This window comes from Streptomyces sp. NPDC091287, assembly GCF_044768525.1.
In the GTDB taxonomy this organism is placed as follows: domain Bacteria; phylum Actinomycetota; class Actinomycetes; order Streptomycetales; family Streptomycetaceae; genus Streptomyces.
The window spans coordinates 183,903-241,573 of sequence record NZ_JBIVUV010000002.1 but is presented as its reverse complement, the minus strand read 5'-3'; the positions used below and the strand labels follow the sequence as shown (position 1 = coordinate 241,573).

Annotated in this window: 45 protein-coding genes (2 of these 45 cut by a window edge); 32 read left to right on the top strand and 13 right to left on the bottom strand. The window is 70.7% G+C overall.

Annotated features, from left to right (window positions below):
- Both ACIQRW_RS03915 and ACIQRW_RS03910 read left to right on the top strand, forming a co-directional pair.
- Positions 1-2,455: the 3' portion of a multifunctional oxoglutarate decarboxylase/oxoglutarate dehydrogenase thiamine pyrophosphate-binding subunit/dihydrolipoyllysine-residue succinyltransferase subunit gene (locus ACIQRW_RS03915; RefSeq protein WP_403753988.1), read on the top strand. The gene continues 1,340 nt to the left of window position 1, outside the view; 2,455 of the gene's 3,795 nt are visible here — the last part of the coding sequence; the start codon falls outside the window, past its left edge; its stop codon occupies positions 2,453-2,455.
- Positions 2,456-2,597: 142 nt separating this feature from the next.
- Entirely contained in the window at positions 2,598-2,783 is a 186-nt protein-coding gene (locus ACIQRW_RS03910; RefSeq protein WP_003966321.1) for a DUF6104 family protein, read from the top strand.
- A 10-nt stretch (positions 2,784-2,793) separates the two neighbouring features.
- On the opposite strand, the gene ACIQRW_RS03905 is transcribed toward ACIQRW_RS03910, so the two are convergent.
- The gene (locus ACIQRW_RS03905) at positions 2,794-3,621 is read right to left on the bottom strand and encodes a hypothetical protein (RefSeq protein ID WP_403753985.1); all 828 of its coding nucleotides are present in this window, start codon (positions 3,619-3,621) and stop codon (positions 2,794-2,796) included.
- 163 nt (positions 3,622-3,784) lie between these two features.
- On the opposite strand from ACIQRW_RS03905, the gene ACIQRW_RS03900 reads away from it, so the two are divergent.
- Both ACIQRW_RS03900 and ACIQRW_RS03895 read left to right on the top strand, forming a co-directional pair.
- A complete protein-coding gene (locus tag ACIQRW_RS03900; protein ID WP_403753983.1) occupies positions 3,785-4,642 on the top strand; it encodes a DUF4097 family beta strand repeat-containing protein in 858 nt (285 codons plus the stop codon).
- Position 4,643: 1 nt separating this feature from the next.
- Entirely contained in the window at positions 4,644-5,693 is a 1,050-nt protein-coding gene (locus ACIQRW_RS03895) for a helix-turn-helix transcriptional regulator (RefSeq protein WP_403753980.1), read from the top strand.
- Positions 5,694-5,730: 37 nt separating this feature from the next.
- On the opposite strand, the gene ACIQRW_RS03890 is transcribed toward ACIQRW_RS03895, so the two are convergent.
- The 5 genes from ACIQRW_RS03890 to ACIQRW_RS03870 form a co-directional block, all read right to left on the bottom strand.
- A complete protein-coding gene (locus ACIQRW_RS03890; protein WP_403753977.1) occupies positions 5,731-6,312 on the bottom strand; it encodes a Clp protease N-terminal domain-containing protein in 582 nt (193 codons plus the stop codon).
- On the bottom strand, positions 6,312-6,521 hold the full coding sequence (locus tag ACIQRW_RS03885) for a sigma factor-like helix-turn-helix DNA-binding protein (protein ID WP_007447814.1): 210 nt from the start codon (positions 6,519-6,521) through the stop codon (positions 6,312-6,314). The genes ACIQRW_RS03890 and ACIQRW_RS03885 overlap by 1 nt, the downstream gene beginning before the upstream one ends.
- 31 nt (positions 6,522-6,552) lie before the next feature.
- Positions 6,553-7,092, bottom strand: a complete 540-nt coding sequence (locus ACIQRW_RS03880) for a GNAT family N-acetyltransferase (RefSeq protein ID WP_403753973.1) — start codon at positions 7,090-7,092, stop codon at positions 6,553-6,555.
- A complete protein-coding gene (locus ACIQRW_RS03875) occupies positions 7,070-8,503 on the bottom strand; it encodes a cellulase family glycosylhydrolase (RefSeq protein WP_403753970.1) in 1,434 nt (477 codons plus the stop codon). Before ACIQRW_RS03875 ends, ACIQRW_RS03880 begins: the two co-directional genes overlap by 23 nt.
- A gap of 88 nt (positions 8,504-8,591) precedes the next feature.
- Positions 8,592-9,560 carry a zinc-binding dehydrogenase gene (locus tag ACIQRW_RS03870; protein ID WP_403753967.1) on the bottom strand — a complete coding sequence of 323 codons (969 nt, stop codon included), beginning with the start codon at positions 9,558-9,560 and terminating at the stop codon, positions 8,592-8,594.
- Between the two features lie 417 nt (positions 9,561-9,977).
- Between ACIQRW_RS03870 and ACIQRW_RS03865 the strand changes: the two genes are divergently transcribed.
- Complete coding sequence (locus ACIQRW_RS03865) at positions 9,978-10,808, top strand: DUF4328 domain-containing protein (RefSeq protein WP_403753964.1); 831 nt, start codon at positions 9,978-9,980, stop codon at positions 10,806-10,808.
- A 52-nt stretch (positions 10,809-10,860) separates the two neighbouring features.
- Positions 10,861-11,439, top strand: a complete 579-nt coding sequence (locus ACIQRW_RS03860; protein ID WP_403753961.1) for a hypothetical protein — start codon at positions 10,861-10,863, stop codon at positions 11,437-11,439.
- Positions 11,440-11,508: 69 nt separating this feature from the next.
- Here ACIQRW_RS03860 and ACIQRW_RS03855 read toward each other — a convergent pair whose 3' ends face one another.
- On the bottom strand, positions 11,509-12,006 hold the full coding sequence (locus tag ACIQRW_RS03855) for a universal stress protein (RefSeq protein WP_403753958.1): 498 nt from the start codon (positions 12,004-12,006) through the stop codon (positions 11,509-11,511).
- A 201-nt stretch (positions 12,007-12,207) separates the two neighbouring features.
- On the opposite strand from ACIQRW_RS03855, the gene ACIQRW_RS03850 reads away from it, so the two are divergent.
- From ACIQRW_RS03850 to ACIQRW_RS03810, 9 genes are all read left to right on the top strand, one after another.
- Complete coding sequence (locus ACIQRW_RS03850) at positions 12,208-12,543, top strand: SAV_915 family protein (RefSeq protein WP_403753955.1); 336 nt, start codon at positions 12,208-12,210, stop codon at positions 12,541-12,543.
- Positions 12,544-12,581: 38 nt separating this feature from the next.
- A complete protein-coding gene (lysA, locus tag ACIQRW_RS03845; protein WP_403753952.1) occupies positions 12,582-13,916 on the top strand; it encodes a diaminopimelate decarboxylase in 1,335 nt (444 codons plus the stop codon).
- 145 nt (positions 13,917-14,061) lie between these two features.
- Positions 14,062-14,214 (top strand): hypothetical protein, encoded by a 153-nt coding sequence (locus ACIQRW_RS03840; RefSeq protein ID WP_403753949.1) that lies wholly within the window; start codon positions 14,062-14,064, stop codon positions 14,212-14,214.
- Positions 14,211-14,300, top strand: a complete 90-nt coding sequence (gene kdpF, locus ACIQRW_RS03835; RefSeq protein ID WP_018955984.1) for a K(+)-transporting ATPase subunit F — start codon at positions 14,211-14,213, stop codon at positions 14,298-14,300. The genes ACIQRW_RS03840 and kdpF overlap by 4 nt, the downstream gene beginning before the upstream one ends.
- Before the next feature lie 8 nt (positions 14,301-14,308).
- A complete protein-coding gene (kdpA, locus tag ACIQRW_RS03830; RefSeq protein ID WP_403753946.1) occupies positions 14,309-15,973 on the top strand; it encodes a potassium-transporting ATPase subunit KdpA in 1,665 nt (554 codons plus the stop codon).
- Entirely contained in the window at positions 15,970-18,084 is a 2,115-nt protein-coding gene (kdpB, locus tag ACIQRW_RS03825; protein WP_403753943.1) for a potassium-transporting ATPase subunit KdpB, read from the top strand. The genes kdpA and kdpB overlap by 4 nt, the downstream gene beginning before the upstream one ends.
- A gap of 6 nt (positions 18,085-18,090) precedes the next feature.
- The gene (locus ACIQRW_RS03820; RefSeq protein ID WP_403753940.1) at positions 18,091-18,762 is read left to right on the top strand and encodes a potassium-transporting ATPase subunit C; all 672 of its coding nucleotides are present in this window, start codon (positions 18,091-18,093) and stop codon (positions 18,760-18,762) included.
- A 295-nt stretch (positions 18,763-19,057) separates the two neighbouring features.
- On the top strand, positions 19,058-19,819 hold the full coding sequence (locus tag ACIQRW_RS03815) for an RNA polymerase sigma factor (RefSeq protein WP_403753937.1): 762 nt from the start codon (positions 19,058-19,060) through the stop codon (positions 19,817-19,819).
- A complete protein-coding gene (locus ACIQRW_RS03810; RefSeq protein ID WP_403753935.1) occupies positions 19,819-20,967 on the top strand; it encodes a hypothetical protein in 1,149 nt (382 codons plus the stop codon). The genes ACIQRW_RS03815 and ACIQRW_RS03810 overlap by 1 nt, the downstream gene beginning before the upstream one ends.
- A 314-nt stretch (positions 20,968-21,281) precedes the next feature.
- Here the strand turns inward: ACIQRW_RS03810 and ACIQRW_RS03805 are convergent, their stop codons facing one another.
- Positions 21,282-22,223 (bottom strand): L,D-transpeptidase family protein, encoded by a 942-nt coding sequence (locus ACIQRW_RS03805; protein WP_403753932.1) that lies wholly within the window; start codon positions 22,221-22,223, stop codon positions 21,282-21,284.
- A 347-nt stretch (positions 22,224-22,570) separates the two neighbouring features.
- Between ACIQRW_RS03805 and leuE the strand changes: the two genes are divergently transcribed.
- Positions 22,571-23,263, top strand: a complete 693-nt coding sequence (leuE, locus tag ACIQRW_RS03800; RefSeq protein ID WP_403753929.1) for a leucine efflux protein LeuE — start codon at positions 22,571-22,573, stop codon at positions 23,261-23,263.
- Between the two features lie 9 nt (positions 23,264-23,272).
- Here leuE and ACIQRW_RS03795 read toward each other — a convergent pair whose 3' ends face one another.
- Entirely contained in the window at positions 23,273-23,734 is a 462-nt protein-coding gene (locus ACIQRW_RS03795) for a MarR family winged helix-turn-helix transcriptional regulator (protein WP_403753926.1), read from the bottom strand.
- Positions 23,735-23,937: 203 nt separating this feature from the next.
- Between ACIQRW_RS03795 and ACIQRW_RS03790 the strand changes: the two genes are divergently transcribed.
- From ACIQRW_RS03790 to ACIQRW_RS03770, 5 genes are read left to right on the top strand one after another with little or no spacing between them, the layout of a single operon-like run.
- Entirely contained in the window at positions 23,938-24,903 is a 966-nt protein-coding gene (locus tag ACIQRW_RS03790; protein ID WP_403753923.1) for a glycosyltransferase family 2 protein, read from the top strand.
- Positions 24,904-24,906: 3 nt separating this feature from the next.
- A complete protein-coding gene (locus ACIQRW_RS03785) occupies positions 24,907-26,289 on the top strand; it encodes a polysialyltransferase family glycosyltransferase (protein ID WP_403753920.1) in 1,383 nt (460 codons plus the stop codon).
- A gap of 58 nt (positions 26,290-26,347) precedes the next feature.
- Positions 26,348-27,691, top strand: coding sequence for a hypothetical protein (locus ACIQRW_RS03780; protein ID WP_403753918.1), 1,344 nt, complete (start codon positions 26,348-26,350; stop codon positions 27,689-27,691).
- Complete coding sequence (locus ACIQRW_RS03775) at positions 27,688-30,132, top strand: polysaccharide pyruvyl transferase family protein (protein WP_403753915.1); 2,445 nt, start codon at positions 27,688-27,690, stop codon at positions 30,130-30,132. The genes ACIQRW_RS03780 and ACIQRW_RS03775 overlap by 4 nt, the downstream gene beginning before the upstream one ends.
- A 34-nt stretch (positions 30,133-30,166) precedes the next feature.
- Positions 30,167-31,246 (top strand): acyltransferase, encoded by a 1,080-nt coding sequence (locus ACIQRW_RS03770; RefSeq protein ID WP_403753912.1) that lies wholly within the window; start codon positions 30,167-30,169, stop codon positions 31,244-31,246.
- Between the two features lie 134 nt (positions 31,247-31,380).
- Here the strand turns inward: ACIQRW_RS03770 and ACIQRW_RS03765 are convergent, their stop codons facing one another.
- Together ACIQRW_RS03765 and ACIQRW_RS03760 are read right to left on the bottom strand one after the other, a co-directional pair.
- Entirely contained in the window at positions 31,381-32,715 is a 1,335-nt protein-coding gene (locus ACIQRW_RS03765; RefSeq protein WP_403753909.1) for a polysialyltransferase family glycosyltransferase, read from the bottom strand.
- Complete coding sequence (locus ACIQRW_RS03760; protein WP_403753906.1) at positions 32,712-33,695, bottom strand: glycosyltransferase family 2 protein; 984 nt, start codon at positions 33,693-33,695, stop codon at positions 32,712-32,714. Before ACIQRW_RS03760 ends, ACIQRW_RS03765 begins: the two co-directional genes overlap by 4 nt.
- A 208-nt stretch (positions 33,696-33,903) precedes the next feature.
- On the opposite strand from ACIQRW_RS03760, the gene ACIQRW_RS03755 reads away from it, so the two are divergent.
- From ACIQRW_RS03755 to ACIQRW_RS03740, 4 genes are read left to right on the top strand one after another with little or no spacing between them, the layout of a single operon-like run.
- Complete coding sequence (locus tag ACIQRW_RS03755; protein ID WP_403753903.1) at positions 33,904-35,286, top strand: DUF6716 putative glycosyltransferase; 1,383 nt, start codon at positions 33,904-33,906, stop codon at positions 35,284-35,286.
- A 23-nt stretch (positions 35,287-35,309) separates the two neighbouring features.
- On the top strand, positions 35,310-36,569 hold the full coding sequence (locus ACIQRW_RS03750) for a cytidylyltransferase domain-containing protein (RefSeq protein WP_403753900.1): 1,260 nt from the start codon (positions 35,310-35,312) through the stop codon (positions 36,567-36,569).
- Positions 36,570-36,581: 12 nt separating this feature from the next.
- On the top strand, positions 36,582-37,514 hold the full coding sequence (locus ACIQRW_RS03745) for an N-acetylneuraminate synthase family protein (protein ID WP_006127058.1): 933 nt from the start codon (positions 36,582-36,584) through the stop codon (positions 37,512-37,514).
- 10 nt (positions 37,515-37,524) lie between these two features.
- On the top strand, positions 37,525-38,556 hold the full coding sequence (locus ACIQRW_RS03740) for a hypothetical protein (protein WP_403753897.1): 1,032 nt from the start codon (positions 37,525-37,527) through the stop codon (positions 38,554-38,556).
- A gap of 3 nt (positions 38,557-38,559) precedes the next feature.
- On the opposite strand, the gene ACIQRW_RS03735 is transcribed toward ACIQRW_RS03740, so the two are convergent.
- Both ACIQRW_RS03735 and ACIQRW_RS03730 read right to left on the bottom strand, forming a co-directional pair.
- The gene (locus ACIQRW_RS03735) at positions 38,560-40,095 is read right to left on the bottom strand and encodes a N,N-dimethylformamidase beta subunit family domain-containing protein (RefSeq protein WP_403753894.1); all 1,536 of its coding nucleotides are present in this window, start codon (positions 40,093-40,095) and stop codon (positions 38,560-38,562) included.
- 217 nt (positions 40,096-40,312) lie between these two features.
- Positions 40,313-44,632, bottom strand: a complete 4,320-nt coding sequence (locus tag ACIQRW_RS03730; protein ID WP_403753891.1) for an FG-GAP-like repeat-containing protein — start codon at positions 44,630-44,632, stop codon at positions 40,313-40,315.
- An 844-nt stretch (positions 44,633-45,476) separates the two neighbouring features.
- On the opposite strand from ACIQRW_RS03730, the gene ACIQRW_RS03725 reads away from it, so the two are divergent.
- The 7 genes from ACIQRW_RS03725 to ACIQRW_RS03695 form a co-directional block, all read left to right on the top strand.
- Positions 45,477-51,695, top strand: coding sequence for a polymorphic toxin-type HINT domain-containing protein (locus ACIQRW_RS03725; RefSeq protein ID WP_403753888.1), 6,219 nt, complete (start codon positions 45,477-45,479; stop codon positions 51,693-51,695).
- Positions 51,692-51,976 carry a hypothetical protein gene (locus ACIQRW_RS03720; protein WP_403753885.1) on the top strand — a complete coding sequence of 95 codons (285 nt, stop codon included), beginning with the start codon at positions 51,692-51,694 and terminating at the stop codon, positions 51,974-51,976. Before ACIQRW_RS03725 ends, ACIQRW_RS03720 begins: the two co-directional genes overlap by 4 nt.
- Positions 51,977-52,099: 123 nt before the next feature.
- Entirely contained in the window at positions 52,100-52,282 is a 183-nt protein-coding gene (locus ACIQRW_RS03715) for a hypothetical protein (RefSeq protein WP_403753882.1), read from the top strand.
- Complete coding sequence (locus ACIQRW_RS03710) at positions 52,275-52,493, top strand: hypothetical protein (protein ID WP_403753880.1); 219 nt, start codon at positions 52,275-52,277, stop codon at positions 52,491-52,493. Before ACIQRW_RS03715 ends, ACIQRW_RS03710 begins: the two co-directional genes overlap by 8 nt.
- A 1,651-nt stretch (positions 52,494-54,144) precedes the next feature.
- On the top strand, positions 54,145-55,380 hold the full coding sequence (locus ACIQRW_RS03705) for an amidohydrolase (RefSeq protein WP_403754417.1): 1,236 nt from the start codon (positions 54,145-54,147) through the stop codon (positions 55,378-55,380).
- A 174-nt stretch (positions 55,381-55,554) separates the two neighbouring features.
- Positions 55,555-56,604 carry a BMP family protein gene (locus ACIQRW_RS03700; protein ID WP_382160413.1) on the top strand — a complete coding sequence of 350 codons (1,050 nt, stop codon included), beginning with the start codon at positions 55,555-55,557 and terminating at the stop codon, positions 56,602-56,604.
- 352 nt (positions 56,605-56,956) lie between these two features.
- Positions 56,957-57,671 carry the beginning of an ABC transporter ATP-binding protein gene (locus ACIQRW_RS03695; RefSeq protein ID WP_403754414.1) on the top strand. It continues 869 nt past the right edge of the window, so 715 of the gene's 1,584 nt are visible here — the first part of the coding sequence; it begins with the start codon at positions 56,957-56,959; the stop codon falls past the right edge of the window.

Sequence of the window (57,671 nt, the reverse complement as noted above, 5' to 3'; positions counted from 1 at the left end):
CGACCTGGACATCACCGAGCACGGCCTCACCCTGTGGGACCTGGAGCGGGACTTCGCGGTCGGCGGGTTCGCCGGCAAGACGATGATGAAGCTCCGCGACATCCTCGGCGTGCTGCGTGAGTCCTACTGCCGCACCACCGGCATCGAGTTCATGCACATCCAGGACCCGAGTCAGCGCAAGTGGCTCCAGGACCGGGTCGAGCGCCCGCGCCCGAAGCCCGAGCGCGAGGAGCAGCTGCGCATCCTGCGCCGGCTGAACGCGGCCGAGGCGTTCGAGACGTTCCTGCAGACGAAGTACGTCGGCCAGAAGCGGTTCTCGCTGGAGGGCGGCGAGTCCGTCATCCCGCTGCTCGACGCGGTCATCGACTCCGCCGCCGAGGCCCGCCTCGACGAGGTCGTCATCGGCATGGCCCACCGCGGCCGGCTGAACGTGCTGGCGAACATCGTGGGCAAGTCGTACGCGCAGATCTTCCGCGAGTTCGAGGGCAACCTCGACCCGCGCTCGATGCACGGTTCCGGCGACGTCAAGTACCACCTGGGCGCCGAGGGCACCTTCACCGGTCTGGACGGCGAGCAGATCAAGGTCTCGCTGGCCGCCAACCCCTCGCACCTGGAGGCGGTCGACCCGGTCCTGGAGGGCATCGCCCGCGCCAAGCAGGACATCATCAACAAGGGCGGCACGGACTTCACGGTCCTGCCGGTCGCGCTCCACGGCGACGCGGCCTTCGCGGGCCAGGGCGTCGTCGCCGAGACGCTCAACATGTCGCAGCTGCGCGGCTACCGCACCGGCGGCACCGTGCACGTGGTGATCAACAACCAGGTCGGCTTCACCGCCGCCCCGGAGTCCTCGCGCTCCTCGATGTACGCCACCGACGTGGCGCGCATGATCGAGGCGCCGATCATCCACGTCAACGGCGACGACCCGGAGGCCGTGGTCCGCGTCGCGCGGCTCGCCTTCGAGTTCCGGCAGGCGTTCAACAAGGACGTCGTGATCGACCTCATCTGCTACCGCCGCCGCGGTCACAACGAGGGCGACAACCCGGAGTTCACCAACCCGCAGATGTACACCCTGATCGACAAGAAGCGCTCGGTGCGCAAGCTGTACACCGAGTCCCTCATCGGTCGAGGCGACATCACGCTGGAAGAGGCGGAGCAGGCGCTCCAGGACTTCCAGGGTCAGCTGGAGAAGGTGTTCGCCGAGGTCCGCGAGGCCACCTCGCAGCCCGCCGCCCCGCACGTCCCGGAGCCGCAGGCCGCGTTCCCGGTGACCGTGGAGACGGCCGTCTCCGCCGAGGTCGTCAAGCGGATCGCCGAGTCGCAGGTCAACATCCCCGACTCGATCACCGTCCACCCCCGCCTGATGCCGCAGATGCAGCGCCGCGCGGCCTCCGTGGACAACGCCACGATCGACTGGGGCATGGGCGAGACGCTGGCCATCGGTTCGCTGCTGATGGAGGGCACGCCGGTCCGGCTCGCCGGCCAGGACACCCGCCGCGGCACGTTCGGCCAGCGCCACGCGGTCCTGGTCGACCAGGTCACCGGCGAGGACTACACCCCGCTGCTGTACCTGGCCGACGACCAGGCCCGGTACAACGTCTACGACTCGCTGCTCTCGGAGTACGCGGCGATGGGCTTCGAGTACGGCTACTCGCTGGCCCGTCCGGAGTCGCTGGTCATCTGGGAGGCCCAGTTCGGTGACTTCGTCAACGGCGCGCAGACCGTCGTGGACGAGTTCATCTCATCGGCCGAGCAGAAGTGGGGCCAGACCTCCGGCGTCACCCTGCTGCTGCCGCACGGCCACGAGGGCCAGGGCCCGGACCACAGCTCCGCCCGCCCGGAGCGCTTCCTCCAGATGTGCGCGCAGGACAACATGACGGTCGCGATGCCGACCCTGCCGTCGAACTACTTCCACCTGCTGCGCTGGCAGGTGCACAACCCGCACCACAAGCCGCTGATCGTCTTCACCCCGAAGTCGATGCTGCGTCTGAAGGCCGCGGCCTCGTCCATCGAGGAGTTCACCACCGGCGGCTTCCGTCCGGTGATCGGCGACGCGTCGGTCAAGCCCGAGAACGTCCGCAAGGTCGTCTTCTGCGCGGGCAAGCTGTACTACGACCTGGACGCCGAGCGGGAGAAGCGCGGCGACACGGAGACGGCGATCATCCGGCTGGAGCGCCTGTACCCGCTGCCGGGTGCGGAGATCCAGGCCGAGATCGCGAAGTACCCGAACGCCGAGAAGTACCTGTGGGCCCAGGAGGAGCCGGCGAACCAGGGCGCGTGGCCGTTCATCGCGCTCAACCTGATCGACCACCTGGACCTCGCGGTCGGCGCGGACGTGCCGCACGGCGAGCGCCTGCGTCGCATCTCGCGGCCGCACGGCTCGTCCCCGGCGGTCGGCTCGGCCAAGCGTCACCAGGCGGAGCAGACGCAGCTGGTCAACGAGGTCTTCGAGGCCTAGGACCACGCAGCAGCCGTACGAGCTGCTCATACGCCACAGGGACCCGGTTCCGCGCTCGCCGCGGGACTGGGTCCTCGGCGTATCCGGCGTATCCGGCGTTCCGGCGTTCCGGAGGCCGTCCGGGCCTCGATATCCTGTGCGCATGTACTTCACGGACCGTGGCATCGAGGAACTGGAGAAGCGGCGCGGCGAGGAGGAGGTCACCTTCGAGTGGCTGGCCGAGCAGCTGCGGACGTTCGTCGATCTCAACCCCGACTTCGAGGTGCCGGTCGAGCGCCTCGCGACCTGGCTGGCCCGGCTGGACGACGAGGACGACGAGGACGCGTGACCCGCCCGTTCTAGGAGGCTTCCGCGCCCGCCCTGGCCCGCTCGTACGCGAGACCCAGCGCGCCCTGTGCCAGCAGCACCGCCCCGGCCGCCGCCCAGCCGCCACTGCGGCGACGGGCGCCCCACAGCAGGAGCGGGAGCCCGGCCGCGAGCTGGACGGCGGCGACGGCACGGGCGCGGGGGCCGCGTACCCACGGGCCGATCCGGCTGCTCTCGACCGCGTCCAGTTCGACGCGTACGGCATCGCGCCAGCCGGTCCACTCGACGCGTTCCACCCCGCGCTGCACCGCCGCGACGCTGCGCAGCCGGTCCGCGCTCTCGCACGGTGAGAGCCCGGCGGGCAGGGTCAGCCCGGTGCGGGTGAGGACGGCGAGCAGTCCCCGCAGCCGGGCACCCGCGTCTGCGTCCGGATCGGGGCGGGTCAGCTCCTCCAGCCCCTGTACGTCCAGCACCGGGTCGAGGCCGAGCCGGACCGCGAAGGTGCGCATGGCCTCGTCCTCGCCCACCGGGGTGCCATCGGTCAGCCAGATGTAGCCCACGGGCCGGCGGAATCCGGCGGCGAGCGTGAATCCGGCCCGGTCGGCGTCCCACCACAGGGCGAGCACCGGCCAGGTGGAGCCGACCGCGAGCGCGGTGGCCCAGCCGCCGAGGACCCGGTCCACCGGCTCGGGCTCCTGCTCGGTGCCCCCGTTCCAGGGTTTGCCCTCCGGGACGAGCGCGCTCCACTCCTCACCCGCGCGGACCAGCAGCATCTGCTCGCGCAGCAGGTGGGCGAGCGGCCGTACGGTCTCGGGGTCGGCCCGGCACAGCAGGAGGGCCCCGGTGGATGTCGCGTTCATGGCTCACACGCTAGGGCAATTTGCCCGGTTCTGATCTCTTTGTGAGCATTTACCTCCCCGCCGGCTCCCCCTGCCCCCCTTTGACTTCCCCCATCCGCGATATATCGTGTTCCGAACGAGACGCGATATGTTGCGTTGCCACGCTTCCCGGGAGGTCACATCCATGCCTGTGTCGACATGGACCATCGCCGAGCCGCGGAAGCTCGCCTTCGAGGATCCGGTGACGGCGCTCCACGTGCGCATCGTCGACGGCACGGTCAACGTGGTCGGGACCGACGAGCCGGAAGCCCGGCTGGAGATCTCCGCGATCGAGGGCCCGCCGCTGATCGTGACCCAGGAGGACGGCCGGCTGACCGTGGCCTACGAGGACCTGCCCTGGCAGGATCTCCTGCGCTGGTTCGACCCCAAGAACCGCCGCCGCAGCGCCGTGGTCACGCTCGTCGTGCCGGCCGCTTGCTCGGTCGAGGTCGGCGTGATCGGTGCCGGGGCCGTCGTCTCCGGCATCAGCGGCCGCACGGAGGTCCGCGGCATCACCGGTGACTCCACGCTCGTCGGGCTGACCGGAGCGGTGCGCGGGGAGTCCGTGTCGGGCAGCCTGGAGGCCCAGAGCGTCACGGGGGACCTGCGCTTCCACTCCGTGTCCGGCGATCTGACGGTGGTCGACGGGGCGGGGGCCTCGGTGCGGGCCGAGTCGGTCAGCGGTGCCATGGTGCTGGACGTCGACCCGTCCGGGCAGCCCACGGACATCCGGCTGGCCACGGTGACGGGCGAGATCGCGATCCGGCTGCCGCACCCGGCCGACGCCAGGGTCGAGGCGAACACCGCGAGCGGGGCCGTCTCCAACGCCTTCGAGGACCTGCGGGTCGGCGGGCAGTGGGGCGCGAAGAAGATCACCGGCACGCTGGGCGCCGGGACGGGGACCCTGCGGGCGACGACCGTGTCCGGTTCGATCGCCCTGTTGCGCAGGCCACCCGTCGAGGACGACGCGTACGCCGCCGAGCCGACCGGAAAGGTTCTCTGACATGCCTCCCGTATTCGCCCACGGCCGTCTGCGGCTGTACCTCCTCAAGCTCCTGGACGAGGCTCCTCGCCACGGCTACGAGGTCATCCGCCTCCTGGAGGAGCGTTTCCAGGGCCTGTACGCCCCGTCCGCCGGCACGGTCTACCCGCGGCTGGCCAAGCTGGAGGCCGAGGGCCTGGTCACCCACGCCACCGAGGGCGGCCGCAAGGTCTACTCGATCACCGACGCGGGGCGCGAGGAGCTGGCGGGCCGGGGCGGCGAACTGGCCGACCTGGAGCTGGAGATCCGCGACTCGGTCTCCGAGCTGGCCGCCGAGATACGCGACGACGTACGGGGCGCGGCGGGCCGGCTCCGCAGCGACATGCGGGCGGCGGCGTCGGAGTCCCGGCAGGGTACGAAGGCCGGGGCCGGGAGCGCCAAGGGCCGGCCGAAGGGCGAACCGACCTCCCCCTTCGATGACTACGGCGACTTCGGCCGTCTGGGCGACCTCGGCGAGAGCGAGACGTGGCGCACGGCGAAGGAGGAGCTGAACCGGGCCAAGCAGGTGTGGAAGGAGCAGGCACGCCGGGCGAAGGACGAGTCCCGGCGCGCCCGCGAGGACGCCCAGCAGGCCCGCCGCCAGGCCAAGGAGGCCCAGGAGAAGGCGCACGAGCAGATGCAGACCGCCGCCCGCCAGGTCCAGGAGCACTTCGCGCGGGGCGACTGGCCCTCCGGGGTACGGGAGGGCCTCGCGGAGATCACCGGCCAGCTCGGCGGTTTCGCGCGCTCCGGAGCCTGGCCCCCATTCGGCAAGCCCGAGGCGGACGCCGCCCCGGCGGCCCCGGTTCCCGACGACGGCTTCGACTGGGCCGAGGACGCGCCGGCCACGGGCGACCCGGTGCGCGACCTGGACCGCCTGCTGGACCGTTTCCGCGACGGCATCCGGGACACGGCCCGCGATCACGGGGTGACGGAGGCCCAGCTCGCGGAGGCCCGCCGCCACCTGGGGGCGGCGACGGCGCGGATCGAGGCGCTGCTGACGGCTCAGGACGAGGGCGGCGGGAAGGCCTGAGGAGTGGGGTGGGGCGCCTGCCGCCCCACCCCACTGCTCACCCGGCCTCGGCGTGCCCCTGACCCCCGTCGGCGTCGGGGCCGTACAGCGCGCGCCGCACGGTCGCGTAGGTCGCGCCGTGCTCGGCGAGGACGTCGGCGACGACTCCGGGCTTCGCCGTGAGGGCCAGGAGCAGGTGTTCCTCGCCGATGAAGCGGTCGCCGCGCCCCAGGGCCACCCGTAGCGAGTTCTCCAGGACGGTCTTCGCGCCCGGGGTGAAGGGGCGGTGCCCCGACCACCAACGGCGGCCGCCCCGGCCGGTCGCCAGGGCGCCTTCGCCATGGGCCCCCTCGACCCGGGAGACGACCGCGCCGATGTCGATCCCGATACCGGCGAGCGCGTCGGTGTCGGCCTTGGTCAGGCCGCCGCGGCGGCGGGCCTCGGCGAAGGCGGCGTCCAGGGAGGCGCGACGGTCGTGGAGGCCGAGTGCGGTGACGGCGAACGAGGCCCGGCCGCCCTCCTGTTCCAGCAGCGCGAGCAGCAGGTGTTCCTCGGTGACCGAGTCGGCCCCGACGCGCTCGGCCTGCGCCACCGCGCCCTTCACGGTGGCGCGGGCCCCTCGGGTGAATCGCTCGAACATCAACGCCTCCCGTACTTCTTGTGCACGGCCTGCCGACTGACGCCCAGCTCGGCGGCGATCTCCTGCCACGACCAGCCCTGGACGCGGGCACTTCTGACTTGTACGGCTTCGAGCTGCTCCAGCAGCCGCCGCAGCGCGGCCACCGACCGCAGCCCGACGCGCGGGTCGCGGTCACCGGCACGTGCGGCCAGATCCGTTGCTTCGGTCATGATGTCAACCTACATTGACAGGCGCCTTCCGTCAACCAAAGTTGACATCATCGTCGGCCAGGCGGGCGTGCCGCTCGACGTCGTACCGGACGTCGCCGTAGCGCAGCTTGGCCCGCTCGATGCCCTCGGGCGCGAATCCGGACCGCGTCGCGACCCGGCAGGAGGCCGGGTTGTCGGTGCGATGGCCCAGCTCCAGCCGGTACAGCCCGAGCTCGTCGAAGGCCCAGCGCGCCAGGGCCCGCACTCCGGCCGCCGCGACGCCCCGGCCGCGTGCGGTCTCCGTGGTCCAGTAGGAGACCCAGCCGGTGTCATGGGTCCGGTTCACGGCGCCGAGGGCGACACAGCCAAGGGCCTCGCCCCTCTCCCCCACGACGGCCCAGGAATAGCCGGTGCGCGCTCCCCGTTCGCGCGTGCGGTCCGCGATCCAGGCCAGCGCCCCGGGCCGGTCGAACACCGGCCGGTCCGTCTGGCGGTCCATCTCGGCCGGGGCGAAGGCGCGGAGCACCGCCGACGCGTCGGCGGGCTCCCAGGGGCGCAGCAGAAACCCTTCAGGGGTGGTCAGTTCGTCCATACGGGCCACCTTCCCGCACGGTCACCACCACCTCGCTCCCGGGCCACGCCCGTACGACCGGCCATCCCCCGCGCGACGACGTGCCGGGGCCGCCGGCGACCAGCCCCGGGCCGGTGACGGAGACACGCCAGCCCCGGGGCGAGGGCGGGAGGGACAGCTCCGTCACCCCGGGGCGGGCGGCGGCACGGTAGGCGAGGCGGTAGGAGCGGGTGTCCGCGTCGTACGCCTCGGAGCGGACGGTCCCCGCGACGGCCGGGGCGTACGGGGTGGCCGTCCGCTCCTTGTTCGTACGGAAGCGGCCCTGCGCGTCGACCGCGCAGTAGCCGCCGCCGTAGCACCAGACGTACCCCGCCCAGCCGGAGCTGTAGCGGTTCAGGGAGTCGACGGCCTCGCGGTAGAAGCGGCCCATGTTCGGGAGGGAGTTGTTCAGGGGCCCCCACTCGCCGACGACCACAGGCATCCGGTGGCGGGCCGGATAGGCGGTGACGGCGGCCTCGTACGCCTCGATCCAGCCGGCCGAGGGGTCGTAGTCCGCGCCCGCCTCCATGGCGGTGTTGTAGAAGTGCGGGGCGTACACGGTCCGGCGGTCCTCGATCCGGCCGAGCCCGGTGGGGACGCCCTCGCCGACGATGGGCGTCGGCTCGACGAAGAGCCAGGTGTCGCGGTCCTTCGCCCGGACGGCGCGGGCCAGCCGGTTGTACATCGGGGTGAGGTGCTGGGCCTCGATCCGGCGGGCGGCGGTCGGCAGGTCCTCGCCCGCGCGCAGCTCCCCCATCGGCTCGTTGATCAGGTCGTAGCCGATCACGGCCGGGTGGTCGCGGAAGCGTTCCGCGAGGACCTGCCACATGGCGGCCTGGGCGCGCTGGAGGTCGGGGTCCTCGTAGAGGTGGGTGAAGGCCCGCTGGACGGCCGGTTCGAAGTACTCGGAGAACCAGTCGTCGGGGTTCGGGGTGAACGGCAGCCCGTCGGTCCTGGTCGCCCAGGCGGGGATGCCCCGATGCCCGAACGCGGGCCCGAAGACGTCCTGGTGGGCGTCGATGAGGACATGGACGCGGTGCTTGCGCGCCCAGTTCAGGACGCGTTCGACGCGCCGGAGGTAACGCTCGCTGTACTGGCCGCGCGTGGGCTCCAGGTCGTCCCAGAAGACCAGTAGCCGGGCGAAGTTGAAGCCGTTGGCGCGCAGGTCGCGGAAGTGCCGTTCGGTGATGGCGGTGAGGGCGGCCTCGCCGCGGTTCGCCTTGTCCTCGACGTTCCAGCCGCGCAGGGTGAGGGTGCGCCCCCGGTCGTCGGTCAGTGGCGGGATGGCACGTTCACGAGACTCGGATGCCGGTACGGCTACGGGGGCGGGCCGCGCCGAGGCGGCGGGGGCGAGGGCCCCCGCCGCGAGCACGGACGCGACGACAACTGCCATGAGTGCTCTGCCCATTCGCATGGGCGGCATCCCATCAGCAAAGCTGACACATGTTCAAGTATGCGTTGGGGAGGAGTTCTTGGCGGAGCTAGGAGGTCGGCGTGAGCACGATCTTCCCGAAGAGGTCGCCCGACTCCAGCCGCCGGAACCCCTCCCTGGCCCGGTCCAGCGGCAGCACCTCGTCGATGACCGGCCGCACCCCGGTGGTCGCGCAGAACGCGAGCAGGTCCTCCAGCTCGTCCTTGGACCCCATGGTGGAGCCGACGACCTTCAGCTCCAGGAAGAAGATCCGGGTCAGCTCGGCGTGGGCGGGCCGGTCGCCGCTGGTGGCCCCGGAGATGACGAGGGTGCCGCCCGGGCGCAGCGACTTCACGGAGTGGGACCAGGTGGCGGCCCCCACGGTCTCGATGACGGCGTCCACCCGCTGCGGCAGCCGGGCGCCGGGCTCGTACGCCTCCAGAGCGCCGAGTGCGACCGCCCGCTCACGCTTGGCCTTGTCCCGGCTGGTGGCGAAGACCCGCAGCCCGGCGGCCTTGCCGAGCACGATCGCGGCGGTGGCGACCCCGCCGCCGGCACCCTGGACGAGCACGGAATCGCCGGGCCGCACCCCGGCGTTGGTGAACAGCATCCGGTACGCGGTGAGCCAGGCGGTCGGCAGGCAGGCGGCCTCCGCGAAGCTGAGCTCCTTCGGCTTGGGCAGGACGTTCCAGGTGGGGACGGTGACCTGCTCGGCGAAGGTGCCCTGGTAGCGCTCGGTGAGGATGGAGCGCGGCTCCTTCGGCCCGACGCCGTGCCCCGACTGCCCGATGACGGAGTGCAGGACGACCTCGTTGCCGTCCTGGTCGACGCCGGCCGCGTCGCAGCCGAGGATCATCGGCAGCCGGTCCTGCGAGAGGCCCACGCCCCGCAGGGACCAGAGGTCGTGGTGGTTGAGGGAGGCGGCCCGGACAGTGACGGTGGTCCACCCGGGACGCACCTCGGGGGCCGGGCGATCGCCCAGCTCCAGGCCGTCGAGGGGCTGGTCGGGATCGATGCGGGCTGCGTAGGCGGCGAACATGGCTCGACGATAGGCGGGGCGGGGCGGCCCGCGGAACCGCCTACAGGTGTGACGCACACCAAGCGGGGTGGACCCGCACCACCAGCCTGGCGGCAAACCCAGCCCCTGCGGCGATTGAGCAGCGGGGGTCTGGGGGCGGAGCCCGGGGGGGGGGGGCCCGCCCCCCCCCCCCCCCCCCCCCGCCGCGGGGGGGGGGGGGGGGGGGGGGGGGGGGGGGGGGGGGGGGGGGGGGGGGGGGGCGGCGGGGGGGTGCCCCGGGGGGCGCCGGGTGGCCGGGCCCCAGCGACGCTGTCCACGGGCTACGGTCCGCCGACCGCGCGCTCCTGGGGAGGGACGTGAGGCCACACGCCGCCGGCCCGTCCTTGGGGGGACTTCTCCATGTCCATGCTCTGCACCCGTTGTCGTATCAGAACCGCCGTGACCGACGACGGGCTGTGCACCTTCTGCTCGGGCACCCGGCCCCCGCTGCCCGGCGGCGCGACGGTCCCGGTCCCCGGGGCAGCACCCCTTTCCGGACCCGCGCCCGTGCCCGGAGGCTGGGGGGCCGGCACCTGGCTGCGTTCGCCGGTCGGCCTGTCGCGGGCGGTGGTCGCCCTGCTGGGCTGCGTCATCGCGAGCGACCTGTTCGTCATCGGCGCAGGTCTGCACCTGCGCGGCCTGTGGGAGGGGCTGGCGGCGGACGACTCCCTCGACATCTACACCGGGTCCGGCCTGCGGGCGCAGGAGCTGTACGACCTCGCCGGGACGGTCCAGACGGCGGCGTTCCTGGCCACCGGCGTCCTCTTCATCATCTGGTTCCACCGGACCCGCCGGAACGCCGAGGTCTTCGAGTCCGGCGTGCAGCGGATGGGGCCGGGCTGGGCGGTGGGCGGCTGGTTCGTCCCGGTCGCCCACCTCTGGTTCCCCTACCGCGTCGCGAGCGGCATCTGGGAGGCGAGCGTCCAGCTCCACCCCGATGGCGGGTGGCGCACGGTTCCCAAAACGGTGCTGAACCTGTGGTGGGGCGGCTGGATCGTCTCCGTCCTCGCCTCCCGGATCGCCGTGAGTCAGTGGGACCGGGCCCGGGAGCCGGAGCAGATCGCCGACGCGGCGGCCCTCGTCGCGGCCGCCGACGCGCTGGACCTCGTGGCCGCGGTGCTCGCCGTCCTCTTCGTGCGCGCGGTGACCCGGATGCAGGTGGAGCGGGCCGGAATCCGGCAGGCCGCGACCGCCCCGGAGCGGGCGGCCCCGGAATCCGCCGCCCCGTAGTGACGATTTTCAGCCATTCGGCGCAGTATCCGGTAGACCGAGGGAGACGTCGATGAGTCTGCTGGAACTGATCGAACGAGCCGACGAGCGCGCACTGGCCGCCGGGGCGCTGGCCTGCCTGGACCGGTGCCTGCCGCTGCTCGCGGGGCCCGGGGCGGAACCGCTGCGCCCGCTCTGGGCGAGCTGCGAGAACGGACAGGATTGGGCCATCCGGCTGGCGGCGGTGCGGACGGGGATGGAGCACGAGTCCGTCACCGACGGCCCGGCCGCGCTCGTGCGGACCATGCTCGGCGCCGCCCCCTCCGACTTCGACGCCGTACCGCTGCGGGAGTGGGCGGACGCCTGTTCGCTGGTCGCCCTGCGGATCCACGGGCGGCTCGACGCCCCGGACGGGGAGACGCCGCCGGACGAGGAGCGGCTGCTCAAGGCGGCCCGCAGCGGTGAACCGGCCGCCGTGGGGCCGCTGGTCGCCGGGGAGCTGGAACGGCAGGTCCGCATCCTGGAGATCCTGGCGGAGACCACCGGCACGGCGGGCAGCGGCGCCGGACTCCGCAAGGCGCTGGACCTGTCCACGGAGGGCCGCCGGGTCCTGCGCGCGGTGATGTCACGACGGGCCCGCGGCCGGGGCTGACGGCGAGGCCTGACAGCGAGGCCCGGCTGTTCCTCATGGGCGGGGCGTTCCCTACGGCCCGGGCGTTCCCTATCGCCCGGGCGGCATGTTCCAGTTGTTGGACAGTACGGCGGCCAGTTCGGCTTCGAGCGGGTTCGGGGGGACCGCGAGAACGGGGCAGGCCGCGTGCGCCAGGCAGTAACGCGCCACCGACGGCCGCAGGGCGGGCAGCCATCTGCCGCGTGAGCCCGCACCCACGACCAGGAGGGCGTCGTCCGACTCGGCCGCCTCGACGAGAACCGCTCCGGGCTCGCCGCGCACGGCGAGCCCCGACAGGGCGACGCCCGGCCTCCTGACGGCGAACGCGCCGTCAAGAATGGTGCGCAGCTCCTCGACAGCGGCTTCCCGGTACTCCCGGAGCGCGGCGGTGCCATAGGTGGCACGGCCGCCCAGACCTCCGCCGGGCAGTTGCCAGGCCAGTACGGCGTACAGATCCGCGTTGCGTTCCCGCGCCTCGGCGGTGGCCCGGTGCAGGGCTGCCAGGCTCCCCGGGGAGCCACTCACGCCGACCACGACTCTCTGCCGCACCGTCCGGCCTCCTGCCTCGTCCTGTTCCGGAACTCCATTGAAGGGCGGGCCGGGGGAGGTGAGTGTCAGCGATGCGTATGAACCGGGCGATGCCCGTCAACATCGCGTAAGGCGGGAGGGCTTCCCGCGCCGGGGCGGGCATAGCTTCGACGTCATGCGGCCGGACGACGGCCGATCGTGGCTCCACCCGGAGGAAACCTCATGTGCCTCTTCTCGTACGACGACGACCCCGACCCCGATGAACAGGCCCGGGCCGTGCTTCTGTACGTGCCCGTCCGGCCGGAAGCCGCCGGCCCCGCGCTGCGGATGTTCCGCACTCCGCTGGGCGAGCGCACCGCCGTCGGCTTCACCGGCCTCGACCTGCTGACCGCGGCCCTCGGCGCCGGCCAGGCCGCGATCAGGCTCGCCGAACCGGCCCTGCGCTCCCTCACGGAGCCCCTCGGTGTCGACCGGCTCGTCGTCGACCCGGTCCTCTCGGCCCCGGCCGTCACCGCCGTGCCGGTGCGCGCGGCCGAAGAGCCCGCGCGCGCCCTGTGACCCGCGCCCCGTCCCACGCCTCCCGAGGAGACGCCGCCATGTCCGCTCCCGTTCTCACCGAGTCCTCGGCAGGACTGGACGATCTGTCCGTCTGGCCCGCCTCCACCGCCCGGCTCCCGGGCGCCGACCTGAGCGTCGGAGGGGTCTCGCTCACCGGGCTCGCCGACCGGTTCGGCACTCCCGCGTACGTCCTGGACGAGGACGAGGTGCGCTCACGCTGCCGGACCTACCGGGCCGCCTTCCCCGGAGCCCAGGTGCTGTACGCGGCCAAGGCGTTCCTGTCCCGGGCGATGGCGCGGTGGATCGACGAGGAGGGCCTGGGGCTGGACGTCTGCTCCGTCGGCGAACTCGAACTCGCCCACGCCGCCGGGTTCCCGCCGGAGCGGATGGTGCTGCACGGCAACGCGAAGACGCCGCGCGACATCGAGACGGCGCTACGGCTCGGGGTCGGACGGATCGTCGTCGACAGCCCGTCGGAGATCGCCCGGATCGCCGCGCTGACCGGCCCCGCGGGGCGGCAGAAGGTGATGGTGCGGGTGGTGCCCGGGGTTTCGGCGGGCGGCCACGAGAAGATCCGTACCGGTACCGACGGCCAGAAGTTCGGCCTGTCCCTCACCGACGGGTCCGCCCAGCACGCCATCGCCCGTGTGCTGGGTCAGCCGCAGCTCGAACTGACCGGCCTGCACTGCCACATAGGCTCGCAGATCACCGACGTCAAGCCGTATCTGGTGGCGGTGCGGCGCATGGTCGGACTGATGGCCCGGGTCAAGGACAGCCACGGCGTCACCTTCCCCGAGCTCGACATGGGCGGCGGGCACGGGGTCGCCTACCGGCCGGGGGAGCCCGCCCTCGACCTGACCGCCCTCGCGCGCCGCCTCGGCGCGGAACTCGCCACCGGCTGTGCGGCGGCCGGCCTGCCCGTGCCGAGGCTGGCCATCGAACCCGGGCGGGCGATCGCGGCCCCGGCCGGGGTGGCGCTCTACCGCGTCCTCTCCGTCAAGCACACCGGCCCGAACCTGTTCGTGGCCGTCGACGGGGGCATGAGCGACAACCCCCGGCCCGCCCTGTACGGGGCCCGCTACGCGCCGCGCCTGATCGGCCGCGCCGCCACCGCCGGACCGGTCGCGGCCACGGTGGTGGGCCGGCACTGCGAGGCCGGCGACGTCCTCGCGAACGATGTCCTCCTGCCCGGCGACATCCGCTCCGGCGACCTGCTCGCGCTGCCCGTGGCGGGTGCCTACCAGGTCTCCATGGCCTCCGCCTACAACCTCGTCGGCCGGCCGCCGGTCGTCGCGGTGCACGAAGGCACGGCACGCCTGCTGATCCGGCGCGAGACACAGGAGGACCTCCGGCGGCGCGACATCGGCGCCTGAGGGTTGTCCTGTTCGGCACGCGGCCGCCCGAACGGACCGGGCCGCGTGCCGAACAGCCCTGCCGCAGGCCGGTCGGCCGCGTCAGATCGGCGTCAAGGGTTTCCCGGTATTCGTATGGACCCCGTCAAGGTGGCTTATCGCCCTGATGAAGTCGAGGTTTGCTCGTATCGGCCGAACGGCCGATTTTCTTCCTCACGTCAATCAGGAGCTCGCGATGGCCGATCTGGCCTTCGTCGTCACCACGATCGCGGTATTCGCGCTGGTGGCTCTCATCGCCCGGGGGGTGACCAAGCTGTGACCGTCGAAAACGTCGTCGGCCTCGTCGTGGCCGTGTCCCTGCTCGGATATCTCATCCTCGCTCTCCTTTACCCGGAGAGGTTCTGAGTACGGAAATGACTTCCCAGGTCGCTGGTCTGCTCCAGCTCACAGCCCTGATCGCCGCCCTCGCCCTCGCCTACCGTCCGCTGGGCGATTACATGGCCAGGGTCTACTCCTCCGAGAAGAACTACCGACCGGAGAAGTGGATATACAAGGCCATCGGCGCCAATCCGGCCGCCGAGATGCGCTGGCCCGCCTATCTGCGCGGAGTGCTCGCCTTCTCGGCGGTGAGCGTTCTCTTCCTGTATCTGATGCAAAGGGTGCAGGGCTCGCTGCCCGGTTCGCCGGCCTTCTCCTCGATCGACCCGGACCAGGCGTTCAACACCGCCGCGTCCTTCGTCGCCAACACCAACTGGCAGTCGTACTACGGCGAACAGGCCATGGGCCACGTCGTGCAGACCGGCGGCCTCGCGGTGCAGAACTTCCTGTCCGCGGCCGTCGGCATGGCCGTGGCGGTGGCACTCGTACGGGGCTTCGCCCGGTCGCGTACGGGCGAACTCGGCAACTTCTGGGCCGACCTGGTGCGCGGGACCGTCCGCATCCTGGTCCCGATCTCGGTGATCGGCGCGATCGTCCTGGTCGCCGCCGGGGCGATCCAGAACTTCTCCGGCATCCACCAGGTCGGACAGTTCATGGGCGGTACGCAGGAGTGGAACGGCGGCGCGGTCGCCTCCCAGGAGGTCATCAAGGAGCTGGGCACCAACGGCGGCGGCTACTTCAACGCCAACTCCGCCCACCCCTTCGAGAACCCCAACCCCTTGTCGAACCTGTTCGAGATCTTCCTCATCCTGCTGATCCCGTTCGCGCTGACGCGGACCTTCGGCCGGATGGTCGGATCGCTGAAGCAGGGGTACGCGATCCTCGGCGCCATGGCCGTCATCTGGATCGGCTTCACGGCGCTGATGATGTGGACCGAGTTCGCCCACCGCGGGCCCGCGTTCGAGATCGCCGGCGGCGCCATGGAGGGCAAGGAGACCCGCTTCGGGATCGCCGGCTCGTCGCTCTTCGCGGTCGCCACGACGCTGACCTCGACCGGCGCGGTGAACTCCTTCCACTCCTCGTACACCGGCTTCGGCGGCGGCATCACCATGCTCGGCATGCAGCTCGGCGAGATCGCTCCCGGCGGGGTCGGCTCCGGCCTCTACGGCATGCTGATCATGGCGATCATCGCGGTGTTCATCGCCGGGCTGATGGTAGGACGCACCCCGGAGTACCTCGGCAAGAAGATCGGCACCCGCCAGATCAAGCTCGCGGCCTGCTACATCCTCGTCACCCCGGCCCTCGTGCTCGGCTTCACCGCCGTCGCCATGGCCCTGCCGACCCCCGCCGACTCGATGACCAACTCGGGCGCGCACGGCTTCTCCGAGATCCTGTACGCCTACACCTCCGGCGCCAACAACAACGGCTCCGCCTTCGCCGGGCTCAACGCCGACACCCAGTGGTTCAACACGACCATCGGCATCGCGATGCTGCTCGGCCGGTTCCTGCCGATGGTGTTCGTCCTGGCCCTGGCCGGCTCGCTCGCCGAGCAGAAGCCGGTGCCGGAGACCGCGGGCACGCTGCGCACCGACAAGCCCCTCTACTCGGGGCTGCTCGTCGGCACGATCCTCATCATCACCGGACTCACCTACTTCCCGGCCCTGGCGCTGGGTCCGCTCGCCGAAGGGCTCGCCTCATGAGCACCGTCACCCCCACCCCCACGCGCGCGCCGCACGGAGACATACCGCCGGCCGATGGCCACGGGGCCGCCAACCGGGTCGGCAGCGGGCTGTTCGACCCCCAGCAGCTGCTGAAGTCGTTCCCGGACGCGCTGCGCAAGCTCGATCCGCGGGTGATGGTCAAGTCGCCGGTGATGTTCGTCGTGCTGGTCGGTTCGGTGGTCACCACCGTGCTGGCGCTCACCGACCCGACCGACTGGTTCGGCTGGGCGATCACCGCCTGGCTCTGGCTGACCACCGTCTTCGCCAACCTCGCCGAGGCGGTCGCCGAAGGCCGCGGCAAGGCGCAGGCCGACACCCTGCGCAAGGCCAAGACCGGCACCGTCGCCCGCCGGGTCATCGGTCCGAACGAGGAGCGGGTCGCGGGGACGGACCTGCGCATCGGGGACCTGGTGGTCTGCGAGGCCGGCGACACCATCCCCGGCGACGGCGACGTCGTGGAAGGCGTCGCCTCCGTCGACGAGTCCGCGATCACCGGCGAGTCCGCCCCGGTCATCCGCGAGTCCGGCGGCGACCGCTCGGCCGTCACCGGCGGTACGAAGGTGCTGTCCGACCGCGTCGTCATCAAGATCACGACGAAGCCGGGCGAGACCTTCATCGACCGCATGATCAACCTGGTGGAGGGCGCATCCCGGCAGAAGACGCCCAACGAGATCGCCCTGAACATCCTGCTGGCGTCCCTCACGATCGTCTTCCTGCTGGCCGTCGTCACCCTGAAGCCCTTCGCGATCTACGCGGGCGCGGACGACCAGACATCGCTGATCGTGCTCGCCGCCCTGCTGGTGTGCCTGATCCCCACCACGATCGGGGCCCTGCTCTCCGCGATCGGCATCGCGGGCATGGACCGCCTGGTGCAGCGCAACGTCCTGGCCATGTCGGGGCGCGCGGTCGAGGCCGCGGGCGATGTGTCGACCCTGCTCCTCGACAAGACCGGAACCATCACCCTGGGCAACCGGCAGGCGGCCGAGTTCCTCGCGGTCGAGGGCGTCACCGAGGGCGCGCTCGCGGACGCCGCGCAGCTCTCCTCGCTCGCCGACGAGACCCCCGAGGGCCGGTCGATCGTCGTACTCGCCAAGGAGAAGTACGGGCTGCGGGAGCGGAACCAGGGGGAGCTGACCGACGCCGCGTGGGTGGAGTTCACCGCGCAGACCCGGATGTCCGGCGTCGACCTGGACGGGCGGAAGGTCCGCAAGGGCGCCACCGGCTCGGTCATCGCCTGGGTGAAGGAGCGCGACGGCAGCGTCTCCCCGGACGCGCAGGCGCTCACCGACCGGATCTCCCAGGCCGGCGGTACGCCGCTGCTGGTGGCGGTGGAGGACGAGGACGGCGCCCGGGTCCTCGGGGTCGTCCACCTCAAGGACGTGGTCAAGGAGGGGATGCGGGAGCGGTTCGACGAGCTGCGCCGGATGGGCATCCGTACGGTCATGATCACGGGTGACAACCCGCTGACCGCGAAGGCGATCGCCGAGGAGGCCGGGGTCGACGACTTCCTGGCCGAGGCGACGCCCGAGGACAAGATGGCCCTCATCAAGCGGGAACAGGCCGGCGGCAAGCTCGTCGCGATGACCGGCGACGGCACCAACGACGCACCCGCCCTGGCCCAGGCCGACGTCGGCGTGGCGATGAACACGGGAACCTCCGCCGCCAAGGAGGCCGGGAACATGGTGGACCTCGACTCCAACCCCACCAAACTCATCGAGATCGTCGAGATCGGCAAACAACTCCTCATCACCCGAGGAGCGTTGACCACCTTCTCCATCGCCAACGACGTCGCGAAGTACTTCGCGATCATCCCCGCCATGTTCGCCGTGGCGTACCCGTCGCTGGACCGGCTCAACGTCATGGGGCTCACCTCGCCCGAGTCCGCGATCCTGTCAGCGGTCATCTTCAACGCCCTGGTCATCGTCGCGCTGGTGCCCCTCGCCCTCAAGGGCGTGCGCTACCGGCCCGCGAGCGCGGACCGGATGCTGCGGCGCAACCTGGGCGTCTACGGACTCGGCGGCATCGTCGCCCCGTTCGTCGGCATCAAGATCATCGACCTGCTCCTCTCCCTCCTTCCCGGAATCGGCTGATCCGCCATGACCAACAACTCCGTCAGCAGCACCGCACGCGTGCTCGGGGCCGGACTGCGAGCCCTTCTCGTCCTCACCCTGGTGTGCGGGGTGATCTACCCGCTCGCCGTCACCGGCGTCGCCCAGGCCCTGTTCAACGACAAGGCCAACGGTTCCGAGATCAAGGACAGGAGCGGGCAGGTCGTCGGCTCCTCCCTCATCGGCCAGCGGTACGACCTCCCGATCGAGGACGGCGAGGAGTCACCCGCCCCGGACCTGAGGTGGTTCCAGCCGCGCCCCTCCAACGGCCTCGGCAGCAACAGCGTCAACACGCGGTACTCCCTGATCCTCTCCGGGGCCACCAACCGCTCCGGCGACAACGAGGAACTGGTCCAGTGGGTGACCGAAGCCAAGGCCGCCGTGATCAAGGACAACTCCACCCCCACGTACCAGGTGAAGCCCGCGGATGTGCCGGCCGACGCCGTCACCTCCTCCGGCTCCGGCCTGGACCCCGACATCTCACCCGCGTACGCCGCACTCCAGGTGCACCGGGTCGCCGAGAAGAACAACCTCGACATCAAGGAGGTGGAGGACCTCGTCGCCGATCACACCACCGGCCGGCTGCTCGGCTTCATGGGCGAGCCCCGGGTGAACGTCCTGGAGCTGAACACCGCGCTCAGGGACCTGACCCGGGGCTGAGGGAACCGGTGCGGGGGCGCCCCTGGCCGGGGCGGGGGCGAAGAGGAGCGACGACCGGGGCCGCCACCCCCCACAGGAGAGGCCCCGGCCGTCTTCCACGGGGTCGCAGCACGACCCCGTACTCATCTCAGCGCCATGACTGCGTTTTCTGTCACACCGTGAGTCGGCCGACGAATTGTTGCGGGTTGTACAAGTCATGGACGTGGCCCCCGCCGAGCACGTAGCGTGCTGGTTCGCGCAGGGTTGCGCCGCAGTTGACCAGCTGCGATCGAGGACGGCAGAGCGGGTTGAGGGAGTGCTGGGGGACGACGCGGAGCTGACTGCCGCGGTGCTCGCGGCACAGGACGGGGACGAGGACGCCTTCCGTGCTGTGTACCGCGCGGTGCAGCCACGGTTGTTGGGCTACATACGGACGCTGGTCGGGGAGCCGGACGCCGAGGACGTGGCGTCCGAGGCGTGGCTGCAGATAGCGCGCGACCTCGACCGGTTCAGCGGTGACGCCGACCGGTTCCGGGGCTGGGCCGCCCGGATCGCGCGCAACCGCTCGCTGGACCATCTGCGGATGCGCAGCCGCCGCCCCGCGATCGGCGGCGACGAGACCGAGCTGACCGCGCGGGCCGCCGAGTCCGACACCGCGGGCGACGCCATCGAGGCGCTGGACACCGACCGCACCATGTCCCTCATCGCCCAGCTGCCGCAGGACCAGGCCGAGGCCGTCGTGCTCCGGGTGGTCGTCGGGCTCGACGCGAAGAGCGCGGCGCAGACCCTCGGCAAGCGGCCCGGCGCCGTACGCACCGCCGCTCACCGGGGCCTCAAGCGGCTGGCCGAACTCCTCGGCGCGGAGCATCCCGGGACGAACCGGACGGGCGGCGCCTCCGTGGACGGCGCCCCGGACCCGGCGCAGGGCGGCGGCGACGGTGCGGGTCAGGGGGCGGCCGGTGGCGCCGGACTCGGCGCCGTACCCGCGCAGCGCCCCGGGCGGGGCGGTCCGGTGGCGCCCGCCGGGGTCACTCCCGGTGTGACGCATTCGCGACCGTGGACGCAGAAGGACATGTGATGGCCGACGAGCACTACGAGTGGCTTGACAAGGACGCGGCGGAGAGACTGCTCCGTGGCGAACCGGTCGTCCCCGTCGGCGACGAGGCCCGCACCGACGCCTTCCGGCTCGCCGAAGCACTCGGCGCGGCCCGTGGCGGGTACCGGTCCCCGGGGGTCGAACTCCCCGGCGAGGACGCGGTCCTCGCCGCGTTCCGGCAGGCCGGCCACGGCAACGGCGTGGACCGGCTCGCCGGCCTCTCCGCCGGCGCCGCCGTCCCCGGCCGGCCCGGTCTGCTGCGCGCCGTCCACATCGGCTCCGCCCCCGACACCCCGGCCCGCCGCCCGCGCTGGAGCCGGCCGGTCCGTTTCGGCCTGGTCGCCTCGCTCGCGGGCTGTGCGCTCGGCGGGGTGGCGGTGGCCGCCGGCACGGGCGTGTTCACCGGAACGTTCGGCGGACAGGGCTCGCCCGCGCCGGCCACCTCCGTTTCGGCCGCGGTGACCCCGGGACCGCTGATCTCCGGCGGGCACGCGGACGACCCGTCGTCCCCGGCGGACCCGCCCCCGCCCGGCGCGTCGGAGGAGCCCTCCTCGCCCGTGACCCGGGAGTCCGACGGACCCGAGCGCCCCGAGGGCGCGCGAACCGGCGACACCGGCCGGGAGCCGGGCGAGGACCGCCCGGGCAGCCCGGACAAGCCGGGCGGCGACGGCCGCGAGGAGACGGCCGGGGGCGGCGCGGGCCAGGAGGAGAAGCCCGGCGGCTCCGGCGACGACACGGCGTCCGGGAACTGGTACGAGCAGTCCGTCAAGGCCTGCAAGGCCTTCCGCGACGGCAGCCTGGACGACCGGAGCCGACGGCAGCTGATCCGGCTCGCCAAGGGTGAGAAGAACCTGGAGCACTTCTGCGACCGTCTCCTCGACGGCAGCGGCGGGAGTGGTGGAAGCGGTGGGAACGGCGGCTCCGGTGGTTCCGGCGGCGGCGGTGACGACGATGACGACGACGACGGTCAGAACGGGCCGGGCGACGGTGACGGCGGCGGCTCGCTGCCGCCCGTCTCCTTCCATCCCGTACCGCGCTCCGGCGTGGCCCCGGAGGCGGGCGCCGGGACGGAAACCGAGGCCCTGCCGCTCCCGAAGAGCTCCGGCGTGGCCTCCGTGCTCGCTCGCTGATGACCTGAGCCGCCCGCTGACGACCCGAACCTCCCGTTGGTGGTCTGAACCGCTCGCTTCCGGCCCGACCCCACCCGCTGACCTGCGGTTCCAGGCGCCCCGCGAGCGGCCCGGGCGGCCAGGTGTGACGTTTTTCGGAGGCCGGGCGCAGTACAGAGTGAGCCGACTGGTCATCGGCCGCGCAACGAGCCGGGGTTCCCCCCGTACCTTCGGCTCAGCGCATCGGCGCGGGCGGGACACGTTCCCCCGGTCCCGCCCGCGCCCTCTCCTCCCCAGGTGTATTGACCCGCAGGCCCGGACCACCTCTCGCCGGATCACCAGTAGACGACTACCTTGTCGCCGTTCTTCACCTGGTCGAACAGTGCCGCGACCTTCTTCTTGTCCCGCACGTTGACGCAGCCGTGCGAGGCGCCGCCGTAGCCGTTGGCCGCGAAGTCGGCGGAGTAGTGGACCGCCTGGCCGCCGCTGAAGAACAGGGCGTACGGCATCGGGGTGTCGTAGAGCGTCGACACATGGTCGCGGGACTTCCAGAACACCTCGAACACGCCCTCCCGGGTGGGCGTGTACTCCGAGCCGAAGCGCACGTCCATCGCGGAGACGACCCTGCCGTCGTTCATCCATGCCAGGGTCCGGCTCTTCTTGCTGATGCACAGGACCCGGCCCTTCAGGCACCGTTCGTCCGGCGCGGCCACCGGCCGCTCGGTCGGCGGGTCCAGCTCCGCGGCCGTCGGCACCCGGGTCATGGCCAGCAGCCGCTGCCAGGTGACCGCGTCGGTGCTTCCGGTGACCGGCAGCCGTCGCTTGGCCTGAAAGGACCGTACGGAGTCGGCGGTGACGGAGCCGTAGTAGCCGGTGGGATTGCGCCCGAAGTGGCCGATCTGGCGGAGCCGGGCCTGGAGTTCCCGCACCCGGTCGCTCTCGGACCCCGTACGCATCAGGACGCGCGGTGGCGGTGCGGTGCTCCGCTCCGGGGCCGGCCGGGCTCTCGTCGGGGCCGGGGCGGCGGTGGACGCCGAGGGGCTGGGCGGCGGCGCGGTGCGCGGCTTCGCGTCCTCGGTCGCGGGGGCGGGGGACGTGAGGAAGGGGCTCGGGGTCGGCGCGGCCGCCTGCGTGGCCCGCACCGGCGGCGGCATGTCCTGCGCCCCTTCGGCGGTCCCGGGCTCGCATCCCGTCGCGAGGGCCGCCAGCGCGACGAGGGAAGCGGCGGCGACGCGACGCCCCCGGGGCTTTCCGCCCGCATACCGCTCAGCAGCCATGTCCGGCCCCGGTCCCGGCCTCGGTCCCGGTATCGCTTCCGACTGTCGTGTCCCGCCCGTGTCGCTCGCTCCCCGGCCGTCCCACCCGCTGTTCGTGTCCGCCATGCTCGGTCCCCCCTGGCTCACCGCCGGCCCGGCGCCTCCTGTACGGAATTCCCGTCCGGCCCGGTCGCCGAATCCTCCGTCGGACCCCGGCCGTGCGTCCAGCCCCCGGAGGGGTCGCCCGGCGGATCTTGGCCAGGTCCGGCCCGCACGGCGCACCCCTCTCCCGGGCGCCGCCGGACCGTCGATATCGCCTGGTGAAACCCTCTGGACGACACCCCGTACGGGCGTGCGAGACTCCGTCCATGCTGGGTGTCACCGATCTTCCGACTTATCTCGCCGGTCTGGCGCTGATCGTTCTTCTGCCGGGGCCGAACTCGCTGTACGTGCTCTCCGTCGCCGCCCGTCGCGGCGTGCGCACCGGCTATTCGGCCGCCGCGGGTGTCTGGACCGGGGACGCCATCCTGATGACGCTCTCCGCGCTCGGCGCCGCGTCCCTGCTCCAGACCACGCCCCTGCTCTTCGCGATCGTCAAGTACGCGGGCGCGGCCTATCTGACCTGGATGGCCATCGGGATGCTGCGGGCGGCCGTGTCGCTGTGGCGCGAGCGGCACCGGCGTACCGCCGAACTGGCGGAGACGGTGGACGCCGCCGGGGCGGCCGGGGCGGCCGGGACTTCCGGGGCGACGGGCCCCGTGGAGAGGCCCTACCGCCGGGCCCTGGTGGTCAGCCTGATCAACCCGAAGGCGATCCTGTTCCTGATCTCCTTCTTCGTCCAGTTCGTCGACCCGAGCTATGCCTATCCGGCGCTGTCGTTCCTGGTGCTCGGCACGCTGCTCCAGCTCGCCAGCTTCGCGTACCTCTCGGTGCTGATCTTCGGCGGCACCCGCCTGGCCGCCGCCTTCCGGCGCCGTAAGCGACTGTCGGCGGGGGCCACTTCGGCGGCGGGTGTCCTGTTCCTCGGGTTCGCGGCCAAGCTGTCGTTCAGCAGCGTGTAGCTCCGGCCCTCAGTGGTGCCAGGCCTTTCCCCCGACGTTGTGGATCATCCGCTGGAGCACCTTCAGCGCGGCGACGAACTCCGCCTCGGGGATGCCCTCGTGGATCTCCGCGCTCGCCCGGGTGACCCGGGCGAGCGCCTTCTCGCGCAGCGCCCGCCCTTCCGGGGTGGTCCGCAGCCGGGCCCCGGCGTCCTCGGTGACCAGCCCCCGTTCGAGGAGGCTCTCGACGGCCTCCTCCATGCCGTCCGCCCCGGTGTGGAGGTAGCCACTGAGCATGGCGACCAGTTCGGCCCGGTCCCGACCCTCCTCGTCCGCCCCGTCCAGTTGGTTGAGCACCCACCAGGGAGGCTGGGTGAGTCCGTGTTCGGCCAGCGCGGACCGGATGTGGGTGACCGTCGCCTCGTGCGCGGCCCAGCTCCAGTAGCCGATCGGCTGACGGGCGAGTCCTGCGTCGTCGTGTGAGTAGTTCATGCCTCAGAACGTAGAACCTCAAGCAAAGTTGAGGTCAAGCCCTTTGGTCGACGTTCCCCGGCGCGTACCCGGGACGTTCCCCGGCGCGCGTGCCCGGTCATTCCGCGGACGCGCAGAGTTCACCCGCTGTCGTGGCGGGCGTCACCCGATCCTCCCGCCGTCTCACTAGGTTGTCGGGACCATGATCGAAGGCGAGGGCACGCGTGCCGAAACTGTCCGTTGTCGTACCGCTCCACAATGTCGCGGCCTACGCTCCGACCACGCTGGGCAGCCTGGCCCGCAACGCGGACCCGGATATCGAGTTCCTGCTGGTCGATGACGCGTCCACCGACGGCACGCAGGACATCGTCGACCACTGGGCCGAGCGGCTGCCGCGCACCCGGGTGATCAGACACGGTACGAACGTCGGCATCGCGGCCGCCCGCAACAGCGGCATCGACGCCGCCGAGGGCGACTACCTCACGTTCCTCGACGGCGACGACTGGTACGCCCCCGGCCATCTGGACCGGCTGGTGCGCGCCGCCCAGGACCTCGACTGCGACTTCGCCCGCACCGACCACGTCCAGTCCACCGGCACCACCCGCGTCGTGCGGCGCGCCCCCGCGCCCCTCCGGGACGCCCTGCTCGACCCCCGCGACGGGATCGGGGCGCCCGAGCGCGAGACCATGGTCGACTACCCGTTCGTCTGGGCCGGGATCTACCACCGGCGGCTCTTCGCCGACGGCGCCCAGCGCTTCAGTACCGAGCTGCGCACCGCCGAGGACCGGCTGTGGATCTGGCAGCTCCATCTGCGCGCCCGCACCTACGCGGCGCTCGGGCTGTACGGCATCTTCTACCGGCGCGGGGTCACCACCTCCCTGACCCAGATCAAGGACTCCCGCCAGCTCGACTTCTTCCCCGCCTACGACACGCTGCTCGACCAGCTGCGCACGGACCGGGACGCGAAGACCCTGCTGCCCAAGGCCGTCCGCACCTACTGCGCGATGATCGCCTTCCACAACGAGAAGGCCGACGACTACGAGCCCGCCACCGCCCGGCGGCTGCGCTCCGAGTCGGCCGCAGCACTGCACCGGATGCCGCAGGACGTGCTCGACCGCACCCTGACGATGATCGACGACAAGCGCGGCACGCTCCTCAGCCGTCTGCGCACCAAGCAGAAGGCCGCCTGACCGATGCCCGTACCCACGTCCGTACCCACGTCCGTACGTACGCCCCCGCGCACCCAGATCTTCCAGGTGTCCACCCTGTACGGGGCGGCCACCCTCGCCGCCGCGCTCGACGCCGGACAGTTCGGCCGGGCCACCGACAGCCACCGCATCCTGCTGGTCTCCAACAACGCGGCCGTCCCCGAAACGGCCCTGCGCCTGGAGGAGATGCGCGGTTACGGCTCCCTCGCCGCCCGGTTCGACGCCGTCGTCGACTGGAACGAGGCGATCAGCCCGCACCACCCCAGCGGCTGGGGCCCCCGCTCCGAGGAGACCGTCCTGTGGCAGCGGGCCTTCCGCCTGGCCTGGGACATCGCCCCCGACGCCCCCGTCGACCTGGCCGTCGAGTCCATCCAGGTCAACCCGGCCCGCGCGCTGGCCGCGATCTTCTCCGAGAGCGCCGTCCACGTCTACGCCGACGGCCTGATGAGCTACGGCCCCACCCGCAACCGGCTGCCCCAGTCCATCGCCTGCCGCATCCGGCGCGTCCTCCACCTCGACCTGGTCACCGGGCTGCGCCCGCTCCTCCTCGCCGAGGCCGGCGTCGAACCCGAACTCGTCCCCGACGACGCCTTCCGCGCCGTCCTCTCCGAGATCGCCGCCGCCGCCGACGGGGACAAGGGGCTCGCCGCCGCCGAAGCCGCCGCCCCCACCGCGATGCTGCTCGGCCAGTACCTCGCCGCCCTCAACATCCTCACCCCCGAGGAGGAGGAGGACCTGCACGTGCGGATGTTGCGCGGAGCCGCCCGCGCCGGGCACACCTCCATCCTCTTCAAGCCGCACCCCACCGCCCCGGCCGGCTACTCCCGCGCCCTGGACGAGGCCGCCGCCGAGGCAGGCGTACGGCTCATCACCCTGGACGGCCCGCTGCTCGCCGAGACGCTGTACGAGCGGTGCGCGCCCACCCTGGTCGTCGGCTGCTTCTCCACCGCGATGTTCACCGCCGCCGCCTACTACGGCATCCCCGTCGCCCGCGTCGGCACCCGCCTGGTCCTCGACCGCATCACCCCGTACGAGAACAGCAACCGCGTCCCGCTGACGATCACCGACCACCTCGTGCCCGACCTGGACGCGCACGGCGCCGGAGCCGTCCCCCTGCTGCCGCGCACCGCGCCGGACACCCTCGCCCCGCTGGTACGGACCGTCGGCTACTGCATGCAGGCCAAGCTCAACCCCGGGCTGCGCCCCGACGCCGAGACATGGCTGAGGGAGCGGCTCGACCCCACGACCCAGCACTACTTCAAGCGCCGCCGCCTGCAGAGCCTCACCCTGCCCGGCGGCGGCCCTCGGGGAGCGGCGGTCAGGCTGCGCCGCACCGTACGGCGCACCCGCAGCACCCTGGGCCTCTGACCCGGGGCCGAGGGCCGAACCCCGGCCGGCGTCCGACTCACAGAACGGCGGAACGAGCATGGGCCAGACCCTCACCGGGCTGCTCACGTCAGTACGTGCGATAGCGGGACGGCCCGGAACACCGGCTCCGGGGCGCCCCGGCGGCGGACCGGACCCGGCGCTCCTGGCCGCCCTGCGGCTCTGCGGCGACCACCTCTCGGCCCTCGCCGCCGTCGGCCCCCTCACCGACGCCCGCCGCACCCGGCTCATCGCGTCGATCGGCGCCCTGACCACAGCGTGCTCCACCCCGGGCGCCGACGCGTTCGACGCGCTGCTGCGGACCGGGCAGCAGGCGCTGGACAGCGGGGGCGAGGCCGAGGCCCGCCTCGCGCTGGCCCTCGCCGACGAGGCGACCGCCCTGCGCGCCCGCTCCAAGGGCGCCTGGCGGCTGCGCGGCAACGCCCTGGACGCGCTCGGCCGGGGCGAGGAGGCGATCACCGCGTACGAACGCCACCTCGCGCTCCAGCAGAACACCGCCGCATCGCGCGACGTCGAACGCAGGATCGCCACCCTCCGCGCCGCCGGGGACCGCATCGAGGAGGCGCTGACGCTGTTCCGGGAGACGGCGGAGGCCGACGCGGAGGCGTCCGGCACCGCGGCCCGCCTGTCGCGCCATCTGCCCGCCGCCGAGGCCCGCGCCGCCTTCACCGACCTCGTCCGGCTCCGTACCGCCGAACACGGGGCAGGGGACCCGGCGGTGCGCCGGCTCGTCGCGCTCTACGCCGAGCACCGCCGGCTCTCGGACCGCGACCCGATGGCCGACCCGTTGCTGGGCGGGGCCCAGCCCATCGGTGTACCCGGTCTGCGCCGGCTCGTCGCGGGCCGCACGGTGTGCCTGGTCGCCGACACCCCGCGCACCGCCGAGCAGGAGCGGCGGCCCGGTAGCTCGCTGGCCGCCCTGATCGAGGGCTACGACCTCGTCGTGCGCTGCGACGAGCCGCGCCACACCGCCCCAGCCGCCCGCACCGACCTGCACGCCTGCACCCTGCGCGGCGACACCCCGTGGAAGGGCCCCCGCTGGGACCGGCGGGCGGGCGCGCGGCTGGTCTTCGGCGACCCGCTCCCGCACTGGCGGCTCGCCCTGCGCAGCCGGCTCGTCCCCGGCGCCCAGGACCGCATCGGAGACGCCACACTGCGCCGCCCGCTGCACGACCCGGCGCTGCTCGGCGAGGAGCCCGGCGGCGCGGGACCCGCGAGCACCGCGTACACCGTGCTGCGGCTCCTCGACTTCCTGGGCACCCCCGCCCGGGTGGACCTCATCGGGTTCGAAGGACCGGCGGCCCTGTCCCCGCGCGAACGGGAATGGGTCGGGACACGGACCGCGAACACGGACGACACCGCGGTGAGGATCACCCTGAGATGACACACCCCGACCCCGCGACGACGCCCGGCTCCGCGACGACGCCCGGCTCCGCGACGACGCCCGACCCCGCGACGACGCCCGGCTCCGCGCCCGCAGCCCGTGCCGCATCCGTCGCATCCGCCGCCTCCGCCACCACCGCGGCGACCGCAGCCGCCGACGACCGCCGCGCCGTCACCGGCAAGCGCCGGATCGCCTTCGCCGTGTACGTCGTCGGCGCGGACGAACTGTCCGGGCTCCACGCCCTCCTGCGCAGCCTCGCGCTGAGCGACCCGGCCCTCTGCGAGGACGTCGTCGTGCTGCACCCCGGTCTGCCGGACGCCGCCTTCGACGCCGCGCGCCGACTGCACCCCCGGCTGATCCCGCGCCCGGCCGGCGGACGCGACGACGTGCTCCGCCTCGACGGGTACGACACCGTGGTCGCCCTCACCCCCGCCATGGTCGTCCTCGGCCGGCTCGACGCCCTGCTGAGACTCCGTACGGGCGTGGCCGCCGTGCCCCGCCCCGGACCCGACGGCGCCCCGGACCCGAGCGGCGGCGTCCCCGACGACGGGCTGCTGGTGATCCAGCGCCGGGACCTCGGTCCGGTGCCGCCCGCCGTGCAGGACATCCCGGCAGGCCTCCTCGTACCCCTGGACTCCCGGTACGACTTCCGGGCGCGGCGGCTCCACGACGACCTGCCGGTCCCCGAGGACGTCGTCGTCCTGAACTTCGCCGGCGTCCCCGCGACGCGTACCGGCCGCGCCCCCGCCCAGGCCGCCAGGGGCCGCTTCGACCTGGACGACGAGGCGTTCCGGGCCGCGTACCTCGCCCTCCCCGGCGCCAAACACCCCGACCTGCTGCTGCACCTCGCGCTCCCGTTCCCCGACCGGTCCCGGCCGCCGATCGACCTGGTCCGGCAGCTCGCCGAGATCCACCGGGGGCGCGGCCACCACGACCGGGCGGTCGCCCTGCTGGGCGAGGCCGTCGCGGGCCGCCCCGACCTGCCGCGCTGCCACGAGACGCTCGGCGTCTGCCTGATGGCGCTGTCCCGGTACGAGGAGGCCGAGACGCACCTGCTGCTGGCGACCGCCTCCCCGGACTTCGCACCCCGCGCCTTCGGTCAACTGGCCCGGCTGGCCTGGCTGCTGGGCCGCACCGAGGACGCCCGCGGCTATGCGCTCGCGGGCCTGGAGACCGACCCGACCGACGCCAACTGCCGCGCCTGGTACGCCCGTACGTCCGAGATGGTCACGGCCGAGCAGAAGCCCGACAGCGCCCGGCCCGCCGAACAGCTCGCCCACGTCGCCCTGTTCGCGGACGGTGAGGAGAACGCGGGCGACAAGGTGCTGCCCGAGGCGGTCCGCAGCTGCTTCACCTCCGACACCGGCCCGGACCGCTGGCACCAGCAGCACGCGCACCTGCTGGTCGACGAGGCCTCCCTCGAACGCCTCAACGCACGCCGTGCGGTGATCGTGGGCGGCGGCGGGCTCTTTCTCCCCGACACCGCGCCCAACGGCAACAGCGGTTGGCAGTGGAACATCCCCGACGACGTCCTCGCCCGGATCACCGCCCCGCTGGCGGTCTTCGCCGTCGGCTACAACGTCTTCGACGGCCAGCGCTACCGCCGCGAACGGTTCGCCGCCTCCCTGCGGGCCCTGGTCGAACGGTCCGCGTTCTTCGGGCTGCGCAACCACGGCTCCGTCGCCCGGGTCAGGGAACTGCTGCCCGAGTCGCTGCGCGAGAAAGTGCGCTACCAGCCCTGCCCCACCACGGTCGCCCGCCACCTCGACCCCCGCCTCGCCGAACCGGCGGCGCGCGAGGACACCGTGCTCGTCAACTGCGCCTACGACCGGGCCGGGCTCCGCTTCGGCCACGACTACGGGCACTTCCTCGCGGAGATGGCCGCGGCGGTCCGAGCCGTGTCCGCGTCGGCGGAGGTCCGTTACGCCGCGCACATGCCCGCCGACGAACGCTTCGTCGACGACCTGCGCCGGGAGCACGGCCTCACGCTCCCCGTGGAGCCCCTGTACCTGCTCTCCAACGACGCGATTCGGGACCTCTACCGGCGCACCCGGCTGGTGATCGGGATGCGCGGGCACGCCGGGATGATCCCCTTCGGCTGCGGCACCCCCGTCATCAGCCTGGTCTCGCACCCCAAACTGGCCTACTTCCTGGCCGACATCGACCGGCCCGACTGGGGCGTCTCCGTCCACGAGCGCGCCCTCGGAACCAGGCTCGCGGAACGGGCCCGCGCGGTCCTGGACGACCACCCGGCTGCGGTGGCCGACGTCCACGACCGGCAGGGCCTGCTCTGGTCGGTGACCCGGGACAACCTCGCCCGGCTGCGTGAACTCACCGGCCTGCCCGACCCGTTCGGCGATCCGGGCGCGGGCCGCGCGGTTCCCGCGCCCAGGTCCGCCGCCGCCCGGGACCACGCCGCTCGCCCCGGGGGCCGGGCGTGACGCCCGGCCCCGCCCCGTCCACCCCCTGAGGACCATGTCGACCACACCCCCCGCTCCCGCCCCGGCGCCGACGGTCCCGGAGACGCCACGTCCCGTCCGCGAGCACCGCTACGACATCGACCTGATCCGGCTGCTCTGCTCGGTCGGCGTGATCGGTCTGCACGCAGGCTCGGCCTTCGTGAACGCCGTGGGCCGGACGGCCTCGCAGGGGCCCGGCACCTACTGGGCCGGGCTGACCGCCGACTCCGTCGGCCGCTTCGCCGTGCCTCTCTTCTTCGCCATCGCCGGCTGGGTGGTGCTGGTCGGGGCCCCGCCGAAGGACGGCGCACGGCTGCGGCGGCGGATCGTGCGGATCGTGGTGCCCCTCGCCGTCTGGACGGCGCTGTACCTCGCCTGGGGCAGGCTGCGCGGAACAAACGACGACCCGGTGGGCGAGCTGGCGCTGGACTCCGTGTTCGCCTCGGTCCGCCCCGCCTACCACCTCTGGTACCTCTACGCCTACCTCCCCGTGATCATGACCCTGGGGCTGGTGGTGCTGGTCAGGTCGGGCAAGCGGCCGTGGGGCCTCGGCGTGGTGCTGCTGGTCCTGGCGTCCGCGCCGTCGCTCTTCGGCGACCTGGCCGAGGCCACTGGCCGCGAACTGCCGCGTTTCGGCTGGGCGTTCGGGCCGTACCAGCTGATCTACGCGGTGCTCGGGGCGCTGCTGCTCGCCGCCCCGGCCGGGACGTTCGGCCGGCGGCGGCTCCCGTGGGTGCTGCTCGCGGCGGCCGGACTGGCCGGGGTGATCGCGTACCAGCACGAGGTGCACTACGCCATCCCGTACGCACACGTCCTGGTGGCCCTGTTCAGCTGCGGCGTCCTGATCTCCCTGCACGGTCTGCGCGTCCCGGAGCGGCTGCGCCCCACCCTGACCCGGCTGGCCGACGCGTCGTTCGGGGCCTACCTGGTGCACGTACTCGTGCTCGGCGTCCTCACCGACGCCTTCGTCCGGGCGGACCTGGGCGGCCCCGCCGCCGCGGCGCTCGTGGTCGGGATCACGGTGGCCACGACGGCCCTGTCGTTCGGCGCGGCCATGCTGTGGGGCCGGGCAGGCGCGAGCAAGGTGCTGGGCTGACCCACCGCGCGCCTGCCGCGCCCGGGGGGAGGGGGCTCCCCTCGGCCCCCGGCGGCTCCTCAGCCCGGCCGTTCCTCAACCCCCCGGCCGTTCCTCAACCCCCCCGGCCGTTCCTCAACCCCCCCGGCCGGCCCTCAGCCCCGGCCGCTCCGCAACGCCTTGGCCCGCCGGGCCACCCGGCGCAGGGCCGGACTGCTCCGCAGGAACGCCAGCCGGGCCGGGACCACTCCGGGAAGCGCGAGCGAGGCCAGGCGGCGGCGCTTGAAGTAGCGCCAGGTGCGGTCGTCCAGGTGCGTGGACAGATAGCGCTCGGCCGCCGGACGCAGATCGGGGCGGACCCTCGGCCGCATCGCGAAGCCGACGGCCGCGAGCAGACCGTCCAACTCCGCACCGGAGTAAGGCGGCTGCGTGGCGACCGCCTCCGCGTCACCGAGCCCCGGCAGCAGGGCGTCGGCGAGCGTCGCCGGTATCCGCTCGGCGTTCTCGTACGGGGCCAGACGCTCCAGGAGCAGCCCCGTGCCGACGGCCGCCACCGGGAGGCCGTGGAACCGTGCCGCCCCGAACAGGGCGGCCGAGGTGCAGCCGACGACCAGCGCGGGCCGCAGCCGGTGCAGCAGCACATCGGCCACGACGGGCCGCGCGGTGTCCAGCACGGTCAGCTCGACACCCAGCCGGTCCGCCTCGGCGCGCAGTGCCGCCGGGTCCTCCCACGGCGCGTACGGGTCCGGCGCGAACACCAGCCGGCGGTGGCCGAGGGCCGCGGCCCCGCGCACCATCTCCAGCCGCAACCCCGCCTCCTCGGCCGCCGTGATCAGCCCGGCCCCGGCGAGATCCTGCCCGAGCAGCAGCGCGGGCGCCTCGACGGCGGGCAACTCCAGGTCCGCGGCAGCCAGTTCACCGACGACCCTGGTGATCGCCTCGGCCGGCACGGTCCGCTGCTCCACCCCGTACTCGCCCAGCAACAACAGGCGCGCCCCGGGAACCAGGTCCGGATGGAGCAGCCGCCGCACCCGGACCCCGGTCAGCGGGGGGATCTTCTCCCCGGTCGGGCCGTAGCCGCCGGGCCCCTCCGCGTACACATCGACCGGGACACCGGCGAAGATCTGGGTGAGGGCGCGGGCGGGACCGGCGTGCGGGGAGTCCACGACCAGCTCCAGCTCCTCGTCGCCGAGACCCCAGGCGCGCCGGAAGTGGCGCTCCCACAACGGGGCGTCGTCGGCCCGGGGCAGCCAGCCCGCCGGGTGGAAGGGGAAGATCGCGTCGTTCCACGGGAGGACCTCGTCGAACCGGGCGCGCAGCCGCTCGAAACCGGCGGTCTCCACGACGTCGGCGACGGCCTCCGGGGCCGGCCCCGTCCCGGACAGCAGCAGGATCCGGCGGTCGGGCCCGGTGAAGCAGCCCGCGTCGATCGCCGCGGCGAGCAGCACCGTCGCGGCGGGCGAGGAGGCGTGGAAGATCCGGATGGTCATGCGGCCGAGGCCCCCTTCGCGGCGACCGTGCGGCGGCGCAGCCTGCGCACCCGGGTCGCTCGTGTCACGTCCATGGAGTCGAGAGCCTCGTCCAGCAGCCGCTGCGGCAGACGTCCCAGGGCCGCCGCGCCGCGCGACTTCAGTTCGCGGGCCACGGACGGTTCGAATTTGTCCAGGTCGCCCAGATGATGGGCGATGACCGCGCAGTACGTGCGTACGGCCTTCGGCAGCAGAGCGTCCGCGTCGCGGTCGGCGGCCGTCTCGGCGATCACCTGGTCGAAGGCGCGCAGGAAATCGAGCTGGCGCACATCGCCGATCTGGGTCAGCGACGTGGCCACCCCGCGCCGGTAGAAATGGCTGAGCATGCCCAGGGCGGCGAAGGAATCCGCCTCCCGGTGCAGCCGCCAGATCCACGGCCGGTCCTCCGCCGTGCGCAGCCCGTCGGTGAAGTGCAGCAGCCCCCGGTCCAGCAGCCGCCGGTGATAGAGGCCCGCCCAGGCGAAGGCGTAGTCCACCGACGTGGTGCGGTGGGCGGGCAGGATCGCGGCCCGGGGGTCGCTCACCACCCCGTGCGGCCCGTGCGGCACCCGGCGTACGGTCCGCGCCTTGCCGTTCGCCTGAACATGGTCCGTCCGCACGAAGTCGCAGCCCAGCGCCTCGGTGCGGGCCACCAGCCGCTCGTAGTGGCCGGGGGCCAGCCAGTCGTCGCCGTCCAGGAAGGCGATGTACTCGCCGCGGGCGGCCTCCAGACCGGTGTTGCGCGCGGTCGCCAGACCGCCGTTCACCTCGTGCCGCAGGGTCACGGCCCCGGGGATCTCGTCGGCGGCCCGGCGCAGCAGCCGGGGGGTCCCGTCGGTCGAACAGTCGTCGACGAGAAGGAACTCGAAGTCCTCGCGGGCGTTGGCCCGCAGACTTCTGAGGGTGTCGGGCGCGTAGGCCTGCACGTTGAAGAACGGCACGATGACGGAGAGCTTAACCACGCGCATCACGTTAGGTGCGGCGCCGGCTCTTTCCTTTTCCACAATGCGCCCAGCAGGTGAACAACGCCCGTCGTCCGGGTGAATCACCTTTTCCGGAACGGGAATTGGAGGCGTATTCGGGTTCGCTCCCCAAGCGTCGGCTCGCTGTTAACCATCTGTTGCCATCACGTTGGGCCGCGCATCGAAATGCCTTCCTAACTTCTAGGACGTGCCCCCACGTACCAGCAAAGAGGCCGAACCGGCCGAAACCCCCGCCGCGCTCCGACCGGCGCTGCGGGTCGCCGTCCTCGCCGACTCCGACACCCGGTGGAAATGGGGCGCGCTCACCGCGCGCCGCCTGACCGCCGGGGCGGACGGCCCGGACGCGCGGCCCGTCGAGGTCAGCGGGCTGCTGCTGCGCGGCCGGGCCACCCCGACGCCCCGCCAGCTCGCGGAGGTCGGCGAGGTCGGGATCGACGCCGAGCGGGTCCGCGAGGTCACCGCCGTCGAGTTCCTGCACACCGTGCGCGACGAGGGATACGACCTCGTCGTCCTCGCCCTCGTCGGCGGCGGCGTCCAGGCCATGCTGCACGGCCTCGCCGCCCTCGGCCTGCCGCGCCGGCCCGTCGTCGTCACCGGATACGTGGGCGTCGTCTACGAGAAGCTCGCCGACGGGCTCCTCCTCCGCCACGGCGCGGACGTCGTCCTCGCCAACTCGGCCCACGACGCGGAGCGTTTCCGCGCGGTGTACGAGGGAGTGGGCGCCGACGCGTCAGCCGTCACGGAGGCCGCCCTCCCCTTCCTGGGCGGAGCCCCGTACCGCCCCGAAGAGGGCCGCGACACGGTGGTGTTCGCAGCCCAGCCCTCCGTGCCGGCCTCCCGCGCCGACCGTACGTACCTACTGCGCAGGCTCGTCGAGCACGCCCGGCTGCACCCGCGCCGCGAGGTGCTGCTGAAGCTGCGCTCCAAGCCCGGCGAGCACACCACGCACATCGAGGAACTGCCCTACCAGAAGCTCGCGCAGAAGCTGCCGGGCGGCCTGCCGCCCAACTTCCGCCTGGTGTACGGGCACATGGGCGAGGTACTGGACCGCACCGACCTCCTGGTCACGGTCTCCTCGACGGCCGCGCTGGAGTCCCTGCACCGCCGCATCCCGACCGCCGTCCTCACCGACCTCGGCGTCCGCGAGATGCTCGGCAACCACCACTTCGTCGGCTCCGGGCTCCTCACCTCCTGGGACCGGCTCGACGGCGGGATCCGGCCCCGGCCCGACGGCCGGTGGCTGGCCGGCCAGGGCGTCGCCGCCGACGGCTCGTACGGCACCGCCTACGACACGGCCCGCGCCAAGGTCACCGCGCTCCTCGCCACCGGCCAACTCCCGCCCCTGGCGCCCTACTACACACCCGCCACCGCCCCCGGCTACCTCCCCGGCATCCTCGGCCGCCACCACTTGGCCCCCGACGGCACGCCCCTGCCCGGCGCGGCCGCACCGCAGGAGCCCGGCCGGGTCCGGGGCGCGGTCCGCGAAACCGTCCGCAACGCGGCCCGGGGCGCCTACCGCCAGGGCGTCCAGCGCGTCGCCCCCGTGATCCGCCGGATGGGGGAGCTGTGACCACCACTCCAGGAACAGCCACCATGACCCCAGGGACAACGATGCAACCGACCCCGACCGTGCTCGCCGTGATCCCCGCCCGTGGCGGATCCAAGGGCGTCCCCGCCAAGAACCTCGCCGAGGTCGGCGGCATCCCCCTGGTCGCCCGCGCCGTCCGCGCCGCTCTCGCCGCCCCCGAGGTCACCGACGTCGTCGTCACCACCGACGACGGGGCGATCGCCGAGGCCGCCCGCACCGCCGCCGCCGACCTCCGGGCCGCCCACCGGCTGCACGTCGTCGAGCGCCCCGCCGCCATCGCTGGCGACACCGCCACCAGCGAAGCGGCCGTGCTGCACGCGATGGACGTCTACGAGGCCGAGCGCGCCCGGAGCGTCGACGTGGTCCTGCTCGTCCAGTGCACCAGCCCGTTCGTCTCCCGCGAGGACATCGACGGGGTGGCCAGGGCGGTGGCCCACGAGGGCGCGGACACGGCCGTCACGGTCGCCCCGTTCCACGGTTTCGTCTGGCGCGACGGGCACGCGGTCGAGGAAGCGACGTACGGCGTCAACCACGACAAGTCCGTACGCCCCCGCCGCCAGGACCGCCCCCAGGACCACCTGGAGACCGGCGCCGCCTACGCGATGGACGCGGCGGGCTTCCGTACCCACCGCCACCGCTTCTTCGGCCACACCGCCCTGGTCCTCACCGACCCGGCGCGGGTGCTGGAGATCGACGACCCGCACGACCTGGCCCGCGCCCGCGCGCTCGCCCCGCTCCTGGACCCCTCCCCGCTGCCCTCCCTCGCGGACGTGGACGCGGTCGTCCTGGACTTCGACGGCACCCAGACCGACGACCGGGTCATGATCGACTCCGAGGGCCGCGAGACGGTCGCCGTGCACCGGGGCGACGGCCTGGGCATCGCCGCGCTGCGCAGCGCGGGAGTCCCCCTCCTGATCCTCTCCACCGAACAGAACCCGGTCGTCGCGGCCAGGGCCCGCAAGCTCAAGATCCCCGTCCTGCACGGCATCGACCGCAAGGACGAGGCGCTGAAGCGGTGGTGCGACGAACAGTCCATCGCCCCCGACCGGGTCCTCTACGTCGGCAACGACGTCAACGACCTGCCCTGTTTCTCGCTCGCCGGCTGGCCCGTCGCCGTCGCGAGCGCCCATGACTCGGTACGCGCCGCGGCGCGCGCCGTCACGACCACCCCCGGGGGCTACGGCGCCATCCGCGAGATCGCGGCCTGGCTGCTGGGCCCCACCCTCACGACCACTCCCTCTGTCCCCACAGTCCCCACCAAGTAAGGAAGCACCACCATGAGCACCTCCCGCCTGCGCACCTTCGGCACCCGCACCGCCGGCCCCGGCAACCCCGTCTACATCACGGGCGAGATCGGCATCAACCACAACGGCGACCTCGACAACGCCATCGCGCTGATCGACGCGGCCGCCGAAGCCGGCTGCGACGCCGTCAAGTTCCAGAAGCGCACCCCGGAGATCTGCACCCCGCGCGACCAGTGGGACATCGAGCGCGACACCCCCTGGGGCCGGATGACGTACATCGACTACCGCCACCGCGTCGAGTTCGGCGAGGCCGAGTACACCGCCATCGCCGAGCACTGCGCCAAGCGCGGCATCGACTGGTTCGCCTCCCCGTGGGACACCGAGGCCGTCGCCTTCCTGGAGAAGTTCGACGTCCCCGCCCACAAGGTGGCCTCCGCCTCCCTCACCGACGACGAGCTGCTGCGCGCCCTGCGCGCCACCGGCCGCACGGTCATCCTCTCCACCGGCATGTCGACCCCGAAGCAGATCCGCCACGCGGTCGAGGTCCTCGGTTCGGACAACATCCTGCTCTGCCACGCCACTTCCACGTACCCGGCGAAGGCCGAGGAGCTGAACCTGCGGGTCATCAACACCCTCCAGCAGGAGTACCCGAACGTCCCGATCGGCTACTCCGGCCACGAGACCGGCCTCCAGACCACCCTCGCGGCCGTCGCCCTCGGCGCCACGTTCGTCGAGCGCCACATCACCCTGGACCGCGCCATGTGGGGCTCCGACCAGGCCGCCTCCGTCGAGCCGCAGGGCCTGACCCGCCTGGTCCGCGACATCCGCACCATCGAGCAGTCGCTCGGCGACGGCGTCAAGAAGGTGTACGAGTCCGAGCTCGGCCCGATGAAGAAGCTCCGCCGGGTCGCGGGCGTCGTCGCCGAGACCGAGAACGCGCCGGCCCCCGAGCCGGTCGCGGTCTGAGCGCCGACCGGTGAACCTCGCCTTCGTCGAGAGCCCGGTCCAGCTCCTGAACGTCCTGGAGTGGGTTCACACCCAGGGGGGAGACGATCCGGCCGACACCACGGTCGTCGTCCTCCCCCCGGTCGACCCGATGTCGCGCGGTCAGCTGCGCCGGATGGCGGAGCTGGCCCGCGACGAGGGCATCGCGGTCCGCTGGCAGGAGGCGCGCGGCGAGTCCGGCGCGCCCCTGAAGGCCCTGCGCGCCCTGGCCGGCCTGGTCCGGCGCGCGGACCACATAGTGATCGGCGACCCGTTCTCCCGCTATGTGCAGCTCCTGCTGACCCTGGTCCGCGCCGATCACCTCACGGTGGTCGACGACGGCACGGCCACCATGGAGTTCGTCGCCCAGCTGGGCCGGGGCGAGCGCCTCACCCGCTGGCACCGCCGGGGCCGCACGGGACCGCGTGAACTGGTCCTGGCCCCGGTCACGGCGACGGCCCGCCGCCGCTTCACCCCGACGGCGAGTCACACGGTCGAGGTGTTCACCGCGATGCCGGTCGAGGCTCCGCCCGGCATCGCGGTCACCCCGAACACCTTCGCCTGGACCCGCGCCCGCTTCGGCCCGCCCAGCATCGGCAAGGGCGCGGACCTGGTCGGCACCTCCCTGGTCGAGACGGGCGTCGTCGACCCCGTCCCGTACCAGGAGGCGGTCACGGCCCTGGCCCGTACCCACGGCGCCACCCGCTACTTCGCCCACCGCCGCGAGTCCGCCGAGAAGCTCCACGCCCTGGAAGCCGCCACCGGCCTGGAGATCGTCCGCCCGGACCTCCCCCTGGAACTGATCGCCCGCCGCGGCCCCATCGGCCGCACGATCGTCAGCTTCCCCTCCACGGTCGTCCACACCCTCCCGCTGGCCCTGGCCGGCACGGGCGTGAACGTCGCGGTCTGCGACATCGCCCCGGAATGGCTCCGCGCCACGGCCTCGCCCCGCGCCCAGGGCTTCCTGAGCGGGGTCACGGAGACGGCGCGGGGGGTGCAGCGACTGTCGTCGGTGGCGACGTGAGGGCTACGCCCGTACGGTGCGGGTCAGCATCCGGTCGAAGAGATTGCTGGTGGCCGTCTGTATCCGGCTGTCGATGTGGTCGGGGGAGATGAGCGCCAGCGGCCAGAAGAAGGTGCCGGCGACGAAGACCATGGTCCCGTCGCGGTGCTGGACCAGGCTGGTGTTCTGGATCCGCTCGCCGCGCCCCATGCTGTCCGGGTAGGGCGAGTGGGACAGCAACTGCTGGGCCGCCTTGCGGGGCAGCTTGGTCTTGTGGTCGCGACCGTCGGCCTCGATGCCTATGAGGTTCGGTATCTCGTCGCCGTCGGCGAGTCCCGTGCCCTTCCACAGCCAGTGGTCGGACCGACGCACGACGAGCGGTACGGGCTTGGCGAGCATGCCGTTGTACTGCACGCCGAGCAGACGCTGCTCGGCGTGCTTGCGCTTCCTCTCCAGGTCGCGCCAGCGCACGGTCGGACCGTGCTCGTCCGGCGTCGGGTCGGGGTCCTGCTTGTAGCAGGCGACGACGCGGTTCTCGGTGCCCGCCGACGACTTCTCCATGCGGATGTGGAAGTAGATGTTGTTGGCGCCCAGATAGGCGAGATGGGTGCGCGAGGTGACGGCCTTCTCGGCTACGTCACGCATCTGCCGGGACCAGTACTCGTCATGGCCGGGGAAGACCATGGCCGCGTACTTCGTGGGATCGACCCGGCCCTCGTGCAGATCGAGGCTGGAGGCGTAGGTGACGTCGTAGCCGGACATCTCGGCCCACCGGGCGAGACTGCTGTCCATCTCGAACCACAGAGGGTGTCCGCCGTCGGAGTACGGACGGTCGAACGACACCTTGAAGGCACGCTCGGCGTTCCCGCCGTTCTTCCCCTGGGCGTCGAACCCCTTGTAAAGGTTCTTACCGGTCCGCCCGTCCTGCGGCCAGGCGTTGTAGGCCTGGTAGGTCGTGAAGGGCAGGACCACCAGGATGTCGGACGCCCGACCGGTCTCCCGGACGACGAACGGCGTACTGCTGCGGTGCCCGTCCTTCGTCGTGAACACCGCGAGATAGACACCGGAGACCCAGTTCTCGGGGATGTCCAGGGTCCAGGAGACGGGCCACCCGCAGTCGATCATCCCGTGCTCCGGATGGGCTTCCGGCACGGCATGGGCGACACCGCGCAACGCGGGACTCTGCGTCACTTCACGGCCGCCCTGCCCGCCGTAGTACCCGATCCGGTGCACCGTGACCGTGAACTCCTGGGCCTGACGCACCGATACGTGGAACGCCACCGATTCCCCGGCCGCAGCCGAGGTCGTGGAGGCGTACCCCTGGATCTGCCCGTCCCGGTCGTTCGCCGCGCGCGTCTCGTCGCCCTCGATCTGCCAGGCGCGGGTGCCGCTGCGGGCGTTCTCGGTGACCACGGGGTTCTTGCCGGTGCGGCTGGCGGCGCGGGTGGGCAGGACGTCGGTCGGAACGTCATCGTTCACGTAGTCGTAGACCAGGCCGGTGGCACCCACCGCGCCGATCCCGAGAATGCCCAGGGCAGCACGACGCGAGACAGAAGACATGGAAGAACCTTCCGAGGCCTGGACGCCGGGCCTCGCGCCCCACGCGTCGATACGTGTGCGACGGGGGGAGCACAAGAGATCTGTGTTATGCCTGTCGCCAATCGCTCATCGTACGAGTGTGATGAGCATGGGATACAGATGTGACCACTGTGCGTTTGGACACAGTGGTCACATCTTGGTCCATGCATCATCACCGTGATCGACCGGGCCCGGTCGATCAGCTGCCGTAGCGCTCCATCACGTGGGCTCGGGCGAAGCTGAACCCTGAGGTCACGCCCCAACTGCTCACGGGCGTGGCGAAGGTGCGGTTGGGCTGGGCTGACCACGTCCAGGCCTTGATGCTGCCGTCGTCGTAGCCGTACAGGGCCCCGAAGTCGTCCAGCCCGTCGCCGTTGTAGTCGCCGATGGAGATCGACATGTGGTCCCGCCACATGTTCCCCGCAGGGGTCGTCCAGGCTTCCGTGGTCGAACTGAACGTCCCTGTAGGGCTGCTGGGAAATACGTAGACGCTGTCATGGCCGTCGGCGTAGTCGTACCACCCGGCGATGTCGTCCCGGCCGTCCCCGTCGAAGTCGCCCGCGTGGACCGTTGTGCGGTCCCAACTGCCCCAGGACGTACTGGTCCAGGAACCCACCGGATAGTTGAACCCGCCGGTCGGAGCGGTGAGGAAGGTGAAGATCTTGTTGCTTCCGTCGGAGTACCCGTGAAAGACCGCCAGATCGTCCCTTCCGTCACCGTTGAAGTCGCCGGTCACCTGCTTGTCGCGGGACGCCGTCCAGTTGCCCGCAGGTCCGGTCCACGAGGTGAACGGAGAGTTGAAGCCACCCCGGACGTTCGCTGTGAAGGTCCACAGGGCATCGCGTCCGTCGGCGTAGTCGTACCAGACGGCCACGTCGTCCCGTCCGTCACCGTTGAAGTCACCGCTGTTGAGCTTCATCCGCTTGAAGCTCCAGTTCCCGGCCGGCACCTTCCACGATTCGAAGGGGGAGGCGAACTTGCCCTGCGAGTTGCCGAGCCAGGTCCACAGCGAGACGCGTCCGTCCTGGTACCCGTAGACAGCGGCCACGTCACCGATGCCGTCGCCGTTGTAGTCGCCGGTGGTGTGCTTCATGAGGCTGGCGGCCCAGGAGTCCGGCGGCACGTTCCACCCGGCGAACGGCGTCTTGAAGGTGCCGTCCGAGTTGGTCAGGAAGCTGTGGATGGAGTCCGACTTATCGGCGTGGTCGTACCAGTCGGCCAGATCGCTTCGGCCGTCACCGTTGTAGTCGTGCCGGATCGCGGTGCCGCTACTCCACTGCGACTGCCCCTTGGCGTTGTGGATGACGAGGTTTCCGCGGTCCTGGAGTACGGCGTACCCCTCGGCACCACTCGTCTTCGAGTCCCACAGGACGGTGGTGCCGTCGGCCTTGTAGATCACCAGGTTGCCCTGGGCCTGCATGACCGCTTTCGCTCCCACGTTCCCGGCCGTCTTCGTCGACCACAGCCGCTTGCCGGCGTTGGAGGTGATCTCCAGATCGCCGTCGTCCTTCATCGTCAGCTTGGCCGACCTGGAGGTGTAGGACTGACCGCCGGTGAGCGTCGTCCCGGCCGGGATGCGGGTTCCGCCGACGGCCCCGTCTATGGCGAAGGAGCCACCGAAGAGGGTGGTTCCGGTGGTCCTGCCGGGCCAGCCGACCATGGTGTTGTCGGCCTTGCGCGCATAGAGGTCGGCCAGGCCGTCGCCGGTGACGTCACCGATCGATCCGACCGCCGGGTAGAGGAACGCCGTCACTCCGGTGCCGATCTTCACTCGGTCCGCGCTGCTGCCCCAGGTAGTGGGGTCGAGAAGACCGTTGGACCCCTTCTTCCCGTAGCTCCTCAGGATGTCACCCGAAGCCTTGTGGCGAAGCCAGAGATCGGCGATGGCATCGTTGTTCAGGTCGCCGGGCGCGAGGACGGTGAACTGGTCCCAGTCATTGCCCCCGACCAGGACCGGTGTGCTGAGGCGCTTGGTGAAGTCGCCGAAATAGGCCCACAAGAGCTTGCCCTGCCGGACGAGCAGGTCCGGCCTGCCATCGGCATTGATGTCACCGGGGGCGACGATCTGGTCGGCATCGCTCCAGTGGTCGTTCCCGGTCCAACCCGGTTCGCCCACACAGCCGTAGTCCTCGTCGATCACGGGGCACTTGACGGTCAGACGCTGCTTGCCCTCCTGGTGGTCGGTCGTCGCGATGCCGAGGCCGTTGTTGGGGTAGGTCCACAGGTGCTTCCGCTTGGCGACGGAGTCGTACTCCAGGGTCACCAGGTCCGTATAGCCGTCCTGACCCCAGTCGGTGCGGTAGGAGATGTCGGCGTCCCCGAAGGCCTGCCCCCCGTTGGTGGCCGAGGAGAAGGTTCCGTCCTGCTGTCCCGCGTACGTCAGCAGTGTGCCGTTGGAGTCGACGCTCCAGATGTCCTTGTGCCCGTCACCGTTGAGGTCCCCGGGGCCATCGCGCTCGGCGGAGCGTGTGGCGTAGTAGAGGTAGCTCGTCGCGTCGGAGCGGTTGCCGGCTTTGTCGACGCTGTAGGCGTGGACAAAGTGCGGTCCGTAGCTGGGCGGGCGCACCGTTGCCGGTACTCCTGGCTTGGCCTCGTTGAGCTCCGGCGCGTGGTCGGTCCACCAGACGTAGTGGTCGACGTCGGTCACCCCGTTCGGCGCGAAGGTGAACTTGCCCTCCTCGCGGGCCTTTCCGGTCGGACTCGGCCATCCGTTCTCACCCGACGGGAACTTGTCGTTCTGGGAGGTGATGACGGGTGGATTGCTGGGGCGCGAGCGGTCGACGGAGAAGGCACATGTGGAGGTCCAGGCAGACGTGGCGCCGTCCAGGTCCTTGGCTCGAACCCTCCAGGTGTAGTCACCCGTCGGGAGCTTCCCGTCGGTGACGGGGAGGGTGACGACACGCTTCTTGAGCGCGGAGAGAGCCTGATCGACGACCGGAGTTGTACTGCCCTTGGGGAAGACCTGGAACTGCGCCTCTAGGTTTCCCGCATCCGGGTCGTCGACGGTGGCGTGCAGACTCACTCGCGTGTTGCCGATGAGCCCGCCTGCGGCGCACGCTGTCCGGGGGTTGGTTCCCAACCCGTACGGCGTCTTCGGCGGGTTGTTGTACTTGGTCTCCAGGACCGCGGTCTTCGCGTCGAACTTCTTCCAGCCGAACGTGTCGCTCTCATTGCCGGCGTAGAGCCCCAGAGTGACGCTCGACCACTTCTTGGTGGCCGCCTCGCGCGCCTTCGCGGTGACATCGAATTCGAGGTTGCCGGCCCCGCAGTCCTTGCTCCAGCCCTTCGAGTCGTTGACGGTCTTCAGCGGCGAGCCACCGACCTTGCTGGGCTGCCTCTCCCACGTGGTCTTCTTCGAGATCGATGTCGTCTGCCAGAGCTCGACAGGACGCGCCTGGCAGGACCAGGACCACACGTTCTTGATCCGGAAGGTGGAAGACTTCACCTGCGCGCCCCTGATGCTGTCCGTGTCGAGCTGGAAGAACGAGCGGGAGAGACCGTTGGTCTCGTTCTCGTATCCGACTCGGGCAACTTCGTTGGCGTTCCAGAAGGAGGACCTCGGGAACTTCTTGTAGACGCGCGTCCAGTTCTCCTTCTTCCCCCAGGCCCAGGAGGGGTCGATGTAGACGGGGTAGGTGGTTTCCGGTCCGGTCAGCAGGTTCTGGTCGGGTGTGATCTGGATGCTGTCGCCGTCCACCGTGGTCGGCATCTGGGCATCCACTGCTCCAGGAGGTGGCTCGAAGACATCTCCGGGGACCGTGCTCTCGGCCGCGGCTGCGGACGTCGATCTGGCCGCAGGAGCCGATGTGGTCGTCCGGGAGTCCCACATGAGCGGAGTCGGGCTGGTGAAAACCGTCTGGCCCGCTGGATCAACCGCGGCGAGGCTGCCGGTATCGGCGTCGGCCGACACGGACAGCCCCACGGTCTTCACTTTGTAGGAGAGGGTGGCCAGGGCCGGATTCTTCGCTGCTTGTGCCGTCTTGACGACCAGGAGTTGAGAGAAGCCCTCGACCTCCGCCTTGAGCTGGAGGTCCACGCCGGGTAGTACTTCCGGGTAGGTGGCCACGTTCTCGTCGAGGACTGGTCTGGGTAGTGCGGTGGGCCACGACAGGGCAAGCGTTCGCCCGTCCTTGACACCGGACAGCAACGGACCCGTCCCACCGCCGGAGAACGACACGTCCACCGTGGAGGCCTTGGGCACCACGCTGCCGTCCGCCGCGAACGCCAGAGCGGGGTCGGTCGGAATCCAGGCTCCACCGCGGAACAGGCGGACCGGGGACCCGTACCGCTTGATGGAGAACGAGCCGTCCGGGTGCACCCAGGTGTCCGAGATCTCCGTGCGGGCCGACTCCAGCTCGGCCGGAGCACCGGTCGACACCGCCGTGGCCAGGGCCTGGTCCTCCTCGCTCACCGAGCCGTCGTCGGCCTGGACCCCCGGAGCAGCGGTCGACCGTCCTACGTCGGCGGGCCCGGCTGTGGCGACGGTCGGAACGAGCGCCCCCGCCGTTCCGATGGCCATCGCCAGAAGCATCGAAACAGACCGGCTTAGCGGTCTGTTTCTTCTTCGATCACAGGTGATTCTGCGATTCATTTCACTCCCCCCAAGAAGTTCACATTCTCCGCGCCGACGATAGGTCGCCGACTCGGTATCGGGAACACGGGGGTCACGTATGCCCGTTATCTGAGGCCGAAATTCGACACTTCGCTCGGCAGCCGGGGATATTTGTGGTCGATATGCGATTTAAGGCCCCTCGGGCGCCGCAAGTTCCTTATGGGGCGCTCTAGTGGAGTTGCATGTGCGGCAGAAAGTGACAAAAGTGCTGAAGTTGCCATCGAGTCGATAACGACCTGAAGTGGTAGTGACTTTCCTGTGGAGATCCTGTTAGCTTCCGACGGTTGATCACCGGGTCTGCAAGGGGTGGGGAATGAGTAGGTTCGGCAAGTCTTGGTTGGCTGTGCCATTGTCTGCTGCACTTTTGGTAGGTGTTCTTCCGGGAGTTGCTTTCGCGGCGGACCCGGACCTGCTGGCTCAGCAACCCTCGGCCGGCGTCCAGCAACCCGAACCGGTTCCGGTCGAACCGGTGAAGTTCGGCGGCACGAAGCGCAAGGACGATGCCAAAAGCCATCCGTGGCGGTCCCCCGAGGTCACCTGGCCGGCTGCCGCCAGCTTCGAGGTAACGCTCAGCGGCTCCGCGGCACGGCCGAAAGCCGCCCGGGCGCTGCCTGTCGAAATCTCGGACGCCAGTGCGCGGAGCACCGCGTCGGCAGAGGCGGATGGTGGTGCCGGGCCCGCCACCGCCCGGGTGTCCGTCGCTGACCGGAAGGCAGCGGACGAAGCCGGAGTCGACGGCCTGCTGCTCTCGGTGGAACGAACGGACGGCGCCACCGGCGACCGGCCGGTGCGGGTCGCGGTCGACTACTCCGCATTCCGTAGCGCGTACGGCGGAGACTGGGCGGCCAGGCTTCGGATGGTCGAGATGCCCGCCTGCGCCCTGACCACCCCGCACAAGGCCGCATGCAGGACCAGCAAGGTGCTCAAGAGCACCAACGACACCGAGAAGCAGACGGTGTCGGCCTCCGCCGTCGCAACCTCGGGCTCGCCGACCGTCCTGGCCGCGACAGCTGCCGAATCGGGGTCGTCCGGCTCCTTCAAGGCGACGCCGCTCCAGCCGTCGGGGTCGTGGAGCGCCGGCGGGTCGACCGGAGCCTTCAACTGGTCGCAGCCCATCGGGATACCCCCTGTCCCCGGTGGGCTCCAGCCCACCGTTTCGCTCAACTACTCCTCGCAGAGTGTTGACGGCCGTACGGCCGCGTCGAACAACCAGCCCAGCTGGATCGGCGACGGCTGGTCTTGGGAGCCGGGCTATGTCGAGCGACGGTACAAGCCCTGCAACGATGACAAGGACGGCGGCACCAACTCCACCAAAGTCGGGGACCAGTGCTGGTTCAACGACAACGCGACGCTCTCTCTTGGCGGCCGGACCACTGAACTGGTGCACGACGCGAAGGCGGGCTGGCGCACGGCGCAGGACTCCGGGGAGAAGATCGAGAAGCTCACCGGAGCGACGAACGGCGACAAGGGAACAGCCGGAGTCGACGGCGCCGGAGAGCACTGGAAGATCACCACGACGGACGGCACCCAGTACTTCTTCGGTCTGAACCGGCTCCCTGGCTGGAAGGACAACGGAACCGCCGCCGACGATCCGGTCACTCAGTCCACCCTAACCGCCCCGGTCTTCGGCAACCAGTCCGGTGAGCCCTGCTACAACGCGTCGTTCGCCTCCGCCTGGTGCCAGCAGGCATGGCGCTGGCAGCTCGACTACGTGGTCGACGTGCACGGCAACGCCATGGCCTACTACTGGAAGAACGAGAAGAACAACTACGGCCGCAACGTTTCCACCACGACGGGCAAGGCGACCGTTACCCCGTACGACCGGGGCGGCTACCTCGACCACATCGACTACGGACTGCGCGACGGTGCGGCGTACACGACCAAGGCCATGGGCCGTGTCGACTTCGGTGTCGAGGAGCGCTGCCTGACGGCTTGTGGAACTTTCGACGCCTCGCACGCCAAGAACTGGCCCGACGTCCCGTACGACCTGTCCTGCAAGGACGGCGCGACCGAGTGCAAGGACCAGTACTCCCCAAGTTTCTGGTCACGCAAACGGCTCTCCACGATCACCACGAAGGTGCTGACCGGCGGCGTCCACAAAGAGGTGGACACCTGGAAGCTGACTCAGGGATTCCCCGCCTCGGGTGACGGGATATCGACGCCGATGTGGCTGGAGTCGATCCAGCGCACAGGCCGGACCGCCGGCAGCACTTCCTTGCCGCCCGTCACCTTCTCCGGTGTGCAGATGGCAAACAGGGTCGACAAGACCGGCGACGGGCTCGCCCCCTTCATCCGCCTCCGCATGTTCCAGATCACCAATGAGACCGGCGGCACCATCGGCGCCTACTACTCCGCGCCCGACTGCACCGCTGCTTCCCTTCCCGCCGCCGACGACTCCAACAAGACCCGTTGCTACCCGGTGAAATGGGCCTTCGAGGGGGAGACCGCGAAGCAGGACTGGTTCAACTCGTACGTGGTCACCAAGGTCCTGGAAGGGGACTACGTCGTCAGCACCCCGGACACCACGACGGAGTACACCTACCTGGACGGCGCGGCCTGGGCCAAGAGCACGGACGAGTTCACGAAGAAGGACGACCGGACCTACTCGGTGGCCCGCGGCTACGGCAGGGTGCAGACCCGCGTCGGAGGCGTAGAGGAAGGACCGACGCTCACCGAGGCGCGCTACTTCCGCGGCATCGACGGTGCGGCGGTGAAGGACTCGGCGGGCGTCGCGGTCACGGACCGCGAGCAGTTTGCCGGTGTGATGCGCGAAAGCGCGACCTACAACGGCGACGACACCTCGAAGCTCGTCTCCGCGGTCTCCTACACCCCGTGGCGCTCGGCCGTCACGGCCAGCCGGCCCCGGGCAGGCCTTCCCGACCTGGAGGCGTACCTGACCGGCACGCTGAAGGAGGAGGAGCGGACCACGACGGCGACCGGTGTCCGCGGCAGTTCCCTGACCCGTACGTTCGACGACTTCGGTCAGACGATCTCGGAGTCCGACACGGGGGACTCGGCGAAGACCGGCGACGAGAAGTGCACGACCACCACCTACGCTGCCAACGCATCGACTCGGTTGGTCGACAAGGTCGCCCAGAAGAAGACGGTGGCAGCGCTCTGCGGCCAGGCGGCAGGCGTCGCTGATCTGATCAGCGACGAGCGCATGTACCACGACGGGGCAACCTCGCTGCTGGCCGCGCCGACCAAGGGCGACGTGACCAAGGTCGAGAAGATCAACGGCCTGGGCAACGGCTACGACACCGTCGCATCGACCCCTGCGAGCGAGTTCGACATCTACGGGCGCGCGCTGTCGGCCGTCGACGCGTACGGAAAGCAGACCCGCACCGCCTACACGCCGGCCACGGGCGAAGTCCCGACGAAGACGCTGGTCACCAATCCGCTCGGCCACCAGGTCACGACGGACGTCGATCCGCTGCGCGGACTGCCCGCGAAGGTGACCGACGCCAACGGGCGGGTCACCTCCACGGCGTACGACGCGCTCGGACGTGTCACGAAGGTGTGGCTGCCCACCCGCTCGGCGACCGCGTTCCCGGACTCACCCAGTCAGTCGTTCGCGTACCAGATCCGTCGGGACGGTCCGACGGTGATCACGACGAACACGCTGAATCACGTGGACACCTACCAGTCCTCGTACGAGTTCTACGACGGCCTGATGAGGGAGATGCAGACCCAGGCGCCGTCACCGGACGACAAGGGACGCCTGGTTACCGAGAACCGTTACAACAGCAGGGGCGAGGTCTGGCACAGCTCCGGTGTCTTCTACGCCGAAGGATCGGCCGAACCCGTTCCCGTGACCGGCCAGGAGCTGAAGTACCCCGCCGCCACGGAGAATCTCTACGACGGTGCGGGCCGCCCGACGGCGACGATCTCCAAGAAGTTCGGCGACGAGACCAAGCGCACTGTCACGAGCTACACCGGAGATACGACCACCGTCGTCCCGCCCAAGGGCGGGACCGCGACCACGACGGTCACCGACGCCCTGGACCGGGTCACCGAACTGAAGCAGTACACCGACGCGGCCAGGACCACGTCGCAGTCGACGGCCTACACGTACAACAAACTCGGGCAACTGGCCCAGGTCACCGACCCGTCGGGCGCGGTCTGGAAGTACGGCTACGACGTCGCCGGTCGGCAGATCCGCGTGGAGGACCCGGACAAGGGTGCCTCCGACACGGTCTACGACAAGGGCGGACGCCCCACTGAAGTCACGGACGCGCGCAAGATCACGCTGACCACTCAGTACGACGATCTGGGCCGGCCGACAGCACTGCTCCAGGGCACGACCAAGCGGGCCGACTGGGAATACGACAAGGCGACCAAGGGTCTGGGCCAGCTCTCCAGCACCTCCCGGTACGAGGGAGCGAACCGCTACACCAGCACGGTGGTCGGCTACAACGGGCTCTACAAGCCCACGATCAGCCGTGTCACGATCCCGGCGTCCGAAGGCGCCCTCGCGGGAACGTACGAGTGGACGGACATCTACAATCCCGCCACGGGACAGTTGATGGAGACGGCCCAGCCGGCCATGGGCGACCTGCCGGCCGAGGACGTCGTCAATGCCTATGGTTTCGGCTCCGGACTCCCGGTGTCGGTGTCGGCGGGTGGCGACACGCTGCTGTCCTCGGTGGAGTACGACCACTACGGGCGTCCCGGGATGAAGGAACTCGGAGCATTCGCCCGGCACGTATGGCTGGGCAGTGAGTACGACGAGCACACCGGGGCCGTGACCCGCGCGTTCTCCCGACGGGAGGTCGCCCCCGAGCGCATTGATGACGTGCGCTACACCTACGACCCCGCCGGCAACATCAGCCGCATCGGCACGACCACCGGCCCGGACGCCGCCCCGGTCGTCGACACACAGTGCTTTGCCCTGGACGCCCTCCGTCGCGTCACCGAGGCGTGGACGGCCACCGACGCCTGCAAGGCGACCACCCCGACCCCGGCTGTGATCGGTGGGCCCGACCCGTACTGGACGTCGTACACCTACGACGCAGTGGGCAACCGCAAGACCGAGACCCAGCACACCGCTGCGGCCGGCCCCGCCACGGACACCGTCCGCACGTACGCCACCCCCAAGGCCGGAACGCACAACCTGCCCGGCGTCACCCAGACGGGTACCGACCCGCACACGGAGACGTACACCTACGACGAGTCCGGCAATACGAGGACTCGCAAGATCGGCAACGCCGACCTTCAGGACCTCAAGTGGGACGCCGAAGGCCACCTGGCATCGGTGACCGAGGTCACCGACACGACCGGCTACCTGTACGACACGGCAGGAAACCGCATGATCCGCCGGGACTCCACCGGCACCACGCTGTACCTGCCCTCCGGCAACGAACTGCGCCTGGACAAGTCCGGCAAGGTCAGCGGTACGCGCTACTACGCGGCCGCGGGCGAGACGATCGCCATGCGCACGGGCGCCGGACTCACCTACGTGATCAGCGACCACCTGGACACGGCCACCACCCAGGTCTCGGCCGACGCCAACCAGGCGGTCACCCGCCGCAAGACGACGATCTTCGGCGCCCCGCGCGGTACGCAGCCCTCGACCTGGCTCGGCGACAAGGGATTCGTCGGCGGCACGAAGGACGCCGACACCGGTCTGACCCACCTGGGAGCACGCGAGTACGACCCGGCCACGGGCCGCTTCATCAGCGTGGACCCGATCCTGGACCTCGCCGACCCGCAGCAGACCCACGGTTACTCGTACGCGAACAACAATCCGGTGGCGTTCAGCGACCCCACGGGCCTCCGCCCGGACGGCCCGGTGGGCGGATCGGACATCAACGACAGTCGCAACCCGAAGGACGGCAGCTACAGCAACGCCCGGTCGGGCAGCGGCTGGTTCCGGGACACCTACGGCGGGTGGAGCTACCGGCACAAGGTGTACCTCCCGGCTCCCATGTCATCGTCGTCGAAGGTCGGGGGGCTGACCCTCGTCAAATACAACTGGTCCTCCCGCGTCAAGGCCAAGGGAAGCCCGCCCAGGCGATACACGATCAAGCACCCGAAGGTCGCGCCGAGCAACTTCTACACGAAGTACGTTGCCCCGGTCGCGGTCTCGGTCCTGCTCCCCGATGTGCAGGCGTGGGCGGACTGCGGGGGCGGCGACCTGAGTCAGTGCGCCTGGTCGGCGACTGACATCCCTCTGCTCAAGCCTCTGAAGGCGGCCAAGGGGATCAAGAAGGGCATCGACGCTGCCTCGGACGTGAAAACCAAGTGTCACAGCTTCCTTCCCGGAACGCAGGTTCTGCTTGCCGACGGCACGAGCAAGAAGATCGAGGACGTCGAGAAGGGAGATGTCGTCCTTGCCACCGACCCGGACACCGGGGAGACGCGTGCCAAGGAAGTCATCGAGACCATCCTGACCAAGGACGACAAGGACTTCACCGAACTCACCGTCATGACGGCGAAGGGTGAGGCCAGCATCGTCGCGACGGACACTCATCCGTTCTGGTCGGTGAACGAGAAGAAGTGGATCGACGCCGGCGCGGTGCAGGTTGGAACCGAACTGCTCACGTCTGACGGGCGTTCCGTGGAAGTCGCGAAGACGCGCCACTACACGAAGCGGCAGCAGACGCATGACCTGACGGTCGCCGGTATCCACACGTACTATGTACTCGCCGGGACCACGCCCGTCCTCGTTCACAACAGCAACTGTCCGACAACCCCAGTTGGCGGGAGGGGTACGAACTTCCGCAATCTTTCGCCAAATGAACCGGCAACAATCGCGGGGCGCGATTACACCGGACATGCGATTGACCGGATGCAGGAGCGCGGTTTCATGCCGTCGGTAGTGGAAAACACGATTCGTGTCGGCGAAAGCATGCCAGGGAAGCGGGCCGGGACCACGGCCCACTACGAAGCGGAGAATCACGTGACGGTGATTACGGATGCCGCAACTGGGCGGGTTGTCACCGTCAGCTCCGGAAGGATCAAGCAGTGAGTGAGAGTCCCAATGTGCAGTGGTTGCGCGAAGGCGTACATCAGTCGATTCAGAAATACCGTGCTGGTGAGATTGCACTCCGGAATCTGATCGGCGACCTCGACTCGGTTTCGTCGGCTCTTGAGGAATCTCCATTGGGCGAGGACCTTCGCTCGCATTGGTGGGTCCTTGAGGAGATCTATGCTGTTGCTCTTGATCGAGGTGATCTTCGAGAATTGCCTCGCGAGGACGAGCTGGCTATCGAGGAGACCCTCGATGCGTTGGAGCGGCTGCTGAGTTAGATATGTCGCTGTGAGTAGTGATCTTTAAGGGCCGCGCTTGACAGGTCGGCATCGGCCAATCCAACTAGCGGCCGTCACCGCACCCAGAAGCCCCGCCAGGACTCACCTGACGGGGAGCTGGGCATGGGCGAGGACCTGCTGGGATACGCCCGAGACACCATGGCCCCTGACGCGAAGACTTTGTCGGCGACCGAATACCGCTGGCTGGCCCGCCGGCTGACCGAAGCCCTCTCCGACGCGCTCAGGGTCGCCGACTCGCGCGGTCAGCGCCTCACCGACCCGGAAGAGGTGATCGCGGATGCCTGACTCCGCGAACACCGACGCACAGTCCCGCAGCGCCACACGAGGCCGCTACCGCTTCCGCGAGTACCACGTGACCACCGTCCCCGACCCCCTGGCGCTGCCGGCTTTCACGGCGGTCTGCGTCACCGGCGAGGAAAGCAACTGCGGTGTCACATCCGGCACCCTGCACACCCCGGACGAGTTGACGCATTGGATCGCCGGACACTGCGCTTAGACCGGCCACCAGCACTACGAGCAGACCGTCCGGGCCATACTCCGCGCCGAGCCCGGCGCGTGGCAGTAAAGTCCCCCTGCGCCGACACTCCGCCAGCGGCAGCGCCACCGTGCGCCCCGCGCTCCTGACGGCAGTAGCGACGGCAACACCCACGGATTCCCCCGCACAACCACGGACAGCAGCGGAACCCGAAACCACCGCTGATCGGCGAATACGCAGATAGGGAGGGGTTGCCTAGCACACGTACTATGTGCTGGCTGGCGCCACGCCGGTCCTGGTTCACAATTCGAACTGTCCGCCTGCCGAAACAGTCAATAACCTGCGGGAGGTCACAGCCCCCAAGCCTCTTAAGCCTTCTCAGGCGGATCAGGCGTGGAGTGATTTCTTGGGGCCTGGCCCGTACACAAATATTCACCCGCGAACTGGGCAGGTGGACCCCAACCGTTTCGTATCTTCCGATGGGCGCCGTAGCATCCGGATGGGGGATCACGAGATGAACAGCAAGCCCACGAAGTTCCACTTCCATATGGAGACGTGGGATTGGAACTCCGCCACCAACGCATGGACTGTCGGCAATACGATGCAGCGAGTTCCCTTGGGGGTGAAATGATGAGAGTGGAAGTTCTGCAAGTCCTAGCCCCATCGCAAGAGATCGTGCGCTTCACGTGCGAGTCTGGCACCGCGTCTGGCCGCTGGATGGGGTCGAACCCCCCTGAAGTAGGTCAATTCGATGTCGAGATCGAAGTCCCGGAAGGCGTCGCAGACTGGACGGCTGTTCCTTCGGGTGCTACTTCCCTCTCGGAGGCCGGGGCGGAGTCTGCCACCCTCATCACGGGCCAAGTTGTCAGATTCGACGATGGTGATGATTCGGTCGTGGAGATCAGAGTAGGGTCGGACATCCTCTTGATTGAAATACCGAATCGAAGGTCGGAGCTTCCTGTGGAGGGTTTCATTTCCTTCCGGGCTCCCGAAATTCAGCTCTACCCGTACGATCTGTAAGTGGCCTAGCCGAAAGGCGTAGGCAAGGAATCTGCGGGATTCGCCTTGGAGGGCCCTGTTCTCGCGAGAATGGTGTTTTACTCTCGGTAGCTTGGGTCAGCTGAGATTCCCATACCGCCGATGAAGCCCCACCGATCGTGTGTTCGGCGGGGCTTCTGGGGTGCTTGAGCGGCAACCGTGACGGCAACGTCAGCGGACGGTTGGCATGGTGGGGTTGGGTCGTCGGGGCCGTCGTCCTGGCCGCCGAGGGCGCTGCTGAGGGTGTCGATGACTTGGCGTTGGAAGCGGACGTGGGCGCCGGCGGTGACACCGATGTTTGCGTGACCTACCAACTCCTTGATCAGGAAGAGGTCGACGCTCCGTTTCCAGGAGCAGGGTCGCGGTCGCCTGCCGTAGGTCCTGGTACCGGAAGCGACGAAAGGGGTGCCGGCAGTGCCGTGAGGATGAGGGCACCGTCCGCCCGGTCGTCCGACGTTCTTCCTTGCCTGCCCGCAAGGTACGCGGACCCCGGTCCGGAAGGCGAACGGGTATACCCGCAACCACCCTGCGTCACACGTCCTCACGGGAAGTTTGTACGCCTGAGCGGCTGAAGTTTTGTTGATCTGTGGCCAGTTGAGGGGTCAAGGGGCCTACGCTTCGTAGGGTGAACCAGTTGAAGTCCCGCGCCTCCCGCCCCCACAACCCGGCCGGCCAGCCCGGGGGAGGTGAGCTGCCCGGCAGGCTCTCCGACGAACTGCGCGCCGAGCTGATCGCCTTCCGCCGGGATCTGCACATGCATCCCGAGCTGGGCAACCAGGAGTTCCGCACCACCGCGGCCATCAAGGACCGGCTGGAGAAAGCCGGGCTCGAACCGAAGGTTCTCGCCGTCGGGACCGGGCTCATGTGCGACGTGGGGGAGTGGGACGGGGTGACGCCCATGCTGGCGTTGCGGGCGGACATCGACGCGCTGCCGATCCCGGACACCAAGGCGGGCGTGCCCTACCGGTCCACCGTGCCCGACCGGGCACACGCCTGCGGGCACGACGTGCACACCACCACCGTGCTCGGGGCGGGGCTCGTGCTCGCCGGTCTCGACCGGGAGGGGCTGCTGCCCCAGGCCGTGCGGCTGATCTTCCAGCCCGCCGAGGAGGTCCTGCCCGGGGGCGCGGTCGACGCCATCGAGTCCGGGGTGCTGGAGGGTGTCGGGCGGATCATCGGCGTGCACTGCGACCCGAAGGTGGACGTCGGGAGGATCGGGCTGCGGATCGGGGCCATCACCTCGGCCTGCGACCGGCTGGAGGTCACGCTCGACGGGCCCGGCGGGCACACCGCCCGGCCGCATCTGACCACCGACCTGGTCACCGCCGCCGCCCGGATCGCCGTCGACGTGCCCGCGCTGCTCGCCCGCCGGGTCGACGCCCGCTCCGGGCTCGCGCTGACCTGGGGGCGGCTGGAGACCGGGCACGCCCCCAATGTCATCCCGCAACACGCCGAGCTCTCCGGCACCGTCCGCTGCCTGGACCTGGACGCCTGGCGCGCGGCCCCCGACCTGGTGCACTCCGCCATCGACGAGGTGGCCGGAATGCACCGGGCCAAGACCGTGATCAACTACGTGCGCGGTGTGCCGCCCGTGGTGAACGACGCCGAGTCCATCGGTCTGCTGGACGCCGCGATGACCGAGCGCCGCGGATCGTATGCGATCGAGGACACCGAGCAGAGCCTGGGCGGCGAGGACTTCTCCTGGTACCTGGAGCGGGTGCCCGGCGCGATGGCCCGCCTCGGGGTCCGGACCCCGGGCGACACGCGCGGGCTGGACCTGCACCGCGGCAACTTCGACGTGGACGAGGAAGCCATCACCGTGGGGGTCGAGCTGTTCACCGCCGCGGCCCTGTTCGACGGGAACCGTTAGCGGAGCGTTGACACAGTCTTCGCGGGCCGTTCGTGGACCTGCGGGAGGCCTTCTGTTCACGACGATCCGATAACGGCTTCCGTACGTGCTCTTATCTGACATCTACGCGCGTTACGATCGCCGCGAAACCAGCGCCGGAAGAGGCGCTTCGGTCAGGTTTGAAGGAGCCTTCCCTTGCGCCGGATCACCAGGATCACCACCGTGGGCATTGCGTCCGCGGCGCTCGCTCTCAGTGTCACCGCCTGTGGCGGAAAATCGTCGTCGGACGCGGGTTCCGACTCGGGCGGCGAAAAGGCCGCCATCGCCTACGACATCGGCGGCCGTGGCGACCAGTCGTTCAACGACGCCGCCTACGCCGGACTCGCCAAGGCGGAGAAGGAACTCGACGTCAAGGGCAGCGAGGCCGAGCCCTCCGACGGTGAGGGCGACGCGGACAAGGTCCAGCGCCTCACCGAGCTGGCCCGCTCCGGCAACAACCCGGTGATCGGCGTCGGCTTCGCCTACGCCCCCGCCATCAAGAAGGTCGCGCCGAAGTTCCCGAAGACCACCTTCGGCATCATCGACGACGCCTCGGTGACCGGCGACAACATCGCCAACATCGTCTTCAACGAGGAGCAGGGCTCCTACCTCGCCGGCGTCGCCGCCGCCAAGGTCACCAAGACGAAGACGATCGGCTTCATCGGCGGTGTCGAGACCCCGCTGATCAAGAAGTTCGAGGCGGGCTTCATCCAGGGCGCCAAGGACACCGACCCCGCGGTCAAGGTCCTCCCGCAGTACCTGACGCAGCCGCCGAACTTCGACGGCTTCTCCAAGCCCGACCTCGGCAAGGCCGCGGCCCAGGGTCAGCTCGACAAGAAGGCCGACGTGATCTACTCGGCCGCCGGTCTGGCCGGTTCCGGTGCCATCGAGGCCGCCTCCAAGGCCGGCAAGTGGAACATCGGCGTCGACTCCGACCAGTACAAGCAGAAGGGCCTCGCGGCCTACAAGGAGTCCATCCTGACCTCGGTCACCAAGGACGTCGAGGACTCGGTGTTCAACCTGATCAAGTCGGTCCAGGACGGCAAGCCGACCACCGGTGAGATCCGCTACGGCCTGGACAAGGACGGCGTCGGCCTGTCGATGTCCAACCCGGCGTTCGCCAAGATGACCGACGTCATCGCGGCCGTCGACAAGGCCAAGCAGGAGATCATCGACGGCAAGATCACCGTCAAGACCGCTCCGTAAGCAGCTCGGAGCCTCCTGCCGTACAGCTGGTTTCCCCAGGCCCTGTCCGTCCCCGCGCCGCATCCGCGTCCGGTGGACGGACAGGGCCGTGGGCCCGTCCCCGCCGTACGGACAGGCTCCCCGCCGCGGAACGCGAACATCCCGCGGCACCCGAGCTTCCGCCGCCCCACCCGAAGAAGATCCGCCTCTCGCAGTGCTCTCCCACCCGGTCCGGACCCCGCGTCCGGACCGTGACGTGCACCTGTGTTTCACGATTCGGCAGCGCTACGCGTGTAGACAGCCCTCCGGCGCGATAACTTCACCCCCGCCCCCCGGGGGGTCTCCGACACCCCCAGCCCCTCCGCCCCCGCTCCTGTCCGGCCAAGGAGAGTGCGTCATCAACGCGTCCAGCAGTCCCCCTGCCGTAGAACTGCACGGCATCACCAAGCGCTTCCCCGGCGTCGTCGCCAACCACGACATCGACATCACGATCGGCAAGGGCACGGTCCATGCCCTCGTCGGTGAGAACGGCGCCGGCAAGTCCACCCTGATGAAGATCCTCTACGGCATGCAGAAGCCGGACGAGGGCACCATCGCGATCAACGGCGAGCAGGTCTCGTTCTCCAACCCGGGCGACGCCATCGAGCGGGGCATCGGCATGGTGCACCAGCACTTCATGCTCGCCGACAACTTCACCGTCCTGGAGAACGTCGTCCTGGGCGGCGAGAAGCTGTACGGCATCGGCTCCGGCGCCCGGAAGAAGATCAAGGAGATCTCCGACGCGTACGGCCTGGGCATCCGGCCCGACGCGCTCGTGGAGGACCTCGGGGTCGCCGACCGGCAGCGCGTGGAGATCCTCAAGGTCCTCTACCGGGGCGCCCGCATCCTGATCCTGGACGAGCCGACCGCGGTCCTCGTACCGCAGGAGGTCGACGCGCTCTTCGCCAACCTGCGCGAGCTCAAGGCCGAGGGCCTGACCGTCATCTTCATCTCGCACAAGCTCGGCGAGGTGCTCTCCGTCGCCGACGACATCACGGTGATCCGCCGCGGCACGACCGTGGGCACCGCCGACCCGGCGTCCACCACGA

Excerpts from the sequence above, each read along its gene's own strand:
- ACIQRW_RS03850 (WP_403753955.1), top strand. The coding sequence starts at position 12,208 with ATGTGCCTCTTCTCGTACGACGACGACCCCGACCCCGATGAACAGGCC.
- ACIQRW_RS03710 (WP_403753880.1), top strand. The coding sequence starts at position 52,275 with ATGCCTGACTCCGCGAACACCGACGCACAGTCCCGCAGCGCCACACGA.
- leuE (WP_403753929.1), top strand. The coding sequence starts at position 22,571 with ATGCTGGGTGTCACCGATCTTCCGACTTATCTCGCCGGTCTGGCGCTG.
- ACIQRW_RS03895 (WP_403753980.1), top strand. The coding sequence starts at position 4,644 with ATGCCTCCCGTATTCGCCCACGGCCGTCTGCGGCTGTACCTCCTCAAG.
- ACIQRW_RS03840 (WP_403753949.1), top strand. The coding sequence starts at position 14,062 with ATGAAGTCGAGGTTTGCTCGTATCGGCCGAACGGCCGATTTTCTTCCT.
- ACIQRW_RS03905 (WP_403753985.1), bottom strand. The coding sequence starts at position 3,621 with ATGAACGCGACATCCACCGGGGCCCTCCTGCTGTGCCGGGCCGACCCC.
- ACIQRW_RS03785 (WP_403753920.1), top strand. The coding sequence starts at position 24,907 with ATGCCCGTACCCACGTCCGTACCCACGTCCGTACGTACGCCCCCGCGC.
- ACIQRW_RS03900 (WP_403753983.1), top strand. The coding sequence starts at position 3,785 with ATGCCTGTGTCGACATGGACCATCGCCGAGCCGCGGAAGCTCGCCTTC.
- ACIQRW_RS03885 (WP_007447814.1), bottom strand. The coding sequence starts at position 6,521 with ATGACCGAAGCAACGGATCTGGCCGCACGTGCCGGTGACCGCGACCCG.
- ACIQRW_RS03820 (WP_403753940.1), top strand. The coding sequence starts at position 18,091 with ATGACCAACAACTCCGTCAGCAGCACCGCACGCGTGCTCGGGGCCGGA.
- ACIQRW_RS03745 (WP_006127058.1), top strand. The coding sequence starts at position 36,582 with ATGAGCACCTCCCGCCTGCGCACCTTCGGCACCCGCACCGCCGGCCCC.
- ACIQRW_RS03810 (WP_403753935.1), top strand. The coding sequence starts at position 19,819 with ATGGCCGACGAGCACTACGAGTGGCTTGACAAGGACGCGGCGGAGAGA.
- kdpB (WP_403753943.1), top strand. The coding sequence starts at position 15,970 with ATGAGCACCGTCACCCCCACCCCCACGCGCGCGCCGCACGGAGACATA.
- ACIQRW_RS03910 (WP_003966321.1), top strand. The coding sequence starts at position 2,598 with ATGTACTTCACGGACCGTGGCATCGAGGAACTGGAGAAGCGGCGCGGC.
- ACIQRW_RS03795 (WP_403753926.1), bottom strand. The coding sequence starts at position 23,734 with ATGAACTACTCACACGACGACGCAGGACTCGCCCGTCAGCCGATCGGC.
- kdpA (WP_403753946.1), top strand. The coding sequence starts at position 14,309 with ATGACTTCCCAGGTCGCTGGTCTGCTCCAGCTCACAGCCCTGATCGCC.
- lysA (WP_403753952.1), top strand. The coding sequence starts at position 12,582 with ATGTCCGCTCCCGTTCTCACCGAGTCCTCGGCAGGACTGGACGATCTG.
- ACIQRW_RS03735 (WP_403753894.1), bottom strand. The coding sequence starts at position 40,095 with ATGTCTTCTGTCTCGCGTCGTGCTGCCCTGGGCATTCTCGGGATCGGC.
- ACIQRW_RS03860 (WP_403753961.1), top strand. The coding sequence starts at position 10,861 with ATGAGTCTGCTGGAACTGATCGAACGAGCCGACGAGCGCGCACTGGCC.
- ACIQRW_RS03870 (WP_403753967.1), bottom strand. The coding sequence starts at position 9,560 with ATGTTCGCCGCCTACGCAGCCCGCATCGATCCCGACCAGCCCCTCGAC.
- ACIQRW_RS03775 (WP_403753915.1), top strand. The coding sequence starts at position 27,688 with ATGACACACCCCGACCCCGCGACGACGCCCGGCTCCGCGACGACGCCC.
- ACIQRW_RS03715 (WP_403753882.1), top strand. The coding sequence starts at position 52,100 with ATGGGCGAGGACCTGCTGGGATACGCCCGAGACACCATGGCCCCTGAC.
- ACIQRW_RS03765 (WP_403753909.1), bottom strand. The coding sequence starts at position 32,715 with ATGACCATCCGGATCTTCCACGCCTCCTCGCCCGCCGCGACGGTGCTG.
- ACIQRW_RS03770 (WP_403753912.1), top strand. The coding sequence starts at position 30,167 with ATGTCGACCACACCCCCCGCTCCCGCCCCGGCGCCGACGGTCCCGGAG.
- ACIQRW_RS03805 (WP_403753932.1), bottom strand. The coding sequence starts at position 22,223 with ATGGCTGCTGAGCGGTATGCGGGCGGAAAGCCCCGGGGGCGTCGCGTC.
- ACIQRW_RS03880 (WP_403753973.1), bottom strand. The coding sequence starts at position 7,092 with ATGGACGAACTGACCACCCCTGAAGGGTTTCTGCTGCGCCCCTGGGAG.
- ACIQRW_RS03730 (WP_403753891.1), bottom strand. The coding sequence starts at position 44,632 with ATGGCCATCGGAACGGCGGGGGCGCTCGTTCCGACCGTCGCCACAGCC.
- ACIQRW_RS03875 (WP_403753970.1), bottom strand. The coding sequence starts at position 8,503 with ATGGCAGTTGTCGTCGCGTCCGTGCTCGCGGCGGGGGCCCTCGCCCCC.
- ACIQRW_RS03750 (WP_403753900.1), top strand. The coding sequence starts at position 35,310 with ATGACCCCAGGGACAACGATGCAACCGACCCCGACCGTGCTCGCCGTG.
- ACIQRW_RS03890 (WP_403753977.1), bottom strand. The coding sequence starts at position 6,312 with ATGTTCGAGCGATTCACCCGAGGGGCCCGCGCCACCGTGAAGGGCGCG.
- ACIQRW_RS03780 (WP_403753918.1), top strand. The coding sequence starts at position 26,348 with ATGGGCCAGACCCTCACCGGGCTGCTCACGTCAGTACGTGCGATAGCG.